Annotated in this window: 54 protein-coding genes (2 of these 54 cut by a window edge); 5 read left to right on the forward strand and 49 right to left on the reverse strand. The window is 72.0% G+C overall.

What is annotated here, in order from left to right:
• Nucleotides 1-24, reverse strand: the start of a protein-coding gene (gene fmt / locus ACIF8T_RS08400) for a methionyl-tRNA formyltransferase (RefSeq protein ID WP_400032529.1). The gene continues 909 nt to the left of window position 1, outside the view; only the first 24 of its 933 coding nucleotides appear in the window; it begins with the start codon at nt 22-24; its stop codon lies off the left edge, out of view.
• 371 nt (nt 25-395) lie between these two features.
• On the opposite strand from fmt, the gene ACIF8T_RS08405 reads away from it, so the two are divergent.
• The gene (locus ACIF8T_RS08405) at nt 396-941 is read left to right on the forward strand and encodes a hypothetical protein (RefSeq protein ID WP_400032531.1); all 546 of its coding nucleotides are present in this window, start codon (nt 396-398) and stop codon (nt 939-941) included.
• Between the two features lie 281 nt (nt 942-1,222).
• On the opposite strand, the gene ACIF8T_RS08410 is transcribed toward ACIF8T_RS08405, so the two are convergent.
• From ACIF8T_RS08410 to pyrR, 14 genes are all read right to left on the reverse strand, one after another.
• Complete coding sequence (locus ACIF8T_RS08410; protein ID WP_400032533.1) at nt 1,223-3,370, reverse strand: primosomal protein N'; 2,148 nt, start codon at nt 3,368-3,370, stop codon at nt 1,223-1,225.
• Nucleotides 3,371-3,536: 166 nt separating this feature from the next.
• Nucleotides 3,537-4,745 (reverse strand): methionine adenosyltransferase, encoded by a 1,209-nt coding sequence (metK, locus tag ACIF8T_RS08415; RefSeq protein WP_400032535.1) that lies wholly within the window; start codon nt 4,743-4,745, stop codon nt 3,537-3,539.
• A 237-nt stretch (nt 4,746-4,982) separates the two neighbouring features.
• Entirely contained in the window at nt 4,983-6,185 is a 1,203-nt protein-coding gene (coaBC, locus tag ACIF8T_RS08420; protein WP_400032537.1) for a bifunctional phosphopantothenoylcysteine decarboxylase/phosphopantothenate--cysteine ligase CoaBC, read from the reverse strand.
• A 123-nt stretch (nt 6,186-6,308) separates the two neighbouring features.
• Nucleotides 6,309-6,581, reverse strand: a complete 273-nt coding sequence (rpoZ, locus tag ACIF8T_RS08425) for a DNA-directed RNA polymerase subunit omega (RefSeq protein WP_003977348.1) — start codon at nt 6,579-6,581, stop codon at nt 6,309-6,311.
• A 70-nt stretch (nt 6,582-6,651) separates the two neighbouring features.
• Nucleotides 6,652-7,209, reverse strand: coding sequence for a guanylate kinase (gmk, locus tag ACIF8T_RS08430; protein WP_400032539.1), 558 nt, complete (start codon nt 7,207-7,209; stop codon nt 6,652-6,654).
• Between the two features lie 59 nt (nt 7,210-7,268).
• Nucleotides 7,269-7,592, reverse strand: a complete 324-nt coding sequence (locus ACIF8T_RS08435; protein ID WP_003977346.1) for an integration host factor — start codon at nt 7,590-7,592, stop codon at nt 7,269-7,271.
• Nucleotides 7,593-7,890: 298 nt separating this feature from the next.
• Complete coding sequence (pyrF, locus tag ACIF8T_RS08440) at nt 7,891-8,736, reverse strand: orotidine-5'-phosphate decarboxylase (RefSeq protein ID WP_400032541.1); 846 nt, start codon at nt 8,734-8,736, stop codon at nt 7,891-7,893.
• Nucleotides 8,733-9,839, reverse strand: a complete 1,107-nt coding sequence (locus tag ACIF8T_RS08445) for a quinone-dependent dihydroorotate dehydrogenase (protein ID WP_400032543.1) — start codon at nt 9,837-9,839, stop codon at nt 8,733-8,735. The genes pyrF and ACIF8T_RS08445 overlap by 4 nt, the downstream gene beginning before the upstream one ends.
• Before the next feature lie 51 nt (nt 9,840-9,890).
• Nucleotides 9,891-13,199, reverse strand: coding sequence for a carbamoyl-phosphate synthase large subunit (gene carB / locus ACIF8T_RS08450; RefSeq protein ID WP_400032545.1), 3,309 nt, complete (start codon nt 13,197-13,199; stop codon nt 9,891-9,893).
• Nucleotides 13,192-14,334, reverse strand: a complete 1,143-nt coding sequence (carA, locus tag ACIF8T_RS08455; protein ID WP_400032547.1) for a glutamine-hydrolyzing carbamoyl-phosphate synthase small subunit — start codon at nt 14,332-14,334, stop codon at nt 13,192-13,194. Before carA ends, carB begins: the two co-directional genes overlap by 8 nt.
• Nucleotides 14,331-14,954, reverse strand: coding sequence for a hypothetical protein (locus tag ACIF8T_RS08460; RefSeq protein ID WP_400032549.1), 624 nt, complete (start codon nt 14,952-14,954; stop codon nt 14,331-14,333). The genes carA and ACIF8T_RS08460 overlap by 4 nt, the downstream gene beginning before the upstream one ends.
• Entirely contained in the window at nt 14,951-16,237 is a 1,287-nt protein-coding gene (locus tag ACIF8T_RS08465; RefSeq protein ID WP_400032551.1) for a dihydroorotase, read from the reverse strand. The genes ACIF8T_RS08460 and ACIF8T_RS08465 overlap by 4 nt, the downstream gene beginning before the upstream one ends.
• Nucleotides 16,238-16,241: 4 nt before the next feature.
• Nucleotides 16,242-17,222, reverse strand: a complete 981-nt coding sequence (locus tag ACIF8T_RS08470; RefSeq protein ID WP_400032553.1) for an aspartate carbamoyltransferase catalytic subunit — start codon at nt 17,220-17,222, stop codon at nt 16,242-16,244.
• A gap of 97 nt (nt 17,223-17,319) precedes the next feature.
• A complete protein-coding gene (pyrR, locus tag ACIF8T_RS08475) occupies nt 17,320-17,880 on the reverse strand; it encodes a bifunctional pyr operon transcriptional regulator/uracil phosphoribosyltransferase PyrR (protein WP_400032555.1) in 561 nt (186 codons plus the stop codon).
• A gap of 275 nt (nt 17,881-18,155) precedes the next feature.
• Here pyrR and bldD point away from each other — a divergent pair, with 275 nt between their 5' ends.
• Nucleotides 18,156-18,659 (forward strand): transcriptional regulator BldD, encoded by a 504-nt coding sequence (gene bldD / locus ACIF8T_RS08480; RefSeq protein WP_030166512.1) that lies wholly within the window; start codon nt 18,156-18,158, stop codon nt 18,657-18,659.
• A gap of 373 nt (nt 18,660-19,032) precedes the next feature.
• Here bldD and nusB read toward each other — a convergent pair whose 3' ends face one another.
• The 19 genes from nusB to ACIF8T_RS08575 all read right to left on the reverse strand — a co-directional run bounded on the left by nusB (nt 19,033) and on the right by ACIF8T_RS08575 (nt 38,037).
• The gene (nusB, locus tag ACIF8T_RS08485; RefSeq protein WP_400032557.1) at nt 19,033-19,461 is read right to left on the reverse strand and encodes a transcription antitermination factor NusB; all 429 of its coding nucleotides are present in this window, start codon (nt 19,459-19,461) and stop codon (nt 19,033-19,035) included.
• Nucleotides 19,462-19,463: 2 nt separating this feature from the next.
• Nucleotides 19,464-20,030 (reverse strand): elongation factor P, encoded by a 567-nt coding sequence (efp, locus tag ACIF8T_RS08490; protein ID WP_004002689.1) that lies wholly within the window; start codon nt 20,028-20,030, stop codon nt 19,464-19,466.
• A 51-nt stretch (nt 20,031-20,081) separates the two neighbouring features.
• Nucleotides 20,082-21,188: an aminopeptidase P family protein gene (locus ACIF8T_RS08495; RefSeq protein WP_400032559.1), complete on the reverse strand. Its 1,107-nt coding sequence runs from the start codon at nt 21,186-21,188 to the stop codon at nt 20,082-20,084.
• 444 nt (nt 21,189-21,632) lie between these two features.
• Entirely contained in the window at nt 21,633-22,487 is an 855-nt protein-coding gene (locus tag ACIF8T_RS08500) for a Pro-rich N-terminal domain-containing protein (protein WP_400032561.1), read from the reverse strand.
• A gap of 218 nt (nt 22,488-22,705) precedes the next feature.
• On the reverse strand, nt 22,706-23,797 hold the full coding sequence (gene aroB / locus ACIF8T_RS08505; RefSeq protein WP_400032563.1) for a 3-dehydroquinate synthase: 1,092 nt from the start codon (nt 23,795-23,797) through the stop codon (nt 22,706-22,708).
• Nucleotides 23,794-24,276, reverse strand: coding sequence for a shikimate kinase (locus ACIF8T_RS08510; RefSeq protein WP_400033089.1), 483 nt, complete (start codon nt 24,274-24,276; stop codon nt 23,794-23,796). The genes aroB and ACIF8T_RS08510 overlap by 4 nt, the downstream gene beginning before the upstream one ends.
• Nucleotides 24,277-24,308: 32 nt before the next feature.
• Nucleotides 24,309-25,493, reverse strand: coding sequence for a chorismate synthase (gene aroC / locus ACIF8T_RS08515; RefSeq protein ID WP_400032565.1), 1,185 nt, complete (start codon nt 25,491-25,493; stop codon nt 24,309-24,311).
• 181 nt (nt 25,494-25,674) lie between these two features.
• Nucleotides 25,675-26,076, reverse strand: a complete 402-nt coding sequence (locus tag ACIF8T_RS08520) for a hypothetical protein (RefSeq protein WP_400032567.1) — start codon at nt 26,074-26,076, stop codon at nt 25,675-25,677.
• A 48-nt stretch (nt 26,077-26,124) separates the two neighbouring features.
• Entirely contained in the window at nt 26,125-26,952 is an 828-nt protein-coding gene (locus ACIF8T_RS08525) for a shikimate dehydrogenase (RefSeq protein WP_400032569.1), read from the reverse strand.
• Complete coding sequence (gene mltG / locus ACIF8T_RS08530; protein ID WP_400032571.1) at nt 26,952-28,637, reverse strand: endolytic transglycosylase MltG; 1,686 nt, start codon at nt 28,635-28,637, stop codon at nt 26,952-26,954. The genes ACIF8T_RS08525 and mltG overlap by 1 nt, the downstream gene beginning before the upstream one ends.
• A gap of 120 nt (nt 28,638-28,757) precedes the next feature.
• Nucleotides 28,758-29,222, reverse strand: coding sequence for a Holliday junction resolvase RuvX (gene ruvX, locus ACIF8T_RS08535; RefSeq protein ID WP_400033091.1), 465 nt, complete (start codon nt 29,220-29,222; stop codon nt 28,758-28,760).
• Between the two features lie 35 nt (nt 29,223-29,257).
• A complete protein-coding gene (alaS, locus tag ACIF8T_RS08540) occupies nt 29,258-31,930 on the reverse strand; it encodes an alanine--tRNA ligase (RefSeq protein WP_400032573.1) in 2,673 nt (890 codons plus the stop codon).
• Nucleotides 31,930-32,292 (reverse strand): hypothetical protein, encoded by a 363-nt coding sequence (locus ACIF8T_RS08545; protein ID WP_400032575.1) that lies wholly within the window; start codon nt 32,290-32,292, stop codon nt 31,930-31,932. The genes alaS and ACIF8T_RS08545 overlap by 1 nt, the downstream gene beginning before the upstream one ends.
• 7 nt (nt 32,293-32,299) lie before the next feature.
• Nucleotides 32,300-32,749, reverse strand: a complete 450-nt coding sequence (locus ACIF8T_RS08550) for a DUF948 domain-containing protein (protein WP_400032577.1) — start codon at nt 32,747-32,749, stop codon at nt 32,300-32,302.
• A 175-nt stretch (nt 32,750-32,924) separates the two neighbouring features.
• Nucleotides 32,925-33,539: a 30S ribosomal protein S4 gene (gene rpsD / locus ACIF8T_RS08555; RefSeq protein ID WP_309096595.1), complete on the reverse strand. Its 615-nt coding sequence runs from the start codon at nt 33,537-33,539 to the stop codon at nt 32,925-32,927.
• A gap of 289 nt (nt 33,540-33,828) precedes the next feature.
• Nucleotides 33,829-35,184 carry a replication-associated recombination protein A gene (locus ACIF8T_RS08560; protein ID WP_400032579.1) on the reverse strand — a complete coding sequence of 452 codons (1,356 nt, stop codon included), beginning with the start codon at nt 35,182-35,184 and terminating at the stop codon, nt 33,829-33,831.
• Between the two features lie 43 nt (nt 35,185-35,227).
• Complete coding sequence (locus ACIF8T_RS08565) at nt 35,228-35,893, reverse strand: vitamin K epoxide reductase family protein (protein WP_400032581.1); 666 nt, start codon at nt 35,891-35,893, stop codon at nt 35,228-35,230.
• 162 nt (nt 35,894-36,055) lie between these two features.
• Nucleotides 36,056-37,318, reverse strand: coding sequence for a histidine--tRNA ligase (gene hisS / locus ACIF8T_RS08570; RefSeq protein WP_400032583.1), 1,263 nt, complete (start codon nt 37,316-37,318; stop codon nt 36,056-36,058).
• Between the two features lie 11 nt (nt 37,319-37,329).
• Nucleotides 37,330-38,037 (reverse strand): MBL fold metallo-hydrolase, encoded by a 708-nt coding sequence (locus ACIF8T_RS08575; protein ID WP_400032585.1) that lies wholly within the window; start codon nt 38,035-38,037, stop codon nt 37,330-37,332.
• 178 nt (nt 38,038-38,215) lie between these two features.
• On the opposite strand from ACIF8T_RS08575, the gene ACIF8T_RS08580 reads away from it, so the two are divergent.
• A complete protein-coding gene (locus ACIF8T_RS08580; protein WP_400032587.1) occupies nt 38,216-39,034 on the forward strand; it encodes a peptidylprolyl isomerase in 819 nt (272 codons plus the stop codon).
• A 135-nt stretch (nt 39,035-39,169) separates the two neighbouring features.
• The gene (locus tag ACIF8T_RS08585; RefSeq protein WP_400032589.1) at nt 39,170-40,399 is read left to right on the forward strand and encodes a DUF349 domain-containing protein; all 1,230 of its coding nucleotides are present in this window, start codon (nt 39,170-39,172) and stop codon (nt 40,397-40,399) included.
• A 107-nt stretch (nt 40,400-40,506) separates the two neighbouring features.
• Here ACIF8T_RS08585 and relA read toward each other — a convergent pair whose 3' ends face one another.
• From relA to pgsA, 15 genes are all read right to left on the reverse strand, one after another.
• Entirely contained in the window at nt 40,507-43,023 is a 2,517-nt protein-coding gene (gene relA, locus ACIF8T_RS08590) for a GTP pyrophosphokinase (RefSeq protein ID WP_400032591.1), read from the reverse strand.
• 171 nt (nt 43,024-43,194) lie between these two features.
• Nucleotides 43,195-43,734, reverse strand: coding sequence for an adenine phosphoribosyltransferase (locus tag ACIF8T_RS08595; protein WP_400032593.1), 540 nt, complete (start codon nt 43,732-43,734; stop codon nt 43,195-43,197).
• Nucleotides 43,731-44,855, reverse strand: coding sequence for a protein translocase subunit SecF (secF, locus tag ACIF8T_RS08600; protein ID WP_400032595.1), 1,125 nt, complete (start codon nt 44,853-44,855; stop codon nt 43,731-43,733). Before secF ends, ACIF8T_RS08595 begins: the two co-directional genes overlap by 4 nt.
• A gap of 3 nt (nt 44,856-44,858) precedes the next feature.
• Entirely contained in the window at nt 44,859-46,649 is a 1,791-nt protein-coding gene (secD, locus tag ACIF8T_RS08605) for a protein translocase subunit SecD (RefSeq protein ID WP_400032597.1), read from the reverse strand.
• A 134-nt stretch (nt 46,650-46,783) separates the two neighbouring features.
• On the reverse strand, nt 46,784-47,287 hold the full coding sequence (yajC, locus tag ACIF8T_RS08610; RefSeq protein WP_400032599.1) for a preprotein translocase subunit YajC: 504 nt from the start codon (nt 47,285-47,287) through the stop codon (nt 46,784-46,786).
• A gap of 175 nt (nt 47,288-47,462) precedes the next feature.
• Complete coding sequence (gene ruvB, locus ACIF8T_RS08615) at nt 47,463-48,533, reverse strand: Holliday junction branch migration DNA helicase RuvB (RefSeq protein ID WP_400032601.1); 1,071 nt, start codon at nt 48,531-48,533, stop codon at nt 47,463-47,465.
• A gap of 37 nt (nt 48,534-48,570) precedes the next feature.
• A complete protein-coding gene (gene ruvA / locus ACIF8T_RS08620; RefSeq protein ID WP_400032603.1) occupies nt 48,571-49,176 on the reverse strand; it encodes a Holliday junction branch migration protein RuvA in 606 nt (201 codons plus the stop codon).
• Nucleotides 49,173-49,703 (reverse strand): crossover junction endodeoxyribonuclease RuvC, encoded by a 531-nt coding sequence (gene ruvC, locus ACIF8T_RS08625; protein ID WP_400032605.1) that lies wholly within the window; start codon nt 49,701-49,703, stop codon nt 49,173-49,175. The genes ruvA and ruvC overlap by 4 nt, the downstream gene beginning before the upstream one ends.
• 108 nt (nt 49,704-49,811) lie before the next feature.
• Nucleotides 49,812-50,564, reverse strand: coding sequence for a YebC/PmpR family DNA-binding transcriptional regulator (locus ACIF8T_RS08630; RefSeq protein ID WP_362192005.1), 753 nt, complete (start codon nt 50,562-50,564; stop codon nt 49,812-49,814).
• A gap of 48 nt (nt 50,565-50,612) precedes the next feature.
• On the reverse strand, nt 50,613-51,218 hold the full coding sequence (gene pdxT, locus ACIF8T_RS08635; protein ID WP_400032607.1) for a pyridoxal 5'-phosphate synthase glutaminase subunit PdxT: 606 nt from the start codon (nt 51,216-51,218) through the stop codon (nt 50,613-50,615).
• A gap of 13 nt (nt 51,219-51,231) precedes the next feature.
• Entirely contained in the window at nt 51,232-52,137 is a 906-nt protein-coding gene (pdxS, locus tag ACIF8T_RS08640) for a pyridoxal 5'-phosphate synthase lyase subunit PdxS (protein ID WP_391694975.1), read from the reverse strand.
• Nucleotides 52,138-52,266: 129 nt separating this feature from the next.
• Complete coding sequence (locus ACIF8T_RS08645; RefSeq protein ID WP_400032610.1) at nt 52,267-52,809, reverse strand: hypothetical protein; 543 nt, start codon at nt 52,807-52,809, stop codon at nt 52,267-52,269.
• 46 nt (nt 52,810-52,855) lie between these two features.
• Nucleotides 52,856-54,019, reverse strand: coding sequence for a glycosyltransferase family 4 protein (locus ACIF8T_RS08650; protein WP_400032612.1), 1,164 nt, complete (start codon nt 54,017-54,019; stop codon nt 52,856-52,858).
• Nucleotides 54,016-54,936: a phosphatidylinositol mannoside acyltransferase gene (locus ACIF8T_RS08655; protein WP_400032614.1), complete on the reverse strand. Its 921-nt coding sequence runs from the start codon at nt 54,934-54,936 to the stop codon at nt 54,016-54,018. Before ACIF8T_RS08655 ends, ACIF8T_RS08650 begins: the two co-directional genes overlap by 4 nt.
• A complete protein-coding gene (pgsA, locus tag ACIF8T_RS08660) occupies nt 54,933-55,679 on the reverse strand; it encodes a phosphatidylinositol phosphate synthase (RefSeq protein ID WP_400033093.1) in 747 nt (248 codons plus the stop codon). Before pgsA ends, ACIF8T_RS08655 begins: the two co-directional genes overlap by 4 nt.
• 397 nt (nt 55,680-56,076) lie before the next feature.
• Here pgsA and ACIF8T_RS08665 point away from each other — a divergent pair, with 397 nt between their 5' ends.
• Nucleotides 56,077-57,671, forward strand: the 5' portion of a protein-coding gene (locus tag ACIF8T_RS08665) for an elongation factor G-like protein EF-G2 (protein WP_400032616.1). The gene runs 610 nt beyond the window's last position; the window shows 1,595 of its 2,205 coding nt (coding positions 1-1,595); its start codon is at nt 56,077-56,079; its stop codon lies beyond the right edge, outside the window.

Raw genomic sequence — 57,671 nt, forward strand, 5'->3', positions numbered from 1 at the left:
GGTACCGGCGAAGACCAGCTTCATGGGGTGGTTCGGGCCTCTCGGGCGGGGGTTGAGGACGGGCAACGCCCAAGTCTAGGACGCGGCAAAGCCGCCGGCGGCGCTCGAGCCCCGCCGGGTCCCGGCTTCCCGGCCGACCGGGTCCCGGCTTCCCGGTCGGCCGGTACGCGCGGTGCGCGGGCGGAGGACAGAACGGAAGACAGAACGGGAGACAGAATCGGCGGAGCCGAAGACGGGCCGACCGCGCACCCCACCCCGCACAGGCGCACGCATATGCCTCCGCGCCCCCACACCGTGACCCGCGGAGCGAATCCGCGTTGGTCAAGAAAGAGTTGACAACAACGGGCCGCGATCGCGGCCCATCTCCTTTCAACGCCGGTTCGAGAGGCTTGTTCATGGCCGACCACGCAACCCACGACGCCCAGGCTCGGGCCAGCCTGCACTTGCTGGTGCGGGACATCGAGCGGGTCCGCCGGCAGGTGGACGCACTGCGCACGCTCACCGCCCAGCTGGGGAACGTCTACCGCCCGCGCCGCTCCGGCCCTTCCACGGGCTTCGTCGTCTACGGACGCGCCCCCGCCCCCACGGTGCGTCTCGCCCAGGAACTGCGGGACAGTGTCGAGACCCTGGTCACGGCCGCCGTGGACTTCGACCGCTCACTCGGCTTCTCGTGGGACGCGGTGGGCTCCGCCCTCGGGGTGACCAAGCAGGCGGTCCACCGCCGTTACGGCGCCCGCCGGGCCGCGGCCCAGACTGCCCCCGCCGAGCCCGAGCGCACGCCGGAGCCGTCGGGCACCCGCACGGTCAACGTGGGCGCCGGCCTCCCCGCCGTGCCGACGGTCCCCGCGGCCCGCTCCATGCCGACCCAGCCGACGGCCGGCAGCCCGGCCCTGCGCGACGAGGTCCGCCCGACGGCCTTCCCCAGCCAGCTCAACGGCTGACCCGACGCCCCCGCTCCCCCGCCCTGCCCTCCCGGACACCTGCCGGGAGGGCAGCCGCATGCCGGGCCGCACGAGGCCGCAGACCGCAGACCGCAGACCGCAGACCGCAGACCGCAAGGCTCTGCAGGAACACCGGAGCAAGGCCGCACCAGGGCACCGACAGTTCCCGACACCCGGCACCCGGCACCATCGCCGCACAGGACACGGAACGCAAGCACGGGACGTGAGCACGGGGACGCAGACACGAGGACGCAGACACGGTGACGCAGGCACAGAACGACTCACCCGATGTCAGGCGGATCGATCCGCACCCACACCCCTTCTCCCCCACGGGCCATCCGCGCCGCCTGCGCGGCCTTCAACGCCCCGGCCAGCGCCGCCCCCCGCCCCGGCGGCACTCGGACCAGCGCCCGCTCCCAGTGCTCCCCGGGCGGCGGCGCCCCCGCCCGCCGGGACCGGCCCGGTGCCGTCACCGGCAGGGGCACGGGCCCCAGCACCTCGGCCTCGCCGGGCAGCTCCACCGCGCGGAGGAACTCGGCGACGGCCTGCGCCGGACCCGACACGGCCGCCATCCGCGACACCGGGGGGAAGCCCAGCTCGGCCCGCTCGCCGAGCTCCCGCACGGCATGGCCGACGGGATCCCACCGCACCAGCGCCTGCACCGGCCGGAGCGTCGGCTCGGCCACCACGACCACGGTGCCCCCGGCCCCCTGCGGCCGCACCAGCGCGCCGGCCGCGATCCACCGCCGCAGCGCGTCCTCCCCGGCCCGCAGGTCGGGCCGCCCGAGCATGGCCCACCCGTCCAGCAGCAGCGCCGCCGCGTACCCGCCCTCGGCCACCGGCTCGGCGCCCGGGGTGCTCACGACGAGCGCCGGGGCGCTCGGCACGGTGTCGAGCACATGCTCACGGCCCGAGGTCCGCACCGGAACGGCGGGGAAGGCCCGCCCCAGTTCCTCGGCGGTCCGGCGCGCCCCCACGATCTGGGCCCGCAGCCGGAAGCCGCCGCACTCCTGGCAGTGCCAGGCGCCCTCCTCCCGGTTGCACCAGCCGCACCGCAGCACGGCACCGGTGTCCTGCGCCTCCAGCGGCCCCGAGCAGTGCCGGCAGCGGGCGGGCACCCGGCAGGTGGCGCACGCCATCCGCGGCACGTACCCGCGCCGGGGCACCTGCACCAGGACCGGCCCGTGTTTCAGTCCCTCCCTGACCGCCTGCCAGGCCAGGGTCGGCAGCCGGGCGGCCCGGGCGGCCTCGTCCCGGGCGAGATCGCCGTCCCCCACGGTCCGCACGAGCGGAGCGCTGCGGCGGACCTCGTCCCGTCCGGCGACCAGCGGCCGCGCCCATCCGCTCTCCACGAGCTGCGCGGCCTCCACCGTGCAGCTCCAACCCCCCAGCAGGAAGGCGCACTTGTCCTGCGCGGCACGCAGGAGCAGCACCTCGCGCGCGTGCGGCTGCGGCGCGTGCTGCTCGCTGTGGCTGTCGTCCCCGTCGTCCCAGATGGCCACCAGGCCGAGGTCCCGCACCGGCGCGAACATGGCGGCCCGCGTCCCGATCACGGCCCGTACGGACCCCCGGTTCACCGCCAGCCACTGCGCGTACCGCTTCTCGGGGCCGGCGTCCGCGGTGAGCACCGCGTGCCGCCCCTCCCCCAGCAGCGCGGTCAGTGCGGTGTCGACCCGGGCGACGGCCCGTCCGTCGGGGAGGACGACGAGCGCGCCGCGCCCCGAGGCCAGCGTCGCCGCGACGGCCCGGGCCAGTTCCTCGCTCCACCCGGGCCCCGGCAGCGCGTTCCACACGGCCCGCGGCACGCCGCCCGCGGCCAGGGACTCCAGGAAGGCCGCGCCCCGCTCGTACCGGGCCCAGGAGCCCGTCCCGGGCGCCGGGGGCGGGGGCAGCGGGGCCGGTGAGGGCCGCTGTTCGGCGCGGGCGTTGCGCGGCGGCACGGCGAGCTGGAGCACGTCGGCGAGGCTGCCCGCGTAGCGGTCGGCGACGGCGCGCGCCAGTCCCAGCAGTTCCTCGCTCAGCACGCGCTCGGGCGACACGACCTGGGCCAGCGCGGCCAGCGGCCCCGTGTAGTCGGACTCGGCACGGCGCTCGATCAGGAACCCGTCGATCAGGCCGCCGCCCTCGCGCCGCCCTTCGCGCACCCGGTGCCGACCGGCCCCGAAGCGCACCCGCACGCGCACGCCGGGCTGCGCGTCGGCAGCCAGCTCCTGGGGCACGGCGTAGTCGAAGTACCGGTCGAGGTGCAGCACGCCCTTGTCGACGAGCACCCGGGCGACGGGCAGCTCCGCGGCGAGCGCGGCGCCCCGCCACGTCCGCGGTTTGGCCTTCGGCGCCTTCGCCGTGCGCACGCTCTCGCGGATGAGCGCGAGCTGCTCGGGCGGCGCGCCCTCCGCGCCGCCGTCCGGCTGTCCGTTCTCGCTGCTCACGCCTGCATTCTTACCAAACGCCACTGACAATCGGCGGTGTCCGGGACCGGCGAGCGGATGTCCGCGCCGCCGCCGGACGCACCGGAGGCCCGGCTCCCCGAAGGGTGCCGGGCCTCGTCGTGCGGTGTCTCGCCGTCCCGCGCGCCTCGCTCGGCGCGCGAGGTTGTTACAGCCCCGCGGCCGCGCGCAGCGCGTCCACGCGGTCCGTGCGCTCCCAGGTGAAGTCGGGCAGCTCGCGGCCGAAGTGGCCGTACGCCGCGGTCTGGGCGTAGATCGGGCGGAGCAGGTCGAGGTCGCGGATGATGGCGGCCGGACGCAGGTCGAAGACCTCGTCGATGGCCTTCTCGATCCGCTCGGTCTCGATCTGGTGGGTGCCGAAGGTCTCCACGAACAGACCGACCGGCTCGGCCTTGCCGATCGCGTACGCCACCTGCACCTCGCAGCGCGAGGCCAGGCCGGCGGCCACGACGTTCTTGGCGACCCAGCGCATCGCGTACGCGGCCGAGCGGTCCACCTTGGACGGGTCCTTGCCGGAGAAGGCACCGCCGCCGTGGCGGGCCATGCCGCCGTAGGTGTCGATGATGATCTTGCGGCCGGTCAGGCCGGCGTCGCCCATCGGGCCGCCGATCTCGAAGCGGCCGGTGGGGTTGACCAGCAGGCGGTAGTTCTCGGTGTCCAGCTTGATGCCCTCGTCCAGCAGGGCCTTCAGCTCCGGCTCCACCACGAACTCCTTGATGTCGGGAGCCAGGAGGGAGTCGAGGTCGATGTCGGAGGCGTGCTGGGAGGAGACCACGACCGTGTCGAGGCGGACGGCCTTGTCGCCGTCGTACTCGATGGTGACCTGCGTCTTGCCGTCCGGGCGCAGGTAGGGGATCGTGCCGTTCTTGCGCACGTCCGACAGGCGCTTGGACAGGCGGTGCGCCAGGAAGATCGGCAGCGGCATCAGCGTCGGGGTCTCGTCCGTCGCGTAGCCGAACATCAGGCCCTGGTCACCGGCGCCCTGCCGGTCCAGCTCGTCGTCGTCGCCCTCGACCCGGGCCTCGTACGCCGCGTCCACGCCCTGGGCGATGTCGGGCGACTGCGCGCCGATCGACACGGACACGCCGCAGGAGGCGCCGTCGAAACCCTTCTTGGAGGAGTCGTAGCCGATCTCGAGGATCTTGCTGCGGACCAGCGTCGCGATGTCCGCGTACGTCTTGGTCGTGACCTCGCCGGCCACGTGCACCAGGCCGGTCGTGATCAGGGTCTCGACGGCGACCCGGGAGGTCGGGTCCTCGCGCAGCAGCGCGTCGAGAATGGTGTCGCTGATCTGGTCAGCGATCTTGTCGGGGTGACCCTCGGTCACGGACTCCGAGGTGAACAGGCGACGGGACACAACGCTCCCTGGGGTTGCAGCGGCTGCTGGCTGATCATTGGCGGACGGCGGGGGCTGCACCCGACGCCGTCCGTGGAACAGTTTATCGGTCGCGCTTCGGCCGCGGGCCCCTGTCTCGCCTCTCGGAAGCGCTGTGACCTGCGGCACTGGCATTCTGCCCAATGCCGAGCGGCCTTGGCCAGAGGCGCCACGCCCCGATCGCACGGGTTTCGCCGTGACGTACGGTTCACGGAACGTTCACCGCAGACGCTCGGCCACCAGGTCCCAGACGGTTTCGGCCAGGGCCTCCTTGGGGCCGTGCGCCACCGGGGTCTCGCTGCCGTCGGCGCCCAGGACCACGGCCTCGTTCTCCTCGGAGCCGAAGGTCTTGCGCTCCCCCACCTCGTTGACCACCAGCAGGTCGCAGCCCTTGCGCTTGAGCTTGGCGCGGCCGTTGGCGAGCACGTCGTCGGTCTCGGCGGCGAAGCCGACGATCACCTGCCCGGCACGCGCACGGTCGGCGGAGATCTCGGCGAGAACGTCCGGATTCCGTACCAGCGCGACGGGCTCGGGGTCCTCGCCGTCCCGCTTCTTGATCTTGCCGGAGGCGTAGACGGCCGGGCGGAAGTCGGCGACCGCCGCGGCCATGACGACCGCGTCGGCGTCGGCGGCCGCCTTCAGCACCGCGTCGCGCAGCTCCACGGCCGTCCCGACCGCGACGACGTCCACGCCGGCCGGGTCCGGCAGGGCGGTGTTGGCCGCGATCAGCGTGACGCGGGCGCCCCGGGCCGCGGCCGTGCGGGCGAGGGCGTAGCCCTGCTTGCCGGAGGAGCGGTTGCCGAGGAAGCGGACCGGGTCGAGGGGCTCGCGGGTGCCGCCGGCGCTGACGACGACGTGCCGGCCCGCGAGGTCCGGCTCGCTGACGCCCCGGGCCAGCACCCGGCGGCAGACCTCGAAGATCTCCCCCGGGTCGGGCAGCCGGCCCTTGCCGGTGTCGGCGCCGGTGAGGCGGCCGACGGCCGGCTCGATGACGACCGCGCCGCGCCGGCGCAGCGTCGCCACGTTCTCCTGGGTGGCCGGGTGCTCCCACATCTCGGTGTGCATGGCGGGAGCGAACACGACCGGGCAGCGCGCGGTGAGCAGGGTGTTGGTCAGCAGGTCGTCGGCGAGGCCGTGGGCCGCCTTGGCGAGCATGTCGGCCGTGGCCGGGGCGACGACGACCAGGTCGGCGTGCTGCCCGATGCGGACGTGCGGGACTTCGTGGACGCCGTCCCACACCTCGGTCGAGACGGGGTTCCCGGACAGGGCGGACCAGGTGGCGGCACCGACGAAGTGCAGGGCGGAGGCGGTGGGGACGACGCGGACGTCGTGTCCCGACTCCGTCAGCCGCCGCAGCAGCTCACAGGCCTTGTACGCGGCGATGCCGCCGCTGACCCCCAGAACGACCTTGGGCTTGTCCACCGTCTCTCCCCGGACTCGGCTGGTGTGCGCCGGAGACGAGCGCACGACTCCACTACACACCACAGGCCCGGCAGTCGCGCTGCCGGGCCTGTGGAAAAGTCAGCTGCAAGCTGGAAATACTACTTACTGCGCCGGGCCCTCGATGGCCTCGGACGTCAGCAGCCCCGCGTTGATCTCGCGCAGGGCGATCGAGAGCGGCTTCTCGTGGACGTGGGTGTCGACGAGCGGACCGACGTACTCGAGGAGGCCCTCGCCGAGCTGCGAGTAGTACGCGTTGATCTGGCGGGCCCGCTTGGCCGCGTAGATCACGAGGCTGTACTTCGAGTCGGTGGCCTCGAGGAGCTCGTCGATCGGCGGGTTGATGATGCCCTCGGGCGCGGAGATGGAAGAGGACACGCTCTACCTTCCGATGGATGGGAAAGAACCAGTCGGGCTGATCAGCGGCGGTCGGGACGGCCGGCGAGGATCACACGACGTCCATCAAGGCTAGCAGCTCGCGCGCCACGTCCTCGACGGAGGTGTTGACCAGGGTCACGTCGAACTCCGGCTCGGCGGCCAGCTCGGTCTTCGCCGCGTCCAGCCGGCGCTCGATGACCTCGGGCGACTCGGTGCCCCGGCCGGTGAGCCTGCGCACCAGCTCCTCCCAGGAGGGAGGGGCCAGGAACACCAGCTGGGCCTCGGGCATGGACTCGCGGACCAGACGGGCGCCCTGCAGGTCGATCTCGAGGAGCACCGGCTCACCGCCTTCCAGCCGCTCCAGCACGGCCGCACGCGGCGTGCCGTAACGGTTGCCGGCGAACTCGGCCCACTCCAGCAGCTCGCCGTTGGCGATCAGCTTGTCCATCTCCTCGTCGCTGACGAAGAAGTAGTGGACTCCGTGCTGCTCGCCGGGGCGGGGCTTGCGGGTCGTCGCCGACACCGAGAGCCAGACCTCGGGGTGTTCCTTGCGCATATGGGCGACGACCGTGCTCTTGCCGACCCCGGAGGGGCCGGAGAGCACGGTCAGCCGCGGACGTTCACTCATGCAGCGATTATTCCAGCAATCCCGGAGTGACCGGGACTCCCGTCCCGCCGGAGGCGGGTTCAGGAGCCGGTGCTGCCGAACTCGCGCTCCAGGGAGGCGATCTGGTTGGAACCGAGGCCGCGCACGCGGCGGCTCTCGGAGATGCCGAGTCGCTCCATGATCTGCTTGGCGCGGACCTTGCCCACGCCCGGCAGGGACTCCAGGAGGGCGGAGACCTTCATCTTGCCGATGACGTCGTTCTCCTGGCCCTGCTTGATGACCTCGTGCAGGGAGGCGCCGGAGTGCTTGAGTCGATTCTTGACCTCGGCCCGCTCCCGGCGAGCCGCGGCGGCCTTTTCGAGCGCGGCTGCGCGCTGTTCAGGGGTAAGGGGCGGAAGAGCCACGCCTACGTCACCTCGGATGTCGAACTGTCGGATACGGACCGGTGAGGAACCTAGTCGCCCCACACCTGGGAAGGCACGAGCAACACGCTTGCCCGTTCTCCCCCTTGTTCATGAGGGCGTGGGAGGTGCCCCCACTCGTCGGAGACTAGCGGCCATCTCCGCCAGAGTCAGCGAGAACAGCGGAAAAGTCCTGGTCAGCCTCCGTCAGGATGGGCATTGAGGACATAATGCCCTCGATTTGAGCATGTATCCAAGCGGAAATGAGGCCCGGGTCACTCCGCGGAGGACCCGGACCCGCTCAGGCGGACGCGACCGCCGCCCCGATCTCCTGTGCGAAGCGTTCCGCCGCGTCACGCAGCGCGACGACGTCGGGTCCGTGGCGCAGCACGCCCCGGCTGACGTTGGGCACGACGTTGCGCACCGCCGCCCCGAACACCCGGGGCAGATCGGCCGGGGTCGCCCCCTGGGCGCCGATGCCGGGCGCGAGGAGCGGACCGCCCATGGCGAGGTCGTAGGACGACAGGTCGCCGAGGGTGGCGCCGACCACCGCGCCGAAGGAGCCGAGGGGCTCCTCCCCCGCGTTCTCGACGGCCAGGTGCGCCAGCATCGTCGCTCCGACGGTGCGTCCGTCGGCGCGGACGGCGTGCTGGACCTCGCCGCCCTCGGGGTTCGAGGTGAGCGCCAGCACGAAGAGGCCGGTGCCGTTCTCGCGGGCCAGCGCGACGGCCGGGCTCAGCGACCCGTAGCCGAGGTAGGGCGAGACGGTCAGCGCGTCCGAGAACAGCGGGGCGTCCTTGTGCAGGAAGGACTCGGCGTACGCGGCCATGGTCGAGCCGATGTCACCGCGCTTGGCGTCCATGACGACCAGCGCGCCGGCCGCCCGCGCCTCGGCCACGGACCGCTCCAGGACGGCGATGCCGCGCGAGCCGAAGCGCTCGAAGAACGCGCTCTGCGGCTTGAGGACGGCCACCCGGCCGGCCAGCGCCTCGACGACCGTGCGGCTGAACCGCTCCAGGCCGGCCACGTCGTCGTTCAGGCCCCACTCGCCGAGCAGGGAGGCGTGCGGGTCGATGCCGACGCACAGCGGGCCGCGCTCGTCCATGGCCCGGCGCAGGCGCGCGCCGAAGGGTTCCGGACCGCTCATGCCGTCTTCCTCACGTCGGCGCCCACCGCGTCGGCGAGCGTGGCGTACGGGCTGGTGCGCAGGCGCGCGGCGAGCCCCTTGTGGATGGCGCGGGCCCAGAAGGGCCCCTCGTAGACGAACGCGCTGTAGCCCTGCACCAGCGTGGCACCGGCCAGGATGCGCTGCCAGGCGTCGTCGGCGTTCTCGATGCCGCCGACCCCGACCAGGGTGATCCGGTCGCCCACACGGGCGTACAGGCGGCGCAGCACCTCCAGGGAGCGGGCCTTGAGCGGGGCGCCGGACAGGCCGCCGGTCTCCTTGACGAGGGCGGGGTCGGAGGTCAGGCCGAGTCCCTCGCGCGCGATGGTGGTGTTGGTGGCGATGATCCCGTCCAGGCCGAGTTCCACGGCCAGGTCGGCGACCGCGTCGATGTCCTCGTCGGCGAGGTCCGGCGCGATCTTGACGAGCAGCGGCACGCGGCGGGCGGGGACCGCGCGGTCGGCGGCCTCCCGCACGGCGGTCAGCAGCGGGCGCAGCGCCTCGGTGGCCTGCAGGTCGCGCAGCCCCGGCGTGTTCGGCGAGGAGACGTTGACCACCAGGTAGTCGGCGTACGGCGCCAGCCGCTCGGCCGACTTCACGTAGTCGGCGACGGCCTCGTCCTCCGGCACCGCCTTGGTCTTGCCGATGTTGACGCCGACGACCGTCCTGAAGACCGGCGTGCGGGAGGCGAGGCGGGCGGCGACGGCCAGCGAGCCGTCGTTGTTGAAGCCCATGCGGTTGATCAGGGCCCGGTCCCCCACCAGCCGGAACAGCCGCTCGGGCGGGTTGCCGGGCTGCGGTTCGCCGGTCACCGTGCCGATCTCGACGTGGTCGAAGCCGAGCATCGCCATGCCGTCGATGCCGACGGCGTTCTTGTCGAAGCCCGCGGCCAGCCCGAACGGGCCGTGCATGCGCAGCCCGAGGGCCTGGGTGCGCAGCTCTCTGTGGCGGGGCGCGAGCACGGCGGCGACGAAGGTGCGCAGCACGGGGACGCGGGCCGCGAGACGGATCCAGCGGAAGGCCAGGTGGTGCGCCCGCTCCGGATCCATGCGCCGGAAGAACAGGTCGAAGAAAGTCTTGTACATGGTGTCCTCATGAAGAGGGGGACACCGTTTCCGGTGTCCCCCTCGGGGCTGCTAGTCGCGGGCCGCGGTCAGGAATTCCGCGTGTTCCTGGAGCGATCGGACGCCCACGTCGCCGCGGTTGAGGGCGTCGATGCCCTGCACCGCCGCGGCGAGCGCCTGGACCGTCGTCAGGCACGGCACGGACCGCGCCACGGCCGCCGTGCGGATCTCGTAGCCGTCGAGGCGGCCGCCGGTGCCGTACGGGGTGTTGACGATGAGGTCGACCTCGCCGTCGTGGATGAGCTGGACGATGGTCTTCTCGCCGTTCGGGCCGGTGCCCTCGGACTGCTTGCGCACCACCGTGGCGTTGATGCCGTTGCGCTTGAGGACCTCGGCCGTGCCGGAGGTGGCGAGCAGCTCGAAGCCGTGCGCGACCAGCTCGCGGGCCGGGAAGATCATCGAGCGCTTGTCGCGGTTGGCGACGGAGATGAAGGCGCGGCCCTTGGTGGGCAGCGGCCCGTAGGCGCCCGCCTGCGACTTGGCGTACGCCGTGCCGAAGACGGAGTCGATGCCCATGACCTCGCCGGTGGAGCGCATCTCCGGGCCGAGGACCGTGTCGACGCCGCGGCCGTGGATGTCGCGGAAGCGCGACCACGGCATGACGGCCTCCTTCACGGAGATCGGCGCGTCGAGCGGGAGCTCGCCGCCGTCGCCGTTCGCCGGCAGCAGGCCCTCGGCGCGCAGCTCGGCGATGGTCGCGCCCAGGGAGATCCGGGCGGCGGCCTTGGCCAGCGGCACCGCGGTCGCCTTCGAGGTGAAGGGGACGGTGCGCGAGGCGCGCGGGTTGGCCTCCAGCACGTAGAGGATGTCGCCCGCGAGCGCGAACTGGATGTTGATCAGGCCGCGTACGCCGACACCGCGCGCGATGGCCTCGGTGGAGGCGCGCAGCCGCTTGATGTCGAAGCCGCCGAGCGTGATCGGGGGCAGCGCGCACGCCGAGTCGCCGGAGTGGATGCCGGCCTCCTCGATGTGCTCCATGACGCCGCCGAGGTACAGCTCCTCGCCGTCGTAGAGCGCGTCGACGTCGATCTCGATGGCGTCGTCGAGGAACCGGTCGACCAGGACCGGCCGCGAGGGGCTGATCTCGGTGGACTCGGCGATGTAGGACTCCAGCCGGGTCTCGTCGTAGACGATCTCCATGCCGCGTCCGCCGAGGACGTACGACGGCCGCACCAGGACCGGGTAGCCGATCTCGTCGGCGATGGCCTTGGCCTCGGCGAAGGTGGTGGCGGTGCCGTGCTTGGGGGCCGGCAGCCCGGCCTCCTGCAGGACCCGGCCGAAGGCGCCGCGGTCCTCGGCGGCGTGGATCGCCTCCGGGGAGGTGCCGACGATCGGCACGCCGTTGTCCTTCAGCGCCTGCGACAGGCCCAGCGGGGTCTGGCCGCCGAGCTGGACGACGACGCCCGCGACGGGACCGGCCTGCTGCTCGGCGTGGACGATCTCCAGCACGTCCTCCAGCGTCAGCGGCTCGAAGTAGAGGCGGTCGGAGGTGTCGTAGTCCGTGGAGACGGTCTCCGGGTTGCAGTTGACCATCACGGTCTCGTACCCGGCGGCGCTGAGCGCGAAGGAGGCGTGGACGCAGGAGTAGTCGAACTCGATGCCCTGGCCGATGCGGTTCGGGCCGGAGCCGAGGATGATGACGGCCGGCTTCTCGCGCGGGGCGACCTCGGTCTCCTCGTCGTAGGCCGAGTAGAAGTACGGGGTCTTCGCGGCGAACTCGGCGGCGCAGGTGTCGACCGTCTTGTAGACCGGGCGGATGCCCAGCGCGTGCCGGACCTCGCGCACCACGTCCTCGCGCAGGCCGCGGATCTCGCCGATCTGCTGGTCGGAGAAGCCGTGCCGCTTGGCCTCGGCGAGCAGCTCGCGGGTCAGCTCGGGCGCCCCGGCCAGCTCGTCGGCGATCTCCTTGATCAGGAAGAGCTGGTCGACGAACCAGGGGTCGATCTTCGTGTAGTCGAAGACCTCCTCGGGCGTGGCGCCCGCGCGGATGGCCTGCATGACGGTGTTGATGCGGCCGTCGGTCGGGCGGACCGCCGCGCGCAGCAGTTCCTCCTTGTCGCCGGTCTCGCCGACGAAGGTGAACTGGCTGCCCTTCTTCTCCAGCGAGCGCAGCGCCTTCTGGAAGGCCTCGGTGAAGTTGCGGCCGATGGCCATGGCCTCGCCGACCGACTTCATGGTGGTGGTGAGGGTGGAGTCGGCCTGCGGGAACTTCTCGAAGGCGAACCGCGGGGCCTTGACGACCACGTAGTCGAGGGTCGGCTCGAAGGAGGCCGGGGTCTCCTGCGTGATGTCGTTGGGGATCTCGTCGAGGGTGTAGCCGACGGCGAGCTTCGCGGCGATCTTGGCGATCGGGAAGCCGGTCGCCTTGGAGGCGAGCGCCGAGGAGCGGGACACGCGCGGGTTCATCTCGATGACGATGACCCGGCCGTCCTCGGGGTTGACCGCGAACTGGATGTTGCAGCCGCCGGTGTCGACGCCGACCTCACGGATGATCGCGATGCCGACGTCGCGCAGCACCTGGTACTCGCGGTCGGTGAGGGTCATCGCGGGGGCGACGGTGATGGAGTCACCGGTGTGCACGCCCATGGGGTCGAAGTTCTCGATGGAGCAGACGACCACGACGTTGTCGTTCTTGTCGCGCATCAGCTCCAGCTCGTACTCCTTCCAGCCGAGGATGGACTCCTCCAGGAGCACCTCGGTGGTCGGGGAGAGCGTGAGGCCCTGGCCGGCGATGCGGCGCAGCTCCTCCTCGTCGTGCGCGAAGCCGGAGCCGGCGCCGCCCATGGTGAAGGAGGGGCGCACGACGACCGGGTAACCGCCGAGCGTCTCGACGCCCGCGAGCACGTCGTCCATGGAGTGGCAGATGACCGAGCGGGCGGACTCGCCGTGGCCGATCTTCTTGCGGACCTCCTCCACGACCAGCTTGAACTTGTCGCGGTCCTCGCCCTTGTGGATGGCCTCGACGTTGGCGCCGATCAGCTCCACGCCGTACTTCTCCAGCACACCCTGCTCGTGCATGGAGATGGCGGTGTTGAGCGCGGTCTGGCCGCCGAGGGTGGGCAGCAGCGCGTCGGGGCGCTCCTTGGCGATGATCTTCTCGACGAACTCCGGGGTGATCGGCTCGACGTACGTGGCGTCGGCGATCTCCGGGTCGGTCATGATCGTCGCCGGGTTGGAGTTGACCAGGATCACCCGCAGGCCCTCGGCCTTCAGGACCCGGCAGGCCTGGGTGCCGGAGTAGTCGAACTCGGCGGCCTGGCCGATGACGATCGGGCCGGAGCCGATGACCAGGACGGACTGGATATCGGTGCGCTTAGGCACGCTGGCCCTCCATGAGCTTCACGAAGCGGTCGAACAGGTAGGCGGCGTCGTGCGGGCCGGCCGCCGCTTCGGGGTGGTACTGGACGCTGAAGGCCGGCTTGTCGAGAAGCTGGAGGCCCTCCACCACGTTGTCGTTGAGGCAGACGTGGGAGACCTCGGCGCGGCCGAAGGGGGTCTCGGAGACCTGGTCGAGCGGGGCGTCGACGGCGAAGCCGTGGTTGTGCGCGGTGACCTCGACCTTGCCGGTCGTGCGGTCCTGCACCGGCTGGTTGATGCCGCGGTGGCCGTACTTCAGCTTGTAGGTGCCGAAGCCGAGGGCGCGGCCGAGGATCTGGTTGCCGAAGCAGATGCCGAACAGCGGGGTGCCGCGCTCCAGGACGCCCTGCATGACGGAGACGGGGTGGTCGGCGGTGGCGGGGTCGCCGGGGCCGTTGGAGAAGAACACGCCGTCGGGGTCGACCGCGTAGACGTCGTCGACGGTCGCGGTGGCGGGCAGCACGTGCACCTCGATGCCGCGCTCGGCCATGCGGCGCGGGGTCATGCCCTTGATGCCGAGGTCGACGGCGGCGACGGTGAACTTCTTCTCGCCGATCGCGGGGACGACGTACGGCTCGGTGGTGGCGACCTCGGCGGACAGGTCGGCGCCCGTCATCTGCGGGGCTTCCTGCACCCGGGCCAGCAGCGCGGCGTCGTCGCGGATCGCCTCGCCGCTGAAGATGCCGACGCGCATGGCGCCGCGCTCGCGCAGGTGGCGGGTGAGGGCGCGGGTGTCGATGCCGCTGATGCCGACGACGCCCTGGGCGGCCAGCTCCTCGTCCAGCGTGCGCCGGGAGCGCCAGCTGGAGGGCACGCGCGCGGGGTCGCGCACCACGTAGCCGGAGACCCAGATCTTCTTGGACTCCATGTCCTCGTCGTTGACACCGGTGTTGCCGACGTGCGGGGCGGTCATCACCACGACCTGCCGGTGGTACGACGGGTCGGTGAGGGTCTCCTGGTAGCCGGTCATGCCGGTGGAGAACACGGCCTCGCCGAAGGTCTCCCCCACGGCCCCGTAGGCGCGGCCGCGGAAGATCCGGCCGTCCTCCAGGACGAGTACGGCGGGAACCTTGCCAGCTCCCCTTGTGGAGGTCGTCATCGTTCGGCGCCTTCCGTCGTGTTGGTCTTGATCATGTCGTTGAGGGCGTCGGCCCACGCGTTGTGCTCGGCCGCCCGGTCGGAGCGGAAGCCCGAGTCGATCAGCCTGCCGCCGTGCTCCCAGGTCACGACGAGCAGGCCGCCCTCGGTGAGCACCTTGCCGGCGATGCCCTTGTCGAGCCGGGCCCCGCGCAGCGCGGCCGCGGGGACGAAGAAGTCGCGCGCCCCGGGGCGTACGACGTCCAGTCCGGCGTCCGTCAGCGTGAGCTCGGCCCGGCTGCGGGTGCCGAGGCCGTGCGCCACGATGCGGTCCAGCCACTGCCCGGCGGTGGTGGAGCCGTGGTAGCGGCCGCTCAGGGTCAGTCCGGCCGGGCCCGGGTCGTCCGGCATTCCGGGCAGCGGCGGCTTGCCGCCTCCGTCGAGGGGGGTGGCGGACGACGGGCGGGAGGGCAGCTCGGGCAGGTCGCTCTGGAGCGTGCCGCGCCACTTCCACCCCTCGCGCATCAGCCAGTAGACGAGCGCGACGAAGAGGGCGAGACCGACGACCCAGCCGATGCGGGCGGCCCAGTCGGTGACCTCGGCCGATTCCTTCTCGGCGGCCAGCAGGATTACAGGTGTCACGTGAGCTTCCCGTCGACGAGCGTGGCCTTGCCCCGGAGCCAGGTGTGCGTGACACGGCCCGGCAGCTCGCGCCCCTCGTAGGGGGTGTTGCGGCTGCGCGAGGCGAAGCCCGCGGGGTCCACAGAGCCACGGTATGCCGTGTCGACGAGGGTGAGGTTGGCGGGCTCACCTGCCGAGACGGGACGGCCGTGGTTGCGGGCCCGTCCGATCCGCGCGGGCTTGAAGGACATGCGGTCGGCGACGCCGGCCCAGTCCAGCAGGCCCGTGTCGACCATCGTCTCCTGGACCACCGACAACGCCGTCTCCAGGCCCACCATGCCCATGGCGGCCGCGGCCCACTCGCAGTCCTTGTCCTCGTGCGGGTGCGGGGCGTGGTCGGTGGCCACGATGTCGATGGTGCCGTCGGCGAGCGCCTCGCGCAGCGCCATCACGTCACGCTCGGTGCGCAGCGGCGGGTTCACCTTGTAGACCGGGTCGTACGTCCGGACCAGCTCGTCGGTGAGGAGGAGGTGGTGCGGGGTGACCTCGGCGGTGACCTGGATGCCGCGGGACTTGGCCCAGCGGACGATCTCCACGGACCCGGCGGTCGACAGGTGGCAGATGTGCACGCGGGAGCCGACGTGCTCGGCGAGCAGGACGTCCCGGGCGATGATCGACTCCTCGGCCACCGCCGGCCAACCCCCGAGTCCCAGCTCGGCGGAGACGACGCCCTCGTTCATCTGGGCGCCCTCGGTCAGCCGCGGCTCCTGCGCGTGCTGCGCGACGACGCCGCCGAAGGCCTTCACGTACTCCAGGGCCCGGCGCATGATCACGGCGTCGTGGACGCACTTGCCGTCGTCGGAGAAGACGGTGACCCCGGCGGCCGACTCGTGCATCGCGCCCAGCTCGGCGAGCTTCTGCCCCTCCAGGCCGACGGTGACGGCGCCGACGGGCTGCACGTCGCAGTAGCCGTGCTCCTTGCCGAGCCGCCAGACCTGCTCCACCACACCGGCGGTGTCGGCGACCGGGAAGGTGTTGGCCATGGCGAACACGGCGGTGTAGCCGCCGGAGGCCGCCGCGCGCGTGCCGGTCAGCACGGTCTCGGAGTCCTCGCGGCCGGGCTCGCGCAGGTGGGTGTGCAGGTCGACCAGGCCGGGCAGCAGCACCTTGCCGTCGGCCTCGACGACCTCGGCGCCCTCGGCGGACAGCCCGGCGCCGACCTCGGCGACGGTCTCGCCGTCGATCAGGACGTCCTGCGCCTCGCCGCCGAGCACCCGCGCACCGCGGATCAGGATCTTGCTCATGGTCTTACTTCTCCTCGGTACGGGCGGTCTGGGTGGTGGCGGGCTCGTTGCCGCCCAGCAGCAGGTACAGGACGGCCATCCGGATGGAGACCCCGTTGGCGACCTGCTCGACGACCGTGCAGCGGTCGGAGTCGGCGACCTCGGCGGTGATCTCCATGCCGCGGACCATCGGGCCGGGGTGCATCACGACGGCGTGCTCGGGCATCCGCGCCATGCGGTCGCCGTCGAGGCCGTAGCGGCGCGAGTACTCGCGCTCGGTCGGGAAGAACGCGGCGTTCATGCGCTCGCGCTGCACCCTCAGCATCATCACCGCGTCGGACTTGGGCAGCGTGCTGTCCAGGTCGTACGACACCTCGCAGGGCCAGTTCCCGACGCCCACCGGCAGCAGGGTCGGCGGGGCGACCAGGGTGACCTCGGCGCCGAGGGTGTGCAGCAGGTCGACGTTGGAGCGGGCGACCCGGCTGTGCAGGACGTCGCCGACGATGGTGATGCGCCGGCCGGCGAGGTCCTGGCCGATCCCCGCGTCCCGGCCGACGAGCCGGCGGCGCATGGTGAAGGCGTCCAGCAGGGCCTGGGTGGGGTGCTGGTGGGTGCCGTCACCGGCGTTGATGACGTGGGCGTCGATCCAGCCGGAGGTCGCCAGCCGGTACGGGGCCCCCGAGGCGCCGTGCCGGATGACCACGGCGTCGACGCCCATGGCCTCCAGCGTCTGGGCGGTGTCCTTCAGGGACTCGCCCTTGGAGACGCTGGAGCCCTTGGCGGAGAAGTTGATGACGTCCGCGGAGAGCCGCTTCTCGGCGGCCTCGAAGGAGATCCGGGTCCGGGTGGAGTCCTCGAAGAAGAGGTTGACGATCGTGCGGCCGCGCAGGGTCGGCAGCTTCTTGATCGGCCGGTCGGCCACCCGGGCCATCTCCTCGGCGGTGTCGAGGATCAGGACGGCGTCGTCGCGGGTGAGGTCGGCGGCCGAGATGAGATGACGCTGCATCTGTCAGGCTCCGTAAGGCAGTTCAAGCAAGAGGGAGATAACGGGCAACCGGGCGCGCACCGGGGCGGCGTACGGCAGCGGCCGTGCGCCCTGATTGCTACTGGGCGGTCTGCTTCACACCGAGCAGCACGGTGTCGCGACCGTCCTCCTCGGCGAGCTGGACCTTGACCGTCTCCCGCAGCGACGTGGGGAGGTTCTTGCCGACGTAGTCGGCGCGGATGGGCAGTTCGCGGTGGCCGCGGTCGACGAGGACCGCGAGCTGCACCGCGCGGGGGCGCCCGATGTCGTTCAGGGCGTCGAGGGCGGCGCGGATGGTGCGGCCGGAGAACAGCACGTCGTCGACGAGCACGACGAGCTTGCCGTCGATGCCGTCACCGGGGATCTCGGTGCGGGCGAGCGCGCGCGGCGGCTGCAGGCGCAGGTCGTCGCGGTACATGGTGATGTCGAGCGAGCCGACCGGGACCTTGCGCTCGGTGATCTTCTCCAGCTTGACGGCGAGCCGCTGGGCGAGGAAGACGCCCCGGGTCGGAATGCCGAGGAGCACCACGTCGTCGGCGCCCTTGGCGCGCTCGACGATCTCGTGGGCGATGCGGGTCAGTACCCGCGCGATGTCGGGGCCTTCGAGAACGGGCCGCGCATCGGACGCTTGCGTGTCCATACGAAACGGACCTCCTTCTCCGCCTCACGGGACGGACCTTAAAGGACGTCGGGATTGCGCCATCCACGGTACCAGGCCCGCGTCACTCCCCCGATCACCCCCCTGCCGCGCCCCTGTCACCCGTTCGGCCCAACGCAGCGCCACTACCACGGAAGAGCCGGTGCGGACCATTCGGCTTGACGCGGCAGAGTAACGCTGCGTAACCTCACAGTGAGTTACCAGCCGCGCGGCCTGGCACCCACGCCAGACGCGTCGACACAGTGCCGGGGAGCTATATGTCCAGCGAATACGCCAAACAGCTCGGGGCCAAGCTCCGGGCGATCCGCACCCAGCAGGGCCTTTCCCTCCACGGTGTCGAGGAGAAGTCCCAGGGACGCTGGAAGGCGGTCGTGGTCGGTTCGTACGAGCGCGGCGACCGCGCCGTGACCGTCCAGCGCCTCGCCGAGCTGGCGGATTTCTACGGCGTCCCCGTGCAGGAGCTGCTTCCGGGCACCACCCCGGGCGGCGCCGCCGAGCCGCCGCCGAAGCTGGTCCTGGACCTGGAGCGGCTGGCCACCGTGCCGGCCGAGAAGGCGGGCCCCCTGCAGCGCTACGCGGCCACGATCCAGTCGCAGCGCGGTGACTACAACGGCAAGGTGCTCTCGATCCGCCAGGACGACCTGCGCACCCTCGCCGTCATCTACGACCAGTCGCCCTCGGTCCTCACCGAGCAGCTGATCAGCTGGGGCGTGCTGGACGCCGACGCGCGTCGCGCGGTCGCCTCCCACGAGGAGGGCTGACCGCTCGGCGGCTCAGCAGAAACGTACCGCCGGGGGGGGGGGGGCCCCGGGGGGGGGGCCCCCCCCCCGGGGGGGGGGGGGGGGGGGGGGGCCGGGCCCCCCCCGGGGGGGCCGGGGGGCCCCCCCCCCGTGGGGGCCCCCCCCCGGGGCGCCACCCAAAAAACGGCCGGGGGGGGGGGGCCCCCCCGGGGGGCCCCCCCCCCCCCGGCGGCGTTTCGGGGGCCTTGACGGGCCCGGACGACGCCGTAGGGCCCACCACGTGTCGTGGTGGGCCCTACGGCGTGTTCACGCCCTCCGGGGCGCGGGAACCGCGCGACCGGCCGTCGACGGCCCGCGGGTCGAGGACGACCGCGGCCCCCGGCCGGTTCTGCGGCTACGCGCGGCGCAGCGAGGGCTTCAGCTCCTTCAGACGGCCGAGCAGGCCGTTGACGAACGACGGCGACTCGTCCGTGGAGAACTCCTTGGCCAGCTGCACCATCTCGTCCAGCACGACGGCGTCCGGGGTCTCGTCGACCCAGATCAGCTCGTACGCGCCGAGCCGCAGGATGTTGCGGTCGACGACCGGCATCCGGTCGAGCGTCCAGCCGACCGAGTACTGCGCGAGCAGTTCGTCGATGCGCTGCGCGTGCTCCGCGTAGCCCTCGACCAGCTGCATCGTGTACTCGCTCACCGGCGGCTGCCGGGTGTCGGCCCGGGAGAGCCGGATCCAGTCCGCGAGGACCGTCAGGACGTCGGCGCCGCGCTGATCGCCTTCGAAGAGGATCTGGAAGGCGCGCTTGCGGGCCGTGTTGCGGGCAGCCACGGTTAGCTGTTCACCCGGCCGAGGTAGTCGCTGGTGCGGGTGTCGACCTTGATCTTCTCACCGGTGGTGATGAAGAGCGGGACCTGGATCTGGTGACCGGTCTCCAGGGTGGCGGGCTTGGTGCCGCCGGTGGAGCGGTCGCCCTGGACGCCCGGCTCGGTCTCGGCGATGGTCAGCTCGACGGCGGCGGGCAGCTCGACGAAGAGCACCTCGCCCTCGTGCTGGGCGACGGTGGCCGTGAAGCCCTCGACGAGGAAGTTGGCGGCGTCGGCGACCGTCTTGCGGTCGATGTGGAGCTGGTCGTACGTCTCCATGTCCATGAAGACGAAGTAGTCGCCGTCCATGTAGGAGAACTGCATGTCGCGCTTGTCGACGGTGGCCGTTTCGACCTTGACGCCGGCGTTGAAGGTCTTGTCGACGACCTTGCCGGAGAGCACGTTCTTGAGCTTGGTGCGCACGAAGGCCGGGCCCTTGCCGGGCTTGACGTGCTGGAACTCGACGACGGACCAGAGCTGGCCGCCTTCGAGCTTGAGCACCATGCCGTTCTTGAGGTCGTTCGTGGAAGCCACGGTTGCGGAATCTCCTGGACTGACGTGGACGACCCCGGGGCACGCACCTGCCTACAGGGCGAGCAGCTCCTTGGTCGTGATGGTGAGTAGCTCGGGTCCGCCGTCCGCCTCGGGGCGCACGACGAGCGTGTCATCGATCCGGACACCGCCCCGGCCCGGGAGGTGGACCCCCGGTTCGACGGTGACCGGCACGCAAGCGTCCAGTTTACCCATGGCCGCGGGACTCAACTGAGGGTCCTCGTCGATTTCGAGTCCGACCCCGTGTCCGACGAGCGGCGGGAGGCCTTCCGCGTACCCGGCGGAGTCCAGCACCTGGCGTGCCGCGCGGTCGACGTCCCGGCAGGCGGCGCCGGGCCTCAGGGCCTCCCGGCCGGCCCGCTGGGCGGCGAAGACCAGGTCGTACAGCTCGATCTGCCAGTCGGCGGGGGTCGTGCCGATCACGAACGTGCGGCCGATCTCGCAGCGGTAGCCGCGGTAGGCGGCGCCGAGGCACACGGAGAGGAAGTCGCCCTCCTCGACGCGGCGGTCGGTGGGCCGGTGCGAGCGCCGGCCGGCGTTCGGCCCGGCCGCGACGGAGGTGGGGAAGGCCGGGCCATCGGCGCCGTGGTCGACCAGGCGCCTCTCCAGTTCGAGGGCGAGGTGGCGTTCGGTGCGGCCGACGAGGATGGACTCCAGGAGTTCGCCCAGGGCCTGGTCGGCGATCTCCGCGCCGATGCGCAGGCAGGAGATCTCCTCCTCGTCCTTGACGACCCGGAGCTGTTCGACGGCGCAGGCCAGGTCGGCCAGGCGGAGCCGGGGGGCGGCCGAGCCGATGGCGCGGTGGCGCGCCACGGTGAGGTGGTGCTCCTCCACGGCCAGGGAGTCGGTGCCCCGCTCGGCGGCGAGCCCGGCGGCCGCGACGGCCGGATCGCCGGCGTGCGGGGACAGGGCGTGGACGCGCAGCGCCTCGTCGGGCCGGGCCTGCCCGGGGCCGTCGTCCGTCGGACCGGCGCAGACCAGCAGGTCCTCGGTCTCGCCCAGCAGCAGAACGGCGCCGCGCGGGGCGGCGCCCGCGAGATAGCGCACATTGGCGGGACGGGAGACGAGCGCCGCCGCGCTGCCACCCGCGTTGCAGCAATCCCGTAGCCGCGTCCGGCGGGCCGCGTACACCTCTGACATGACCCGAGCCTACGAGCGGTGGCCGGATGTCGCCGGTCGAGCGGGGCCGAGTGGGGGTGCCGCCGGCCGCGGGGCGAGCGTGCGGGCGGGGCGGAGGACGGTCCGGCGTGCGGGACGGCGCGCTGTGCGCCACGTCGGCCGCGTCGCCGGAACCGAGGCCGGTCCGAGGGAAGCCCGGTCGGAGCCGGTCCCGAGGCCGACCCCAGGAGGCGCCCGACCTGAGCCGATACCGAGGCCGGCCCGAGGGGGCGCCGACCTGAGCCTTCCCCGAGGCCGACCCAAGGGGGCGCCCGGTCGAAACCAGTCCCGAAGCTCAGGCCGACCCAAGGGGACGCCCGACCTGAGCCGGTCCCGAGGCCGACCCGAGGAGGCGCCCGGCCGGAACCCGGTCCCAAGGCCCCAGCAAGGCCCCGGACCTCCGTCAGCGGCGGCGCCCCGCCCCGGCTACCACTTCGGCGGGCTCGCTATCGCCCGCGCCAGCACGTCGTCCAGGACGCGTGCCGTCTCCGGCACGTCGAGCTGGGAGTTGTCGATGATCGGGAGCCCGGAGCCGTACCAGCCGGCCATGCGGCCGTGGATGCGGGCGACCTCCTCGTCGGTGAGGCGGCGGTTGCCGGTGCGCTCGGCGTTGCGCTCCAGGACGACGTCCAGCCCGGGCAGCAGGACGACGGGCAGCAGGCCGGGGCCCACGTGCCGCTTCCAGCCGCCGAGGCCGACGACCGGCCGGTCCGGGAAGATGGCGTCGTCGAGGATGCACGAGATGCCGTTGGCGAGGAAGTTGCGGGCGGCGAATCCGCAGGTGCGGCGGGCCAGGCGGTACTGCGCCTCGGAGTGGTCGTTCCACCCGGACTGCGGGTCGGCGAAGCCGGAGCGGACCCATTCGCGCACGTCGTCCAGGCTGATGTGGGCGGTGGGGGTCCTGCGGTGGTCCGCCCAGTACTTGGCCACGCTCGTCTTCCCCGCGCCCGCCGGGCCGATGAGCAGCACGGCGAGGGTGGTGGCCGACGGGTCCGGCGCGGCGGACGGGACGGGGGGCGCGCCGGGCGCGGCGACGGGACCGCCGGGCGGCAGCGGCACATGGCCGGTGCTGTCCGGTGCCGGGGGGACCGGCACGTGCTGCGGGACCGTGGGGTGGGCCGGCTGGACGGGGTGTCCCGGGGGTGGTGGGGGCACGGGGGCGGAGCTCTGGTGCGGTCCCGGGTGCGCTCCCGGGTGATGTGCGGCCGGCGACCAGCCGGCGGCCGGTCCGTGCCCCGGCTGGTGGGGCGGCGGCAGCGGAGAACCCACTGCGTGCTGCATCCGGTGCCACTCCGTCTCGTACAGGCGATGGGCGCTGACGGCGGGGGCCTGCCCCCCGCTCTTCCTCACAGCCTAAGGGGCGTGGGGTCGCCCCCCGTCCGAACGGTACCGCCCCCGGCGTTCGTCGGACGAACGACCGGGGGCGGTGCGAAGTGCGCGGGTGCGCGGGTGCGCGGGACGCGGGGAGTGCGCCGCGCGGACGGCGGTGCGCCGGTGGCCTACTGGCCCACCTCGCCGTAGGCGGCCAGCAGGATCGCCGGGTCGGGGCCCTCCATGACGGTGGGCTTGGCCAGCCCGTCCAGGACGATGAAGCGCAGCAGGTCGCCGCGGGACTTCTTGTCGACCTTCATGGTCTCCAGCAGCTTGGGCCACTGGTCGTAGCGGTAGTGCAGGGGCAGGCCCACCGACTCCAGGACGGTGCGGTGCCGGTCGGCGGTCGCGTCGTCCAACCGGCCCGCCAGACGCCCGAGTTCGGCGGCGAAGTGCATGCCGACGGAGACCGCCGCGCCGTGCCGCCACTTGTAGCGCTCGTTCTTCTCGATGGCGTGGCCGAGCGTGTGCCCGTAGTTGAGGATCTCCCGCAGGCCCGACTCCTTCAGGTCGGCGGAGACCACGTCGGCCTTGACCCGGATGGAACGCTCGATCAGCTCCGCGGTGTGCGGACCGGCCGGGGTGCGCGCCGCCTCGGGGTCGGCCTCGATGAGGTCGAGGATGACCGGGTCGGCGATGAAGCCGGCCTTGATGACCTCCGCCAGCCCGGAGACGTAGTCGTTGACCGGCAGGGAGTCCAGCGCGGCCAGGTCGCACAGCACGCCGGCCGGCGGGTGGAAGGCGCCGACGAGGTTCTTGCCCTCGGCGGTGTTGATGCCGGTCTTGCCGCCGACGGCCGCGTCGACCATGGCCAGCACGGTGGTGGGGACGGCGATCCAGCGCACGCCGCGCAGCCAGGTCGCGGCCACGAACCCGGCCAGGTCGGTGGTCGCACCGCCGCCCACGCCGACGATGACGTCGGTGCGGGTGAAACCGGACTGCCCCAGCGCCTTCCAGCAGTAGGCGGCGACCTCGGCGGTCTTGGCCTCCTCCGCGTTCGGCACCTGGATGGCGATCGCCTCGAAGCCCTGTTCCGCCAGGTCGGCGCGGAGCGCGTCGCCGGTCTCGGCCAGCGCCTCGGGGTGCACGATCGCGACGCGCTTGGCCTTGGCGCCGATCAACCCGTCCAGTTCGCCGAGCAGTTGACGGCCGACCAGCACCTCGTACGGGTCGGTGCCCGCGGTGCCGCCCACCTGGATCCGGGTGACTGACTCGCTCATGCTTGCTTCAACTCCAGTGCGTCCAGGGCGGCTTGCGCGACCTCTTCGGGGGTGCGGCCGTCGGTGGGTACGACGGTGGTGGCGACCTGTTCGTACAGGTGCCGGCGGGCCTCCATCAGCTCGCGCCACTGCTTGCGCGGGTTGACCGCCAGCAGGGGCCGGGCCGCGTTGAGGCCGGTGCGCCTGACCGCCTCCTCCACGTCCATCGACAGGTAGACCACCCGCTGCCCGGCGAGCAGCGCCCGCGTGCCGGCGTCGAGGATCGCGCCGCCGCCCAGGGCGAGGACTCCGTCGTGCCCGGCGAGCGCGGTGCGCACCGCCTCCTTCTCCAGCGCGCGGAAGGCCGGCTCGCCCTCCTCGACGAAGATGTCGGCGATGGCGCGGCCCTGCGCGGCGACGATGTCGTCGTCGGTGTCGCGGTAGGCGACGCCGAGCCGCTCGGCCAGCAGCCGCCCGACGGTGGACTTGCCGACCCCCATCGGGCCGACCAGCACGACCAGGGGCACCGCACTCACCTGATCGCCAGGTTGTCGAGGTAGGACCGCACGTTGCGGCGGGTCTCGGTCACGCTGTCGCCGCCGAACTTCTCCGCCACCGCGTCGGCGAGCACCAGCGCGACCATCGCCTCCGCGACGATGCCGGCCGCCGGCACGGCGCACACGTCGGAGCGCTGGTGGTGGGCCTGGGCGGGCTCGCCGGTGGTGACGTCCACGGTCTGCAGCGCCCGCGGCACGGTCGCGATCGGCTTCATCGCCGCCCGCACCCGCAGCAGCTCACCCGTGGTCAGGCCGCCCTCGGTGCCACCGGAACGCCCCGTGGCCCGCTTGATCCCCTCGGGCGTGGTCACGATCTCGTCGTGCGCCTTCGAGCCCGGCACCCGCGCCAGGTCGAAGCCGTCCCCGACCTCGACGCCCTTGATCGCCTGGATGCCCATGAGCGCGGCCGCCAGCCGGGCGTCCAGCCGCCGGTCCCAGTGCACGTGCGAGCCCAGGCCCACCGGCACGCCGTAGGCCAGCACCTCCACCACACCGCCGAGGGTGTCGCCGTCCTTGTGGGCCTGGTCGATCTCCGCGACCATCGCCTTCGAAGCGTCCTGGTCCAGGCAGCGCACCGGATCCGCGTCCAGCCGCTCCACGTCCGCCGGCGTCGGGTACACCCCGTAGGGCGCCTTCGCCGCCGCCAGCTCCACCACGTGGGAGACGATCTCGATCCCGGCCGTCTCCTTCAGGTACGACCGCGCCACCGCGCCCAGCGCCACCCGGGCCGCCGTCTCGCGCGCCGAGGCGCGCTCCAGCACCGGCCGGGCCTCCTCGAAGCCGTACTTCTGCATGCCCGCCAGGTCCGCGTGGCCGGGCCGCGGCCGGGTCAGCGGCGCGTTGCGGGCCAGACCGGCGAGGATCTCCGGATCCACCGGGTCGGCCGCCATGACCTGCTCCCACTTCGGCCACTCGGTGTTGCCCACCATGACCGCCACCGGGGAACCGAGCGTCAGTCCGTGCCGCACGCCGCCGAGGAACGTCACCTCGTCACGCTCGAACTTCATCCGGGCACCGCGCCCGTAGCCCAGCCGCCGCCTCGCGAGATGGTCCGCCACCATGTCCGTGGTGATCGGCACACCGGCGGGAAGACCCTCCAGCGTCGCCACGAGTGCGGGACCGTGGGACTCCCCCGCGGTCAGCCAGCGCAACCTGCTCAACGGTGCTCCTCAGTGCTCGCGCCCCGGTACTGCCCTGCGTACGCGCGTCTCGCGTACGGCGACGGCGCGACCGGGTGCGCGGCTCCGGTCCGCCACCTCCGATCCTCCCACGTCCGGGCTCGCGGCCCGGCCGCCGGTCCATCAGGCGGACGGGCGCGAGCGGCTCCGGACGGCGGAGGGATCAGACCGGGCCCTGGCCCTGGCGCTGCTGCGGCGCGTAGGCGCCGAGGAAGTCGGCACCGCTCGGCTGCTGCGGCTGCGCCTGGATCCGCGCCTGCGGCTGCGCCTGGGGCGCGTACGCCCCGAGGTGGTCGGCGCCGCTCCCCTGCCGGGGCTGCGGCGCGTACGGGCCGAGGTGGTCGGCGCCGCGGCCCTGTCCGTGCGGGACCGCCGCCTGCGCCGGTCCGCCGCTGCGGGCGGCGCGCCGGTGGGCGATCCTGCGCTTGATCTTGACGACCCAGGAGGCGACGACCGCCAGCACGACGAGGGCGAGCACCGCGATCTGCGCCCAGTCGGGCAGGAACCACAGCAGGGCCTCGAATATCTCGCCCTTCACGGACGCCAGAGGCACGCCAGTAGACATGAACCGTTCTTCCCCTCCCGTTCCGCCCCCTGCGGAACCGAAGGGATCCTAGCGGGCCGCGAGGGCGCGCTCGCCCGCTTTTCGCATGGCGTCCAGCGGGGCCGGGGAGCGTCCCGTCATCTGCTCGACCTGGAGCACCGCCTGGTGCACCAGCAGGTCGAGGCCGCTGACGACGGCACCGCCGTACGCCGACCAGCGGGCCGCGAGGACGGTCGGCCAGGGGTCGTAGAGCACGTCGAAGAGGGCCGCCGGACGCTCGGGCACGGCGTGGGCGAGGACGTCGGTGACGCCGGCCGGGGTGGTGGTGACCACCAGCGGGGCGTGCAGGGCCCGCTCGGCGTCCGCCCAGTCGGCGATCCGCACGGCGACCTCCAGCCGCTCGGCCCACTGCCGCATCTGCGCGCCGCGGGCCTCGCTGCGCACGTAGACGGTGATCTCGCCCGCGCACACCCGGGAGAGCGCGGCCAGCGCGGACGACGCGGTCGCGCCCGCGCCGACGATCGCGGCGGCCTCGACCTTGTCGATGCCGTGCTCCCGCAGGGCCGCCACCATGCCCGGGATGTCGGTGTTGTCGCCGACCGTGCGGCCGTCCTGGGCGAAGACGACGGTGTTGACCGCGTCGACCGAGGCCGCGGTCTCGGTGATCCCGTCGAGCAGCGGGATCACCGCCCGCTTCAGCGGCATGGTCAGCGACAGGCCCGCCCACTCGGGGCCGAGCGTCTCGAAGAACCCGGGCAGCCCGTCCTCGTCGACCTCGAAACGGTCGTACGTCCACCCTTCCAGGCCCAGCTCGCCGTACGCGGTGCGGTGCAGCACCGGCGAGAGCGAGTGGGCGATCGGGGAGCCGAGGACGGCGGCTCGGCGCGGTGCGGCCATCAGTTGCCCCTCGAGGCGTTGAACTGATCGACCAGCTTCTGGTGATCGGCGTTCGTCTTGGTGAACTTGCTGGTCTTCCCGTCGAGCGAGATGAAGTAGTACCAGCCCTCGTCCGTGGGGTCGAGGGCGCCCTTGAGCGCGTCCTCGCCGGGGTTGTCGATCGGTCCCGGCGGCAGGCCCTTGTAGAAGTACGTGTTGTACGGGTTGTCGTAGTTCCGCAGCTCGCTCAGGCTCAGGTCGATCTCGCTCTGGTTCTTGATGTAGTTGTACGTGGAGTCGAACTCCAGCATCCCGTTGGTCTGCGGGTTCCCGGGCTTCATGCGGTTGTAGACGACCTCGGCCATCTTGCGGAAGTCGTCGTGGCTGGTGCCCTCGGCCTGCACCAGGCTCGCGATGGTGATCAGCTGCCAGGGGTCTTCCAGACCGAGGCTCTCGGCCTTCTTCACGACGCCGAGCTGCTGGTACGTCGCGGTGGCCCGGGCCACCATCTTCTTGAGGACGTCCTTGGGCTTCTGCCCCTTGGCGACGCCGTAGCTGGAGGGGTAGAGGAACCCTTCCAGCGGGTCCTTGACGTCCTCGTGGTTCATCGCCCAGTCGGGCAGGCCGAGGTTCTTCCACTCCTTCTCGGCGACCGCGGCGGTGGTGCCGGCCTCGACCTCCAGCCGCTTGTCGATGAGCTGGTAGATGTCGGCGTTGCGCTTGCCCTCGGCGATGATCAGGTTGTCGCGGCTCTCCGGGCTGAGCATCAGTTCGACCGCGCTCGCGGCCGACATCTGCTTCTGGAGCGTGTAGACGCCGTCCTGGATGTTCTGGCCCTCCGGGTTGCTCTGCTGGGCCGCGACGAAGGCGTCGACGCTCTTGACGACACCCGCCTGCTTGAGCGTCTGGCCGATCTTGTAGCCCAGCGCGCCCTCGGGGATCTCGACGGTCACCTGCTCGCCGTTGCCGTCTCCCTCGAAGTCCGGGGCGGCGGCGAAACGATCCTGGTAGAACTGGTAGCCGAAGTAGCCGACGCCCGCCACGCCGCCGCCGAGGACGAGGACGACCACCAGGCAGGCGACGCCGTTGCGCCCCTTCCTGCCCTTGCCGCCGCGGCCCCGCCGCTCGCCGCGCCCGCGCCGGTCCTGCGGCTCGTCGTCCTCGTCGCCGCCCGCGAAGAAGGCGTGTTCGCCCTGGTCGGGACCCGGGTCCCAGTCGGTCTCCGGTTCGGGCTCGGCGCGCCGCCGATTGGGTGGCTCCGGCGGCGGATAGGCGTCGGGGGTGCCGTAGTAGTCGGCCTCGCCGCCGTACCCGGCCTGCTGCTGCCCGTAGGGGTCCGCCGCGTCGCCGGGGTACGGGACCTGCTGCTGTCCACCCGTGGACCAGCCGTCGCCGTCGTACGCCTGCTGGTGCCCGTGGTCCTGCGGGTGGCCCTGCCCCTGCTGGTGGGCCTGGGCGCCGTACTGCTGCTCGTCGTACCGCTCCTGGCCGTACGGGGGGTACTGCTGCTGCGCCTGGCCGTAACCGGACTGGTCGCCGGTGCTCCATTCGCCGTACTGCGGCTGCTGCGGATAGTGCTGCGGCTGGCCGCCGTAGGGGGACTGCCGGCCCTCGTGAGCCTGCTGTCCTCCCCATCCGCCGTCCCCGTACAACGGGTCCTCCGGATGCCACGGTTCGGAGCCTGGGCCCCGGCCATACTCAGTCATCGATCCCCTAGAGCCGCGAGGCGGCGGTCGCGCGGCTTCGGCACGGCTTCCGTTCCGCCTCTTGTGGTGCGGCGGCTGTTCGAATGCTGCCGCATCGCGCGGAACGTTACCGTATCGCGATCAGATGACCACTTCGACGCCCTCACCGGGTGCCTTCCCTGACACCCGTTCGGATTCGAGCGCCTGCTGCAGGATGATCACCGCGGCCGCCTGGTCGATGACGGACCGGCCCTTCTTGGACTTCACGCCCGAGGCGCGCAGTCCCTGGCTGGCCGTCACCGTCGTCATGCGTTCGTCCACCAGTCTGACCGGAACCGGCGCGATCATGCGTGCGAGGTCCTGGGCGAATCCGCGGACCTTGACCGCCGCCGGGCCCTCGCCCCCCTTCAGGGAGCGAGGCAGGCCGACGACGACCTCGAGGGGCTCGTACTCCTCGACGAGCTGCTTCAGACGGCGGTGAGCCGCGGGGACGTCCCGGCCGGGGACCGTCTCCACCGGGGTGGCGAGGATCCCGTCGGGGTCGCACGAGGCGACCCCGATCCGGGCGTCCCCGACGTCGATCGCGAGCCGGCGGCCGCGGCGCACGCCCCGGCCGTCCCCGCCCGGCTCTCCGGCGGCGCTCACTTGGCCGTGTCCGCCACGAGACGCTCGACGGCGTCGACGGCGTCGCCGATGGCGGCCGGGTTCTGGCCGCCGCCCTGGGCGACGTCCGGCTTGCCGCCACCGCCGCCGCCGAGGGTCTTGGCGGCCGTGCGGACCAGGTCACCGGCCTTGAGACCGCGCTCGCGGGCGGCCTCGTTGGTGGCGATGACCGTCAGCGGCTTGCCGTTGGCCGTGGTGAACAGGGCCACGACCGCGGCCCGCCCGCCCTGGATGCGGCCGCGCACGTCGAGGACCAGCTTGCGCAGGTCGTCGGCGGTGGTGCCGTCCGGGACCTGACCGGTGACGACGGCGATGCCACGGACGTCCTTGGCGGACTCGGCGAGACCGGCGGCGGCCTGGAGCACCTTCTCGGCGCGGAACTTCTCGATCTCCTTCTCGGCGTCCTTCAGCTTGGCCAGCATGCCGGCCACCTTCTCCGGGAGCTCCTCGGAGCGGCCCTTGAGCAGTTCGGTGAGCTGGTTGACGACCGTGTGCTCGCGGGCGAGGAAGTTGTAGGCGTCCACGCCGACCAGGGCCTCGATACGGCGCACGCCGGAGCCGATGGAGGACTCGCCGAGCAGCTTCACCAGACCCAGCTGGGCGGTGTTGTGCACGTGGGTGCCGCCGCACAGCTCCTTGGAGAAGTCACCGATGGTGACGACGCGCACCCGCTCGCCGTACTTCTCGCCGAACTCGGCGATGGCGCCCTGCTTGCGGGCCTCGTCGATGCCCATGACGTCGGCGCGGACGTCGAGGTCGCGGGCGAGCACCTCGTTGATCTTCTGCTCGACGTCGGTCATCACCGTCTGCGGCACGGCGGACGGGGAGCCGAAGTCGAAGCGGAAGCGGCCGGGCTGGTTCTCGGAACCGGCCTGGGCGGCCGTCGGGCCGAGGGCGTCGCGCAGGGCCTGGTGGGTGAGGTGGGTGGCCGAGTGGGCGCGGGCGATGGCCGTGCGGCGGCGGGCGTCGATGGAGGCGTGGGCCTTGGCGCCGACGGTGACCTCGCCGACCTGGACGACGCCCTTGTGGACGTAGACGCCCGGGACCGGCTTCTGGCAGTCGCGGACCTCGATGACGGCGCCGGTGTCGACCTTGATGCGGCCGGTGTCGCCGATCTGGCCGCCGCCCTCGGCGTAGAACGGGGTGCGGTCGAGGACGATCTCGACCTCGTCGCCCTCGGTGGCGGCCGGCGAGGAGGCACCGTCGACCAGGATGCCGACGACGGTGGACTCGCCCTCGGTGTCGGTGTAGCCGATGAAGTCGGTCTCCCCGGCCCGGTCGGCGATCTCGCGGTAGGCGCCGAGGTCGGCGTGGCCGGTCTTCTTGGCCTGGGCGTCGGCCTTGGCGCGCTCCCGCTGCTCCTTCATCAGGCGGCGGAAGCCGTCCTCGTCCACGGACAGCCCTTGCTCGGCGGCCATCTCCAGGGTGAGGTCGATCGGGAAGCCCCAGGTGTCGTGGAGCAGGAAGGCCTTGTCGCCGGGCAGCACGGTGGAGCCGGCGGCCTTGGTCTCGGACACGGCGGTGTCGAGGATGTTGGTGCCGGCCTTCAGCGTCTTGAGGAAGGCGTTCTCCTCGGCGAGGGCGACCTTCTCGATGCGCTCGCGGTCGGTGATCAGCTCGGGGTACTGCTGCCCCATCATGCCGATGACGACGTCGATGAGGTCCTTGACGACCGGGCCGGTGGCGCCGAGCAGGCGCATGTTGCGGATGGCGCGGCGCATGATGCGGCGCAGCACGTAGCCGCGGCCCTCGTTGCCGGGGGTGACGCCGTCGCCGATGAGCATGGTGGCGGTGCGCATGTGGTCGGTGACCACGCGCAGGGAGACGTCCGAGGCCTGGGCGTCGCCGTAGCGGACGCCGGTCAGCTCGGTGGCCTTGTCGATCACGGCCATGGAGGTGTCGATCTCGTACATGTTCTGCACGCCCTGCAGAATCATGGCGAGCCGCTCGAGGCCGAGACCGGTGTCGATGTTCTTGCTCGGCAGGTCCCCGAGGATCTCGAAGTTGTCCTTGCCGATGCCCTCGCCCCGCTCGTACTGCATGAAGACGAGGTTCCAGATCTCCACGTACCGCTCGTCGTTGACGGCGGGGCCGCCCTCGGCGCCGAACTCGGGGCCGCGGTCGTAGTTGATCTCGGAGCAGGGGCCGCACGGGCCGGGGACGCCCATGGACCAGTAGTTGTCCTTCATGCCCAGGCGCTGGATGCGCTCCTTGGGCACGCCGACGACCTCGTGCCAGATGCGCTCGGCCTCGTCGTCGTCCTTGTAGACGGTGATCCACAGGCGCTCGGGGTCGAGGCCGTAGCCGCCCTTGTCCTGGGGCGTGGTGAGCAGCTCCCAGGCGAGCTTGATGGCGCCTTCCTTGAAGTAGTCGCCGAAGGAGAAGTTGCCGCACATCTGGAAGAACGTGCCGTGGCGCGTGGTCTTGCCGACCTCTTCGATGTCGGGCGTGCGCACGCACTTCTGCACGCTGGTGGCGCGCGGGAACGGCGGCTTGACCTCGCCCAGGAAGTAGGGCTTGAAGGGCACCATGCCGGCGGGGACGAGCAGCAGAGTCGGGTCGTCCGCGATGAGCGACGCCGAAGGGACGACGGTGTGCCCGCGCTCCTCGAAGAAGCTCAGCCAGCGACGGCGGATCTCAGCCGACTCCATCAGTGGTCCTCATTCCGGTTGTACGAGTTCGTCTGGTACGTCGAACCCTCGACGTACGTCGGGTTGTTGCGGTTCTCGATGGCGGCGTGCCGCCGGGGCGCGGGGAGTTCGTGGTCGGGGACGGGGGCGTCGATCCCGAGCGCGTCGCCCAACTCGGCCTCCCGCTGGGCCATGTTGTCGCGGACGTCGAGCGCGAAGCCGACCGCGCGGTCCTTCAGCCGGTGACCGGCCTCGACCGCCTTGTGCGCCGCCGCGTGGGCGAGGCTCTCGGGGGTGAGCTGCTTCAGCTTCCGGTTGACCTTGGTGGTGGCCCACACTCCGGCGGCGACGCCGCTGGTGAACCAGAACGTACGGCGGAACATCGTTGGGTCAGTCCTTCTTTCCGCGAAGGTTGCGCTTCGTCCGCCGTGCGGCCGGGACGGTGCGGCCCACGATGACGGTACGCGTCGGTGCCTTCGCGGGCCGGTCGTCGTCCCGACGGCCGGCGATTGCCTTGCGCACCCCGTACCCGAAGGCGGCGACCTTCACCAGGGGACCGCCGAAGGTGGAGGCGACGGTGGTCGACAGCGCCGAGGCGTTCGACGTGACCTCCTGGACGTCGGAGGCGATCGCGTCGACCCGGTCGATCTGGGTCTGCGCGGAGCGCACCGCCGCGGAGGCGTCGGCCAGCAGCGGGACGGCCTGGTCGGTCACGTCCGCCACGAGCTTGGTGGTCGCCCGGAGCGTCTGGGCCAGCCTCGCCAGCGCGACGGCGAGGAAGGAGACCAGGATCGCCCAGAACACGGCCACCAGGATTCCGGCCACCTCTCCACCGGACACTGTGCACCCGCTCCCTGAAACGTGCCTGAACATCGAGAAAGTCGTGCACCGAGCCTATCGCGCCGGGCGTGCGGCTCCGTACCGGATTACCGCCCGGCCGACGCAGAAGCCCGCCGCCCCGCCCGCCGGGAAGGGCGGGGAGGCGGCGGGCTGGAGTACCGCGTGCCTGCCGGGGTCAGCGGGCGTAGTACTCGACGACGAGCTGCTCGTCGCAGATCACCGGGATCTCCTTGCGGTTCGGCTCGCGGTCCAGGCGGAACGCCAGGGCCTTGAGGTTCACCTGGAGGTAGCGCGGGGTCTCGCCCTCGGGGGCGAAGCCACCCTCACGGGCGATCGTGAAGAGGGTCTTCTCCTTGGAGCGGTCGCGGACCTGCACGACGTCGTCCGGGCGGACGCGGAAGGAGGGCTTGTCGACCTTCTTGCCGTTGACCTGGATGTGGCCGTGCACGACCATCTGGCGGGCCTGGTAGATCGTGCGGGCGATGCCCGAACGCAGGACCAGGGCGTCGAGACGACGCTCCAGCTCGATGATCAGGGCCTCACCGGTCTTGCCCTGGACCTTGGAGGCACGCTCGTAGGCGCGGACGAGCTGGCGCTCGGACACGTCGTACTGCGCGCGCAGACGCTGCTTCTCGAGCAGACGGACCTTGTAGTCCGAGTTCTGCTTGCGGCCGCGGCCGTGCTCACCCGGCGGGTAGGGGCGGGCCTCGAAGTACTTGACGGCCTTCGGGGTCAGCGCGATGCCGAGGGCACGCGACTTCTTGACCTTGGGGCGGGACTGGTTCGCCACTGTTTCTCTTTCCTAGTTCTCCGGCTTGTCAGGGTTGAGGGAGGTCGCATCCGCAGCCGGGGATCCCGCCTCGTCCCGAGGGACGGGGTGGGCAGCCGCTCCCCTGGTCTGGGCACATATGTGCAGCACGCGAGTGGCCCACCGACCGCTCCCGGAGCTCCGGGTGGTGGTGGGCTGCCCGCGACACCTGTCGACGGTGCGCGACGCTCCTGGAACCCCGAGGGGTTCCGGCCGACTGTCCCGTTCTGACTGCACCGGACTCGGCACTCCGACCGAGTCTACAGGGAACTCAGGACCGCTTACGACCGAGGTGCTTCCTGGTCCACTCCACGGCGTCCGCGTACCGCGCCTCGCCGCCGTGCCGGGTGGGTGTGTAGTACTCGCGGTCCTTCAGGGCGTCCGGGGCGTACTGCTGGGCGGCGATGCCCTCGGGCAGGTCGTGCGGGTACACGTACCCGTGCCCGTGGCCGAGCTTGCCCGCGCCCCGGTAGTGGCTGTCCCGCAGGTGCGCGGGCACCGGGCCGGCCAGCCCCTTGCGCACGTCCTCCAGCGCGGCGCCGATGGCGGTGGTCGCGGAGTTGGACTTGGGGGCGAGGGCCAGGGCGATGGTGGCGTGGCTGAGGGTGAGCGCGGCCTCGGGGAAGCCGATCATGGCGACGGCCTGGGCGGCGGCCACCGCGACGGGCAGGGCGTGGGGGTCCGCGAGGCCGATGTCCTCGCTGGCGGAGATCATCAGGCGGCGGGCGATGAAGCGCGGGTCCTCGCCGGCCTCGATCATCCGGGCCAGGTAGTGCAGGGCGGCGTCGACGTCGGAGCCGCGGATCGACTTGATCAGGGCGCTGGCCACGTCGTAGTGCTGGTCGCCGTCGCGGTCGTACTTCACGGCGGCGCGGTCGACCGTCTCCTCCAGCGTGGTCAGCGCGATCTCGGACTCGCCCTTGTCCAGGGCGGCGCCTGCGGCGGCCTCCAGGGCGGTCAGGGCGCGCCGGGCGTCGCCGCCGGCGATGCGCAGCAGGTGGTCCTCGGTCTCCTCGGGGAGGGTGACGGTGCCCTTGAGGCCGCGCTCGTCGGTGAGGGCCCGGCGCAGCAGGCCGCGGACGTCGTCGTCCGTGAGCGGTTCGAGGGTGAGCAGCAGGGAGCGGGACAGCAGCGGCGAGATCACCGAGAAGTACGGGTTCTCCGTGGTCGCCGCGATGAGCGTGACCCACCGGTTCTCGACGGCGGGCAGGAGGGAGTCCTGCTGGGCCTTGCTGAAGCGGTGGATCTCGTCGAGGAAGAGGACGGTCTCCTTGCCGTAGCCGCCGGAGGCGCGGCGGGCGCCGTCGATGACCGCGCGGACCTCCTTGACGCCCGCGGTGATCGCCGACAGCTCGACGAAGCGCTTGTGGGTGGCCTTGGAGACGACGTACGCCAGGGTGGTCTTGCCGGTGCCGGGCGGCCCCCAGAGGATCACCGAGGAGGGGCCGGCGGGGCCGGAGCCGCCCTCGCCGACCAGGCGGCGCAGGGGCGAACCCGGCTTGAGCAGGTGCTGCTGGCCCACCACCTCGTCCAGGGTGCGCGGGCGCATGCGCACGGCCAGGGGGCTGCCGGTCGGGTCCTTCTCCTGGCGTTCTTCGGCTGCGGCGGTGAACAGGTCGGGCTCCACGCTGAAACCCTAAATCACCGCACCGACAGTCCCGCCGGGGACGTCAGCTCGTCCAGAAGTCCCACCAGCGGGTCAGGATCAGCATGCCGATGATGCCAATGTGCAGGACCGGCATGACCCAGGTGAACTCGCCGAAGAAGCCCTTCAGCCAGCCCGGGGCCGGCAGGAAGCCCTTGCGGACGTTGAACGACGTCACGTACCAGAACATGATGATCGTCGCGACCCAGGCCAGGGAGCACCACAGGCACAGGGCGTTGATCCGGTACAGGGACTGGAACGTCAGCCAGGCGCAGAAGGAGACGCCGAACAGGGTGCCCGCGTTGAAGGTGAGCCAGTACCAGCGCGGGAAGCGGGCGCGGGCCAGCAGGCTCACGCCGACGCCGACGACGATGCCGTAGGCCACCAGGCCCAGCATCGGGTTGGGGAAGCCGAAGACGGAGGCCTGGTCGCTCTCCATGACGCTGCCGCAGGAGACGACCGGGTTGAGGCTGCACCCCGGGGTGAAGGTCTTGCCCTCGACCTTGGCCTCGAGGAGCTTGAACTTGTCGAGCGTGATGATCCACGCGGCGAGCAGTCCGGCGGCGCCGGTGAGCACCAGCATCAGGGCGAAGGCACGGCTGCCGCCCTCGGCGCGCGGGGCGGCGGTGCGCTCCGGCTCGGACTCCGGCTCGGGCGCCGTGGAGACGTCGTTGACTGTCGTCTTGCTCATCACGCCGATTCCGTCACTTGAGGCCTGGACCATCTTCGGGCAGGGCCATTGTGCCGCACACGGGGGCCTGTCGGCCGTTCGATGGACATAAGTGAGCCAGCGCGCGGGAGTGACGCGCGGGGCCGGTGCTTGACGAGCACCGGCCCTGCCGGCGGCGTGCCGCTAGCCGAGCCGGGACTCCAGCTCCGCCACGATCTCGTTGACGCCGATCGCCGTCTGCTCGCCGGACTCCATGTCCTTGAGCTGGACCACGCCCTCGGCGAGGTCGCGCTCGCCGGCGACGATCGTGTAGCGGGCGCCGCTGCGGTTGGCGTTCTTCATGGCGCCCTTGAGGCCCTTGCCGCCGTAGGAGAAGTCCGCCGCGATGCCGTTCTTGCGCAGCTCGGTGACCTTCGCGAACAGCACGCGGCGGGCCCCCTCGCCGAGCGGCACCGCGAACACGCTGGTGGTGGCGGGGAGCTGGAGCTCGACGCCCTCCGCCTCCAGGGCGAGGACCGTGCGGTCGACGCCGAGGGCCCAGCCGACGGACGGCAGCGCGGGGCCGCCGATCATCTCGGACAGGCCGTCGTAGCGGCCGCCGCCGCCCACCGCGGACTGGGAGCCGAGGCCGTCGTGGACGAACTCGAAGGTGGTGCGCGTGTAGTAGTCCAGGCCGCGCACCAGCTTGGGGTCGTCCTCGAAGGAGACGCCGGCCGCGGTGATCAGCTCGCGGACCTCCTCGTGGTACGCCTTGCAGGCGTCGCAGAGGTAGTCGCGCAGCAACGGCGCGTCCGCGAGCTGCTTCTGCACCTCGGCGCGCTTGTCGTCGAGGACGCGCAGCGGGTTGATGTCCGCGCGGCGCAGGGTGTCCTCGTCCAGGTCCAGGCCGCGCAGGAAGTCCTGCAGCGCCGCCCGGTAGACCGGCCGGCACTCCTTGTCGCCCAGGCTGTTCAGGAGGATCCGGAAGTTCTGCAGGCCCAGCGAGCGGTACGCCTGGTCGGCCAGGATGATCAGCTCGGCGTCCAGCGCCGGGTCCTCGGCGCCGATCGCCTCCGCGCCGACCTGCGAGAAGTGGCGGTACCGGCCCTTCTGGGGGCGCTCGTAGCGGTAGTACGAGCCGGAGTACCAGAGCTTGACCGGGAGGTTGCCCGCCTTGTGCAGACTGGCCTCCAGGGCGGCGCGCAGCACGGAGGCGGTGCCCTCGGGGCGCAGGGCCAGCCGGTCGCCGCCCTTGGTCTCGAAGGCGTACATCTCCTTGGTGACGATGTCGGTCGACTCGCCGACACCGCGCGCGAACAGCTCGACGCTCTCGAATCCGGGCGTCTCGATGTAGCCGTAGCCGGAGTTGCGCAGCGGGGCGGCGATCGCCTCGCGGACGGCGAGGTACTTGGCGCTGTCCGGCGGGATCAGGTCGTACGTGCCCTTGGGGGCCTTGAAGGTGCTCACGGAAGGTATCGTCACATTCCTCGTCGGGGAGCGTCCGCGCTCCCGAGGCCGGCGGCCACCTGCCGCAGATACGGGTTGGTGGCGCGCTCCTGGCCGATGGTCGTCTGGGGGCCGTGACCGGACAGCACCACGGTCGAGTCGTCGAGCGGCAGGCACACGCGGGCCAGCGAGTCGAGGATCTCGGCCGGGTCACCGCCGGGCAGGTCGGTGCGTCCGATGGAGCCGGCGAACAGCAGGTCGCCCGAGAACAGGATCGGCGGGATGTCCGCCGCCTCGGGCATGCCGAAGGTCACCGACCCCTTGGTATGGCCCGGCGCGTGCGCGACGGTGAGCTCCAGGCCCGCCAGCTCCAGCCTGGCCCCGTCGGCCAGCTCCCGGACGTCGTCCGGCTCCCCCACGGTCAGCTCGCCCAGCAGCGGCATCCCGACGGAACGGCCGAGCGCCTTCTCCGGGTCGCTCATCATGTACCGGTCCTCGGGGTGGATCCAGGCCGGTACGTCGTGCGCGCCGCACACCGGGACGACCGAGGCCACGTGGTCGAGGTGGCCGTGGGTGAGGACGACGGCGACGGGCTTGAGCCGATGCTTCTGGAGTGCCGCCTCGACTCCTGGGGCCGCCTCGTGGCCCGGGTCGATGATCACGCACTCCTCACCGGCGGCGGGGGCGACGAGATAACAGTTCGTCCCCCAGGCCCCGGCGGGGAACCCGGCAATGAGCACGATCGTCCTTCGTTGTGTCGATACGGGTGTCTTGCGGCGGGGCTGCGCCCGTGGTCAGAGCCTACCGGCGCTGCCGATTCCTCAGCGAACCCATATACGGTACGGGGCACACGCACGCGGTCGCTCACCGGTCGCACGCGTACCGGTCGACACACGAGACGCATGAGGAGAGAACCCGGTGGTCAGCCAGGAACAGCGGCGGCGTCAGCTCGCCCGGGAGAAGTTCTTGCGGCAGCAGCAGCGGCGCACCGAGGCGCGGCGCAAGGCGCGGGTCCGCAACTCGGTGATCGCGTCGGTCCTCGGCGTGGTGATCGTGGGCAGCCTCGCGCTGTACACGACCGGGGTGCTCAAGAAGGACGACGACAAGACCGACGCGAGCGCGGACGTCACGCCGAGCGCCTCCCCCAGCAAGGCACCCGACCCGTGCGAGAAGCCCGCCCCGGGCAAGGTCGCGACGAAGACCTGGAAGAAGGAGCCGGCGCTGTCCGTCGACAAGTCGGCGAAGTACACGATGACGCTCGCCACGACCTGCGGCGACATAGACATCGCGCTGAAGGCGTCGGCGGCGCCGCACACGGTCAACTCGTTCGACTTCCTCGCCGGCAAGGGCTACTTCGACCACTCGAAGTGCCACCGGCTCACCACCAACGGCATCTACGTGCTGCAGTGCGGCGACCCGACGGGCACCGGCACCGGCGGTCCCGGCTACACGATCCCGGACGAGAACCTGAAGGACAAAAGCCTGAAGGACAACGTCTACCCGGCGGGCACGGTCGCGATGGCGAACACCGGCCAGAAGAACAGCGGCGGCAGCCAGTTCTTCCTCGTCTACCAGGACAGCCAGTTGCCGCCGAGCTACACGCCGTTCGGTACGGTCTCGGAGGCGGGCATGAAGGTGCTGAAGAAGATCGCCGCCGCGGGCGAGAACACCGGAGCCGGTGACGGGGCGCCCAACGCGACGGTCGTGATCGACAAGGCGACCGTCACGAAATCCTGACCGCGAACTGCGTGAATTCGGTCGCGCGGGATGCGGACAGGCCACCCGCCGGTCGCCTATGTTGGCCGTGACGAAACTGTGGACGATGCCCGGGGGAGATACCGCCCCTCGCAGGCATCATGTGGAGGAGGCGCTGTGAGCAGCGACCCGTGGGGCCGCGTCGACGAGACGGGGACCGTGTACGTGCGTACGGCCGACGGCGAGCAGGTCGTCGGTTCCTGGCAGGCCGGCTCCCCCGACGAGGCGCTGGCCTACTTCGAGCGCAAGTACGAGGGCCTGGTTGTCGAGATCGGCCTCCTCGAGAAGCGGGTGAGGACCACCGACCTGTCCGCCAAGGACGCGATGGCCGCCATCGGCCACCTGCGCGAGCAGGTCGACGCGCACCACGCGGTGGGCGACCTGGACGCCCTGCGGGCCCGGCTGGACAAGCTCGTCGCCCTGGTGGAGACGCGCCGCGAGGAGCGCAAGGCACAGCGCGCCAAGCAGTCCGACGAGGCGCGCCACGCCAAGGAGGCGCTGGTCGCCGAGGCCGAGGAGCTGGCGCAGTCCGACCAGTGGCGGGCGGCCGGCGAGCGGCTCCGGGCTCTGGTGGACACCTGGAAGGGGCTGCCGCGCCTGGACCGCAAGTCCGACGACGAGCTGTGGCACCGCTTCTCGCACGCGCGCTCGGCGTTCTCCAAGCGCCGCAAGCAGCACTTCGCGCAGCTGGACGCGCAGCGCGAGGAGGCCCGCCGGATCAAGGAGCGGCTGGTCGCCGAGGCCGAGGCGCTGTCGGGCTCGACGGACTGGGGCCCGACGGCCGCGCGGTACCGCGAGCTGATGGCGGAGTGGAAGGCCGCGGGCCGCGCCCAGCGCGAGCACGAGGACGACCTGTGGAACCGCTTCCGCGGCGCCCAGGACGTCTTCTTCGCCGCCCGCAGCTCCGTCTTCGCCGAGCGCGACGCGGAGCAGGCGGAGAACCTGAAGCTCAAGGAGGAGCTGGCCGAGGAGGCCGAGAAGCTCCTGCCGATCACGGACCTGAAGGCGGCGCGGGCCGCGTTCCGCTCGGTCAACGAGCGCTGGGAGGCCATCGGCCACGTGCCGCGCGACGCGCGTCCGAAGGTCGAGGGCCGGATGCACGCCGTGGAGCGGGCCATCCAGGAGGCCGAGGAGGCCGAGTGGCGCCGGACCAACCCGGAGGCACGCGCGCGTGCCGAGGGTCTGACCGGCCAGCTCCAGGCCGCCGTGGACAAGCTCAGGGCCCAGATCGAGCAGGCCAGGGCGCAGGGCAACAACGCCAAGGCCGACAAGCTCGAGCGGGAGCTGCAGGGCCGCCAGGCGCTGCTGGACCAGGCCCTGAAGGGGCTGCAGGAGTTCGGCGGCTGACGGACGGTACGCCACCGGTCGACGTCGCGACCGACGGGAGAGGGGCTCCCGCACCTTCAGGTGCGGGAGCCCCTCTTCATGTCGTCCGCGGCTGTTCCGCGGTGCCGCTACGACCGGTTGCGCGCCGACGTCACCCGGTACACGTCGTAGACGCCCTCCACGCCGCGCACGGCCTTCAGGACGTGGCCGAGGTGCTTGGGGTCGCCCATCTCGAAGGTGAAGCGGGAGGTGGCCACCCGGTCACGGGAGGTCTGGACGGCCGCGGAGAGGATGTTGACGTGCTGGTCGGACAGCACCCGGGTGACGTCCGACAGCAGCCGGGAGCGGTCCAGGGCCTCGACCTGGATGGCGACCAGGAAGACCGAGGACTGGGTGGGCGCCCACTCGACGTCGAGGATGCGCTCGGGCTCGCGGGAGAGCGAGTCGACGTTCACGCAGTCGCTGCGGTGCACCGACACGCCGCTCCCCCGCGTGACGAAGCCGATGATCGGGTCGCCGGGCACGGGCGTGCAGCAGCGGGCCAGCTTGACCCACACGTCCTCGACGCCCTTGACGATCACGCCCGGGTCGGCGCTCGCGCGGCGCTTGCGGCTGCGGCCGCGGGCCGGCGGAACCGTCTCGTCGATCTCCTCGCTGGCGGCCTCCTCGCCGCCGAGCGCCTGGACCAGCTTCTGCACGATGTTCTGCGCGGAGACGTGGCCCTCGCCGATCGCCGCGTACAGCGCGGAGATGTCCGCGTAGCGCATCTCGTGGGCGAGCGTGACGAGGGAGTCACCGGTCAGGATGCGCTGGATCGGCAGGTTCTGCTTGCGCATGGCGCGGACGATGGCGTCCTTGCCCTGCTCGATCGCCTCGTCGCGGCGCTCCTTGGAGAACCAGGCCCGGATCTTGTTGCGGGCGCGCGGCGACTTGACGAAGCCGAGCCAGTCGCGGGAGGGGCCCGCGCCGGCCGCCTTGGAGGTGAAGACCTCGACCAGGTCGCCGTTGTCCAGCGTCGATTCGAGCGGTACGAGACGGCCGTTGACCCGCGCCCCTATGGTGCGGTGACCGACCTCGGTGTGGACCGCGTAGGCGAAGTCCACCGGGGTGGCACCGGCCGGGAGCGCGATGACGTCGCCCTTGGGGGTGAAGACGAAGACCTCGTTGCGCGAGAGGTCGAAGCGCAGCGACTCCAGGAACTCGCTGGGGTCCTCGGTCTCCTTCTGCCAGTCCAGGAGCTGCCGCAGCCACGCCATGTCGTTGATGGCGTCCTTGTCCTTCGCGGACGTCTTCGGCGCGTCGGTGCGGATCTTGGAGGCTCCGGCGACGGCCTCCTGCTTGTACTTCCAGTGCGCGGCGATGCCGTACTCGGCGCGGCGGTGCATGTCGAAGGTGCGGATCTGGAGCTCGACGGGCTTGCCGCCGGGGCCGATCACCGTCGTGTGCAGCGACTGGTACATGTTGAACTTGGGCATCGCGATGTAGTCCTTGAACCGGCCGGGGACCGGGTTCCATCGCGCGTGCACCGTGCCGAGGGCCGCGTAGCAGTCGCGGACGGTGTCCACCAGGACGCGGATGCCCACCAGGTCGTAGATCTCCGCGAAGTCACGGCCGCGGACGATCATCTTCTGGTAGACGCTGTAGTAGTGCTTCGGGCGGCCGGTGACGGTCGCCTTGATGCGGGCCGCCCGCAGGTCCTGCTGGACCTCGTCGGTCACGATGGCGAGGTACTCGTCCCGCTTGGGGGCGCGCTCGGCGACCAGGCGGACGATCTCGTCGTACATCTTGGGGTAGAGGATCGCGAAGGCGAGGTCCTCCAGCTCCCACTTGATGGTGTTCATGCCCAGGCGGTGGGCGAGGGGCGCGTAGATCTCCAGGGTCTCGCGCGCCTTCTTCTCCTGCTTCTCGCGCTTGAGGTAGCGCATGGTGCGCATGTTGTGCAGGCGGTCGGCGAGCTTGATGACCAGGACGCGGGGGTCCTTGGCCATGGCGACGACCATCTTGCGCACGGTCTCGGCCTGCGCGGCCTCGCCGAACTTGACCTTGTCCAGCTTGGTGACGCCGTCGACGAGCAGGGCGACGACGTCGCCGAAGTCGCGCCGCAGGTCCTCCAGGCCGTACTCGGTGTCCTCGACGGTGTCGTGCAGCAGGCCCGCCATCAGCGTGGCCGGATCCATGCCCAGCTCGGCGAGGATGGTGGTGACGGCGAGGGGGTGCGTGATGTAGGGGTCGCCGCTCTTGCGCTTCTGGCCGCGGTGCCAGCGCTCGGCGACCTGGTAGGCGCGCTCGATCTGGCGGAGCGTCGAGTTCTCGATCTTCGGGTCGTTGCTGCGCACTATCCGCAGCAGCGGTTCCAGGACCGGGTTGTAGGGGTTCGCGCGCTGGACGCCGAGGCGGGCGAGGCGGGCGCGGACGCGGTTGGAGGAACCGGAGCGGGCGGGCTGGCCGGCACCCTGGCGGACCGCGGGCGGGACGGGCTTGGGGCGCGACTGCTCGGCGGGCTTGTCGACGGGCGCCGACGGGGCGTGCTGCACCGGCCCGCGCAGGTCGTTCTTCGCGTGCGGCGCGCTGGGCGCGGGCTTCGCCGCGGCTGCCGAGGCGGACTCGGGCTTGGCGGCGGTCAGGTGCTGGGCCTCGTCTGGCAAGAGGACTCCTCGTGCGCGATCCCGGGTCCCCGGTCAGGCTCCGGAGACCCCATGGTAGCGATCCTGCGTCCCAGGATCGCCTTCAGGCCGATGTGAGAGCCGTCTACCCGGGAAACGCACGAGGCGGGCACCGGATTCCTCCGGGCCCGCCTCCGCACCGTACGGTGCCGGTCACACGACGAGCAGGGCCTCCAGCGGGGCACTGCCCAGCGCCGGCTCCAGCCGGCCGCGGCCGCCCAGGAAGCCGAGCTCCATGAGGACCGCGAGGCCGGCGACCTCGGCGCCCGCCCGGCGGATGAGCCGGATCGCGGCCTCGGCGGTGCCGCCGGTGGCCAGGACGTCGTCGACGACGAGGATGCGGTCGGCGTCGGTCAGGTCCTCGGCGTGCACCTCGATCTCCGCCGAGCCGTACTCCAGGTCGTAGGCCTGGCTGAGGGTGGCTCCGGGGAGCTTGCCCGCCTTGCGTACGGGGATGAAGCCGAGGCCGGCGCGGACGGCGACCGGGGCGCCGAGGATGAAGCCGCGGGCCTCCAGGCCGACGACCTTGGTGGCGCCGGTGCGCTCGGCGATCTCGGCGAGCGCGTCGGTGAGCGTGGTGAACGCCGACGGGTCGGCCAGGAGGGGGGTGATGTCCTTGAACATCACGCCGGGCTCCGGGTAGTCCGCCACGTCCCGGATGCGGCTGAGCAGCAGCTCCTGGATGTCGGTCATCGCCGCTTCCCCGAGGGTCGGCCGCGGCCCCGGGCACGGGAGGAGGGCTGGTGGCGCGGGCCGACGACCGCCGCAGCGGCGTCCTCCGGCTCGTCGTCGTACACGTCGTCGGCGACCGGGGCGTCCGGCGCGTCCGGGGACTCGCCCTTCTCGGTGGCCTGGGCCCGCTTGGCGAGGACCCGCTTCTTCAGCGCCTTCATCGCCGGCTCGCGCTCCTTGAGGTCGGCGACGAGCGGCGTGGCGATGAAGATCGAGGAGTACGCGCCGGCCGCGAGACCGACGAACAGCGACAGCGAGATGTCGTTGAGCATGCCGGCGCCGAGGACACCGCCGCCGATGAACAGCAGGCCCGCCACCGGCAGCAGTGCGACCACCGTGGTGTTGATGGAGCGGACCAGGGTGCTGTTGATCGAGCGGTTGGCGACGTCGCTGTAGGTCCAGCGGGTCTGCTTGGTGATGTCCTTCGTCTGCTCCTTGAGGCTGTCGAAGACGACGACCGTGTCGTAGAGCGAGTAACCGAGGATGGTCAGCAGACCGATCACCGTGCCGGGCGTGACCTCGAAGCCGACGAGGGAGTAGATGCCCACGGTGATGGTGATGTCGTGGATCAGGGCGACGAACGCGGCGACCGCCATGCGCCACTCGAAGGCGATCGCCAGGTAGATCACGACGAGGACCAGGAAGATGCCGAGGCCCTGCCAGGCCTTGTCGGCGATCTGGTCGCCCCAGCTGGGGCCGACCAGCTCGGCGTTGATCTCCTCCGCGTCGACCTTCAGGTCGTCGGCGAGGGCCTTCTTGATCCCGTCGGCCCGGTCGGTGTCGATGCCGGCGACCTGGATGCGCAGCGTGCCGTTGCCGAGCTTCTGGGCGATCGCGTCGTGGCCGGCGGCCTCCTCCGCGTACTCCTCGGCCTGGGAGACCGAGACACTGGTCTTCGGGGTGTTGAAGACCGCGCCGCCCTGGAACTCGATGCCCATGTTGAGGCCGCGCACCGCCAGGCCGACGATGGCGGTGATGGTGATGAGGATCGAGACGCCGTACCAGATCCTGCGGTTCTTGACGAAGTCGTAGCCGATCTCGCCACGGTGGAGTCGGGCGCCGAGGTTGCCGAGCTTCGACATCTCTCACGCCTCCTTCGGTTCGACGGGGGCGGGGGCGGAGGGACGGCGGGTGCGGCGCAGCGGCGGCTTGGCACCCAGGCTCTTCGGGTCGAGACCGGACCAGCGGTGGCCGTCGGCGAAGAACTTCCTGCGGGCGAGGAGCGTCATCAGCGGCTTGGTGAAGAGGAAGACCACGACGACGTCGAGCAGGGTGGTCAGGCCGAGCGTGAACGCGAAGCCCTGGACCTTGCCGACGCTGACGATGAACAGCACGGCCGCGGCGAGGAACGACACGAAGTCGGAGACCAGGATGGTGCGCCGGGCGCGCGGCCAGGCCCGCTCGACGGCGGGGCGCAGCGAACGGCCCTCGCGGATCTCGTCCCTTATGCGTTCGAAGTACACGATGAACGAGTCGGCGGTGATGCCGATCGCGACGATGGCGCCGCAGACGGCCGGCAGGTTCAGCGCGAAGCCGATGGCCGGGCCGAGCAGGGCCATGATCGTGTAGGTCAGGGCGGCGGAGACCAGCAGCGAGAGGATCGCGACGAACGACAGGCCGCGGTAGTAGACCAGCAGGTAGAGCACGACCAGGGCGAGGCCGATGGCGCCGGCGATCAGGCCGGCCTGGAGCTGCTCGCCGCCGAGGGCGGGGCTGACCGTGTTGACGCTCGCCTCCCGGAAGGAGAGCGGGAGCGCGCCGTAGGACAGCATGTTGGCGAGGCTCTGGGCGGACTCCTGGTTGAAGTTGCCGGAGATCTCCGCGTTGCCGCCGGTCAGGGCCTGGCTGACGTACGGGTCGGAGACGACCTCGCCGTCCAGGACGATGGCGAACTGGTTCTGCGGGGAGGGGTTCTTCGCCAGCTCGCCGGTGATGTCCGCGAACTTGTCGGAGCCCTTGTCCGTGAAGTCCATCTGGACGGTCCAGCCGGCGCCGGTCTGGGTGTCGATGACGGCCTGGGCCTTCTTGACGTCCGTGCCGTCGACGGCGGCGGGGCCGAGGATGTACTTCTGCCACTGGCCCTGCGCGTTCTGGCCGCAGGCGACGGTCGAGTCGGTGGGCTTGGCGCCGTCACCGGCCGTGGCCCGGACGTCCTCCTTGGTGCAGTCCAGCGCCGCGTACTGCGCCTGGAGCTTGCTGTCCGCCTCGGCGGAGGTGCCGCCGGAGGCGGACGGGGAGGGGCTCGCCTGTGCGTCGCCCGAGGCGCTCGCGCTCGCGGACGGGGTGGCGTCGGCCTTCAGGGCGTCGGTCAGGGCGCGGCCCTGCGTGGTGGCGCTCGCCGAGGGGCTGCCGGAGGCGGACGGCGACGCCGTGTCCGTGGCCTTGTCGGTGGCCTTGTCCTCGTCGGTGGCCCCGGCGCTGGGGCTGCCGGAGGCGCTCGGCGTGGGGGTGGCCTCGCCGGCGGCGCCGGAGAGCTCGGTGGCGACGACCGGACGGAAGTAGAGCTTGGCGGTGGTGCCGACCTGGTCCCGGGCCTGTTCGGAGTTCGTGCCCTTGGGGATGTTGACGATGATGTTGCGATCGCCCTGGGTCTGGACTTCCGACTCGGAGACGCCGAGACCGTTGACGCGGCGCTCCATGATGGAGACGGCCGTGGCCATGTTGGTCGGATTGATGGCGTCGGGCTGGCCGGGTTCGTTCCGTGCCTCCAGCGTGATGCTGATGCCGCCGGCGAGGTCGATGCCGAGGCGCGGCGTGGTGTGCCCGGAGGCGAACATCCCGCCGGTGAGCGCCACGAGGGCGATCAGGATCAGGGCCAGCGAGCGCCCTGGCTTGCTCTGGGCGCTCGCGCTCCGGCCCTTTTTAGGTGCTGCCACCTTCTCGTACTCCCCTTCGGGGCCGCCTCGCACCGGGTCGGCGGGCGGGCGGCCATGACATGGTGTCGCGATCCCGGGCGATCAGGGCACGTCCCGGGGCGCGCAGGCCCTGGCCTGCGCGCCCCGGGAGACCACTACTTCGCCTCGGTGTCGCCGTCGGTCTTCTTCGGCTGTGCGTCCGTCTTCGCCTGGTCCGCCGGGGTGTCGTCGGCGGGCTCGTCGGCCACGTCCTTCTTGCCGAGGTCGACGGAGGCGCCGTCGGAGGGAGCGGCAGCGTCGGCGGCGGGCCCGTCGGTCTCGGTGAGGGAGGAGGCGTCGTCCGGGACGAGGTCGGCGTCCGACTTCAGGTCGTGCTCGATGCCGTGCACGATGCGGTTGTACTCGTCGTCGGTGAGGACGGCGCCGATCGAGTTCTTGGCGAAGAGGAGCTCGACGCCCGGACCGGCGTCGAGGAGGACCGTGTCCTCGTTGACCTCCTTGACCGTGGCGTACATGCCCCCGATGGTGCGGACGCCGGAACCGGGCTGCATCTGGTTCCGCATCTCGATGGCCTGCTGCTGCTTCTTCTTGGCCGACCGGGTCATCAGGAACATGGCCCCGATGAGCACGATGAACGGGAGGAGGGTCACGAGACTCACGGGTCGGTACTTCCTTCACGCGACCGCGATGGTGAGCGGCCTGATGGTTGGGGGTGTGTACGCCGCCGGCAACGGCGGCATCGGCGGAGTCTAAGCGAGTCCGCGCGCAGGGAACAACGCTCAGCATGGCACCGGCGTTCCCTCCCCGGCCACAGAGCTCGCCGTCACGGCGCCGTCACGTCCCGAACAGGTCCTGTTGTCCGTTTCCCGAGGTCTGCGAGCGTGGCGGGGTCAGGCCGAGATGCGTCCATGCCGCGGGGGTCGCGACCCGGCCGCGCGGGGTGCGGGCCAGCAGGCCCTCCCGCACCAGGAACGGTTCGGCGACCTCCTCGACGGTCTCGCGCTCCTCCCCCACCGCCACGGCCAGCGTGGACAGGCCGACCGGGCCGCCGCCGAACAGCTTGAGCAGGGCCTCCAGCACACCCCGGTCCAGGCGGTCCAGGCCCCGGCTGTCCACCTCGTACACGGCGAGCGCGGCGGCGGCGATCTCCCTGGTGATGACGCCGTCGGCCTTGACCTGGGCGTAGTCGCGCACGCGGCGCAGCAGGCGGTTGGCGATGCGGGGCGTGCCGCGGGAGCGGCCGGCGATCTCGGCGGCGCCGTCCGGCTCGATCTCGACGTCGAGGAGGTGGGCGGAGCGGTGGATGACCCGCTCCAGTTCGGCGGGCTCGTAGAACTCCATGTGCGCGGTGAAGCCGAAGCGGTCGCGCAGCGGGGGCGGCAGGAGTCCGGCGCGGGTGGTGGCGCCGACCAGGGTGAAGGGGGGCAGCTCCAGCGGGATGGCGGTGGCGCCCGGGCCCTTGCCGACGATGACGTCGACGCGGAAGTCCTCCATCGCCATGTACAGCATCTCCTCGGCGGGCCGGGACATGCGGTGGATCTCGTCGAGGAAGAGGACCTCGCCCTCCTGGAGGGAGGACAGGATCGCGGCGAGGTCGCCGGCGTGCTGGATGGCGGGGCCGGAGGTGATGCGGATGGGGGCGCCCATCTCGGCCGCGATGATCATCGACAGGGTGGTCTTGCCGAGGCCGGGGGCGCCGGAGAGCAGGACGTGGTCGGCGGTGGCGCCGCGCGCGCGTGCGGCGCGCAGGACGAGGTCGAGCTGCTCGCGCACCTTCTCCTGGCCGATGAACTCGCCCAGGTCCTTGGGGCGCAGGGCGGCCTCGACGGCCTGGTCCTCGCGGTCGGCGACAGAGCCCACCAGCCGCTCGGCGGCGGAGGTGTCGGTCGTGTCGTCCCAGTTCATTGCGTGTGCCTCGGGGTCTCGTTCGGGCTCGGCCGGTTCAGCGTGCGCGGTTCAGGGTCTGCAGGGCCGCCTTGAGCAGCTGTCCCACCTGGGGCGTGCCCCCGGCGGCCTCGGCCTGGGGCGCCACGGCGGTGACGGCCTCGTCGGCCTCCCGGGTCGCGTACCCGAGGCCGATCAGGGCCGCGTGCAGCTGGTCGCGCCAGCCGCTGCCGGCCGGCGCGCCGACGACGGGGGCGCCCACCGGCTCGCCCAGCCGGTCCTTCAGTTCCAGCAGGAGCTTCTGCGCGCCCTTCTTGCCGATGCCGGGGACGGCGGTGAGCGCTTTTTCGTCACCCGTGGCGACGGCGCGCCGCAGGGCGTCCGGCGCGTGCACGGCCAGCATCGCCTGGGCGAGCCGCGGTCCGACGCCGCTGGCGGTCTGGAGCAGTTCGAACACCTGGCGTTCGTCGTCGTCCGCGAAGCCGTACAGGGTCAGTGAGTCCTCGCGCACGACGAGCGAGGTGTGCAGCTTGGCCGGCTGGCCGACGCGGAGCGTGGACAGCGTGTTCGGCGTGCACTGGACGGCCATGCCGACCCCGCCGACCTCGACGACCGCGGCGTCCGGTGCGAGGGCGGCGACCGTGCCGCTGACGAAGGCGATCATGCCGTACGGCCTTTCGTTGCGTGCAGGGCGACGGCCTGCTGGAGTCGGTTCTGTGCGGGGGCCCGCCAGATGTGGCAGACGGCGAGCGCGAGCGCGTCGGCGGCGTCGGCGGGCTTGGGGGGCGCGCTCAGCCGCAGCAGGCGGGTGACCATGGCGCCCACCTGGGCCTTGTCGGCGCGGCCGGAGCCGGTGACGGCCGCCTTGACCTCGCTGGGGGTGTGCAGGGCGACGGGGATGCCGCGGCGGGCGGCGCACAGCATCGCGACGGCGCTGGCCTGGGCGGTGCCCATCACGGTGCGGACGTTGTACTGGCTGAAGACGCGCTCCACGGCGACGACGTCGGGCCGGTGCTCGTCGAGCCACTGTTCGATGCCCTGTTCGACGGCGACGAGACGGTCGCCGAGGGCGGCGTCGGCGGGGGTGCGCACGACCCCGACGCCCAGCATGGTGAGCGGGCGTCCCGCGACTCCCTCGACCACGCCGACACCGCACCGGGTCAGTCCCGGGTCCACACCCAGTACGCGCACGCGCCCCTCCGTCTCGCTCACCTGTTTGTGCAGGCTATCGGGTGCCACCGACAACGCGACGGGCCGACGGGGTGTGTCCCGTCGGCCCGTTCGATTCCGGACGCCGGCTCAGGCGTCGACCTTCTCCATGATCTCGTCGCTGACGTCGAAGTTGGCGAAGACGTTCTGCACGTCGTCGCTGTCCTCCAGCGCGTCGATCAGCTTGAAGATCTTCTTGGCGCCCTCCTCGTCCAGCTCGACCTGCATGGTCGGGACGAAGTTGGCGTCGGCGGACTCGTAGTCGATGCCCGCGTCCTGCAGGGCGGTGCGGACCGCGACCAGGTCGGTCGGCTCGCTGATGACCTCGAAGGTCTCGCCGAGGTCGTTGACCTCCTCGGCGCCCGCGTCCAGGACGGCGCCGAGCACGTCGTCCTCGGTCAGCTCGCCCTTGGGGACGATGACGACGCCCTTGCGGTTGAACAGGTACGACACCGAGCCGGGGTCGGCCATGGAGCCGCCGTTGCGGGTCATGGCGACGCGGACCTCGGAGGCGGCGCGGTTGCGGTTGTCGGTGAGGCACTCGATGAGCACCGCGACGCCGTTCGGGCCGTAGCCCTCGTACATGATCGTCTCGTAGTCGGCGCCGCCGGCCTCCAGGCCCGCGCCGCGCTTGACCGCCGAGTCGATGTTCTTGTTGGGGACCGACGACTTCTTGGCCTTCTGGATGGCGTCGTACAGCGTCGGGTTGCCCTCGGGGTCCGCACCGCCCATCCGGGCCGCGACCTCGATGTTCTTGATCAGCTTCGCGAAGAGCTTGCCGCGCTTGGCATCGATGACGGCCTTCTTGTGCTTCGTCGTGGCCCATTTAGAGTGGCCGGACATCTGCCTGTCTCCTTCGCGTTACCCAACTCTCTACGAACGCCTGAGATCCTACAAGGACTCCGCCGCCCGGGCGGCGCGCACCATGTCGACGAACAGGGCGTGCACCCGGTGGTCGCCGGTCAGCTCCGGGTGGAAGGACGTGGCCAGCGCGTTGCCCTGGCGCACGGCGACGATGTGGCCGTCGTGCTCGGCGAGCACCTCGGCCCCGGCGCCGACGGACTCCACCCAGGGGGCGCGGATGAAGACGCCCTCCACGGGATCGCCCGGGACGCCCTTGACGTCGAGCGCGGCCTCGAAGGACTCGTTCTGGCGGCCGAAGGCGTTGCGTCGCACGATCATGTCGATGCCGCCGACCGTCTCCTGGCCCGAGCGCGGGTCGAGGATCTTGTCGGCGAGCAGGATCATGCCGGCGCAGGTGCCGTAGACGGGCATGCCGGCGCGCACGCGCGCGCGGAGCGGCTCCATCAGGCCGAACAGGACGGCGAGCTTGGAGATGGTGGTGGACTCGCCGCCGGGCAGGACCAGGCCGTCCACCTCGGCGAGCTCCTCGGGGCGCCGCACCGGCCTGGCCACGGCGTCGGCCGCGGCCAGGGCGATGAGGTGCTCCCGTACGTCGCCCTGGAGGGCCAGGACGCCTATGACGGGGGTGTTCATGTGATCCGGTGCCTTACCAGCCGCGGTTGGCGTAGCGCTCGGTCTCGGGGAGGGTGTCGCAGTTGATGCCGACCATGGCCTCGCCGAGGTTGCGGGACGCGTCCGCGATGATCTTGGGGTCGTCGTAGAAGGTGGTCGCCTTCACGATGGCGGCGGCGCGCTTGGCCGGGTCGCCGGACTTGAAGATGCCGGAGCCGACGAAGACGCCCTCGGCGCCGAGCTGGCGCATCAGGGCCGCGTCGGCCGGGGTGGCGACGCCGCCGGCGGAGAACAGCACGACCGGCAGCTTGCCGAGCTCGGCGACCTCCTTGACGAGCTCGTACGGGGCGCGCAGCTCCTTGGCGGCGGCGTACAGCTCGTGGTTGTCGTAGCCGCGCAGGCGGGCGATCTCGTTCTTGATCTGGCGCAGGTGGCGGACGGCCTCGACGACGTTGCCGGTGCCGGCCTCACCCTTGGAGCGGATCATCGCGGCGCCCTCGGCGATGCGGCGCAGGGCCTCGCCCAGGTTGGTGGCGCCGCAGACGAACGGCGTGGTGAAGGCCCACTTGTCGGAGTGGTTGACCTCGTCGGCCGGGGTGAGGACCTCGGACTCGTCGATGTAGTCGACGCCGAGGGACTGCAGCACCTGGGCCTCGACGAAGTGGCCGATGCGGGACTTGGCCATGACCGGGATCGAGACGGCGTCGATGATGCCCTCGATCATGTCCGGGTCGGACATGCGGGCCACGCCGCCGTCCTTGCGGATGTCGGCGGGGACCCGCTCGAGGGCCATGACGGCGACGGCGCCCGCGTCCTCGGCGATCTTCGCCTGCTCCGGGGTGACGACGTCCATGATCACGCCGCCCTTGAGCTGCTCGGCCATGCCGCGCTTCACGCGTGCGGTGCCGGTCTCGGGAGCCTGGTTCTCGGTGATGGACACGGGGTGACCTCGCTGAAGTGGAAAAGAGGGTTTCCTGCAGCACCGAGGAAACGCGAGTGGACCAGGCCACAGCAAGGGCCAATGGCGACCCGGTGGATCCTTTTTCCGTCCCGGGCCGGAAAACGCCTGCTAGGCGGCCCGGTCCAGCAGGGCCGCCGGGGGCTCGTCGTCCATCTCGAAGGCCATCGGGAACGGCGCGTGGCCCGCCAGCCGGAACCAGCGCACCTTGCGGTGCCGGCGCAGCGCGCGGGCGGCCCGTACGGCGTCGTTGTGGAAGCGGCGGGCCATCGGCACCCGGCGGATCGCCTCGGCGAGCTCCCGGGCGGCCTCCTCGCCGCCGGGCGCCGCCCGTACGGCCTCGACCTGCGCCGCCTCGCCGAACACGGCCCGCAGGGCCTGGCTGAGCTCGCTCTCGGCGACCTCGCGCTGTTCCTCCTCGGCCTGCCGGGCGGCGTGCGCGGCCTCGTAGAGCACGATGGAGGCGGCCGGGTCGAGCACCCCCGAGGTGGCCAGTTCCTGCGCCACCGAGGCCCGGCGCAGCAACTGGGCGTCCAGGGCGGCCCGCGCGGCGTCGATGCGGGCGTGCAGCCGGTCCAGCCGCCCCGCCGTCCAGCTCAGGTACAGGCCGATCACGACGAGCGCGACGAGGATCCAGATGAGGGTTGCGGTCACGGGCGGCAAGACTAGTGGGACCGCGTCCCGCCCCCGTGCCCGGTGGTCAGTCCCGGGCCAGCCCGAAGCGCGCCCACAGCCCCGTCGTCCGGTCGTCCGCGGCCACCGCCGCCGCCCCGGCCGTCACCGTCTCGTAGACGGAGAGGATGTCGGCGCCGACGGTCGACCAGTCGAAGCGCCGCACGTGGGCGCTGCCCCGCTCCCGCAGCTCCGCCCGCCGCGCCGGGTCCGCCAGCAGCCGCAGCGCCGCCTCGGCGAGCGCGTCGGCGTCCTCGTTGGGGAACAGCTCGCCCGCGGCCCCCTGGTCGAGGACCTGGGCGAAGGCGTCCAGGTCGGAGGCGAGGACGGGGGCACCGGCGGACATGGCCTCGACCAGGATGATGCCGAAGCTCTCGCCGCCGGTGTTGGGCGCGACGTACAGGTCGACGCTGCGCAGGAAGCGGGCCTTGTCCTCGTCGCTGACCATGCCGAGGAACTCCACGCGGGAGCGCAGGTCCTTCGGCAGGCTCTCCACGGCCTCCTCCTCGTCGCCCCGTCCGGCCACCAGCAGCCGGGTCCGCGGGCGCGCGGCGAGGATCGCGGGCAGGGCCCTCATCAGCACCGGCAGGCCCTTGCGGGGCTCGTCGATGCGGCCGACGAAGCCGATGGTGTCGCCCTGCCACTCGGGCTTCGGCTCGGCCTTGGCGAAGAAGTCGACGTCGACGCCGTTGGGGATCACGACCGCGTCCCCGCCGAGGTGCTCGACGAGGGTGCGGCGGGCGTACTCGCTCACCGCGATCCGGGCGCTGATCTTCTCCAGGGCGGCCTGCAGGATCGAGTACGCGGCGATCATGGCGCGCGAGCGCGGGTTGGACGTGTGGAAGGTGGCCACGATCGGGCCCTGGGCGGCCCAGCAGGCCAGCAGGCCGAGCGAGGGCGAGGCCGGTTCGTGGATGTGGATCACGTCGAACGCGCCGTCGTGCAGCCAGCGGCGGACCCGGGCGGCGCTCAGGAAGCCGAAGTTCAGCCGCGCCACCGAGCCGTTGTAGGGCACCGGCACGGCGCGTCCGGCCGAGACGACGTACGGCGGCAGCGGGGTGTCGTCGTCGGCCGGGGCCAGGACGGACACCTCGTGCCCGAGCCGGATGAAGTACTCGGCGAGGTCACGGATGTGGAACTGGACGCCGCCCGGTACGTCCCAGGAGTACGGGCAGACGATGCCGATCCTCACGCGCTCCCCTTCCCGGCCGGCTTCGCGGGGTCCAGGTCCTTGAGCCACAGGCGCTGCAGCATGTGCCAGTCCTCCGGGTGGTCGGCGATGCCCGTGGCGAAGGCGTCGGCCACCGCCTGGGTCATCGCGGCCGTCCTCTCGGCCCGCGTACCCGTGGCGGGGACCTCGACCGGCGGGTGGATGCGGCCCCGCATGACGGGCGTGTCGTCGTACCAGAGCGTGACGGGGAGCAGCGCGGCGCCGGTCTGCTGGGCGAGCAGGGCCGGTCCGGCGGGCATCCGGGCCGTCTCGCCGAAGAAGTCGACCTCGACGCCGGAGGCGGACAGGTCGCGGTCGGCGACCAGGCAGACCAGGCCGCCGGCGCGCAGCCGCCGGGCCAGGATGCCGAAGGCGGCGCCGCCGCTGTGCGGCAGGACCTCCATGCCGAGGCCCTCGCGGTAGGCGACGAAGCGGTCGTACAGCGTCTCGGGCTTGAGGCGCTCGGCGACCGTCGTGAACGGGATGTTCAGGCGCGTGGTGACCCAGGCGCCGGCGAGGTCCCAGTTGGCCAGGTGCGGCAGCGCGACGACGACGCCCCTGCCGGCGGCGAGGCTCTCGGTCAGGTGGTGCAGGTCCTTCACCTCCAGGCCGGTCCGGATGCGCTCGGCGCTCCAGGCGGGCAGGCGGAAGGACTCCATCCAGTAGCGCAGGTACGAGCGCATGCCCGCGCGCGAGAGTTCGGCGAGCCGCTCGGGGCTCGCGTCGGGCAGCACGCGCGCGTAGTTGCTCTCCAGCCGCCGGACGCCCGCGCCGCGCCGCTTCCAGGCGAGGTCGGCGATGGTCCGGCCGAGCCGTACGGCGACGGGCTCGGGGAGGTTCTTGACGGTGCCCCAGCCGAGGCCGTACAGCGCGTCGGTCAGGCGCTCCTGGACGTTCACTTCGCCGCCTCCCTCCCCTGGGGGGCCTCCGGCCGCGGGGCCTGCGGCTGGCCGGCGGCCTCGGCCTCGGCGGACTCGCGGCGCACGGTGACGACCCGCTGGATCAGCGTGACGAGGCTGCCGACGGCGACGATCCACAGGGCGATCGGCAGCAGGTACCGGACGCCGGGCACGCCGAACGCGTGCAGGCCCGCGAGGCCGGCCGCGACCAGCGAGACCACGAGCCGCTCGGCCCGCTCCACGAGCCCGTTGACGGCGACCGGGAGGCCGATCGACTCGCCGCGTGCCTTGGTGTACGACACCACCTGGCCGCTGGCCAGGCAGAAGATCGACACCGCGCACAGCACGTTGTCGTTCCCGCCGCCCGCGTACCAGAGGGCGAACCCGCCGAAGACGGCGCCGTCGGCGACGCGGTCGAGCGTGGAGTCCAGGAAGGCGCCCCAGCGGCTGGAGCGGCCCAGCTGGCGGGCCATGTTGCCGTCGACGAGGTCGGAGAACACGAAGAGCGTGATCACGACCGTGCCCCAGAAGAACTCGCCCCGGGGGTAGAAGACCAGCGCGCCCGCGACCACCCCGGCGGTGCCGATGAGCGTGACCGCGTCGGGGCTGACGCCCCGCCGGATGAGAAACGCGGCGAACGGTGTGAGGACACGCGTGAAGAATGCACGCGCGTACTTGTTCAGCATGGCCTTCCCGAGGGTCGGTGTCGCCGCGCGGCCCCTGCTGGCCACCGGCGGGCCCATCGTAGCCACGCACGTGCGCGGGCGGCGTACGGGCGCCCGCACCGCCCGCGGATCGGCCGCCGCCGGCCGGCGCGGGGCCGGACCGGGCCGCCGCCGGGGCCGGGACGGCGGGTGCGGGGGGGCGAGCGGCCGGATCCGCTCGCCCCCACCTCCACCGCTCCCCCCTCCCTGCCGCTCCCCCGCGCGCCGAAGCCCCGCCCGCACCCCTACCGCCATGCTCACGTCACCCCACCAAGCCCCCTGCCAGGCCCGACGGCGTCGTGGCGTCCGTCGTATGGACGCACCGTGACGAGAGTGGAAAGCTCGAAAGAACCGCGGGCGTCGCCGGAGCCGCCCAGCACGCGGCCTCCGCGTGTCCGCGCCCACAGCGACCTCACCGTGCACGGGAGGCAGGACCATGGGCGACAAAGCACAGACCCACCCCGGAGCCGCCGGCAGGGCACAGGCGGCCGGCCACCCCCAGTCCGTACGGAATGTGGTGCTGGTCGGCCACTCCGGATCGGGCAAGACGACGCTGGTGGAGGCTCTCGCCCTCACGGCGGGAGCGATCAACCGGGCGGGCCGCGTGGAGGACGGCGGCACCGTCTCCGACCACGACGACATCGAGCACCGCCAGCAGCGCTCCGTGCAGCTGTCCCTGGTGCCCGTCGAGTGGGACGGCATCAAGATCAACCTTCTGGACACCCCCGGCTACGCCGACTTCGTCGGGGAGCTCAGGGCCGGTCTGCGCGCGGCGGACGCGGCCCTCTTCGTCGTCTCGGCCTCCGACGGCGTGGACGGCTCGACCCGCATGGTGTGGGACGAGTGCGCGGCCGTCGGCATGCCCCGGGCGATCGTCGTCACGCACCTGGAGGCCGCCCGCGCGGACTTCGAGGAGATGACGCGGATCTGCGCGGAGGCGTTCGGCGCGGACGACCCCGACGCCGTGCTCCCGCTCTACCTGCCCCTGCACGGCCCGCAGGCCCCCGACGGGCACGCGCCGGTGACCGGGCTGATCGGGCTGCTGTCGCAGAAGCTGTTCGACTACTCGACCGGGGAACGCAAGGAGTCCGAGCCCGGCGAGGACGAGCTGCCGCTGATCGAGGAGGCCCGCGCCCGGCTGATCGAGGGGATCATCTCGGAGAGCGAGGACGAGACCCTCATGGACCGCTACCTCGGCGGTGAGCAGGTCGACGTCGGGACACTGGTCGAGGACCTGGAGCGGGCCGTGGCGCGCGGGGTCTTCTTCCCCGTCCTGGCCGCCGCCCCCGCGGCCGAGGGCGCCCGCCAGGGCCTCGGCACGGTCGAGCTGCTGGAACTGGTCACCCGCGGCTTCCCGACGCCGCTGGAGCGCGAGCCGCTGCGGGTGACCGCCCCCGACGGCACGCCCCGCGAGCTGAAGGCGGTCTGCGACCCCGACGCGCCGCTGGTCGCGGAGGTCGTGAAGACCTCCTCCGACCCGTACGTCGGGCGGCTCTCGCTGGTCCGCGTGTTCTCCGGGACCCTGCGCGCCGACCAGACGGTGCACGTCTCCGGGCACGGGCTGGCCGACCGCGGGCACGAGGACCACGACGTCGACGAGCGGATCGGCGCCCTGTCGACACCGTTCGGCAAGCAGCAGCGCCCCGTGTCGCACGTCATCGCGGGCGACCTGGCGTGCGTGGCCAAGCTGAGCCGCGCCGAGACCGGCGACACCCTCTCCGCCAAGGACGACCCGCTGCTCATGGAGCCGTGGGAGATGCCCGACCCGCTGCTGCCGCTGGCCATCCGGGCGCACAGCAAGCCCGACGAGGACAAGCTCTCCCAGGGGCTGGCCCGGCTGGTCGCGGAGGACCCGACGATGCGCCTGGAGCAGAACCAGGACACCCACCAGGTGGTCCTGTGGTGCCTGGGCGAGGCGCACGCGGACGTCGCCCTGGAACGGCTGCGCACCCGCTACGGCGTCCAGGTCGACGTGGTCCCGCACCGGGTCGCGCTGCGGGAGACGTTCGCCGCGCAGGCCGCCGGGCGCGG

This window comes from Streptomyces sp. NPDC085946, from assembly GCF_044540485.1.
Lineage (GTDB): Bacteria > Actinomycetota > Actinomycetes > Streptomycetales > Streptomycetaceae > Streptomyces.

Excerpts from the sequence above, each read along its gene's own strand:
- ACIF8T_RS08405 (WP_400032531.1), top strand. The coding sequence starts at position 396 with ATGGCCGACCACGCAACCCACGACGCCCAGGCTCGGGCCAGCCTGCAC.
- gmk (WP_400032539.1), bottom strand. The coding sequence starts at position 7,209 with ATGAGTGAACGTCCGCGGCTGACCGTGCTCTCCGGCCCCTCCGGGGTC.
- pyrF (WP_400032541.1), bottom strand. The coding sequence starts at position 8,736 with ATGAGCGGTCCGGAACCCTTCGGCGCGCGCCTGCGCCGGGCCATGGAC.
- ACIF8T_RS08445 (WP_400032543.1), bottom strand. The coding sequence starts at position 9,839 with ATGTACAAGACTTTCTTCGACCTGTTCTTCCGGCGCATGGATCCGGAG.
- carA (WP_400032547.1), bottom strand. The coding sequence starts at position 14,334 with ATGACGACCTCCACAAGGGGAGCTGGCAAGGTTCCCGCCGTACTCGTC.
- ACIF8T_RS08465 (WP_400032551.1), bottom strand. The coding sequence starts at position 16,237 with ATGAGCAAGATCCTGATCCGCGGTGCGCGGGTGCTCGGCGGCGAGGCG.
- ACIF8T_RS08470 (WP_400032553.1), bottom strand. The coding sequence starts at position 17,222 with ATGCAGCGTCATCTCATCTCGGCCGCCGACCTCACCCGCGACGACGCC.
- pyrR (WP_400032555.1), bottom strand. The coding sequence starts at position 17,880 with ATGGACACGCAAGCGTCCGATGCGCGGCCCGTTCTCGAAGGCCCCGAC.
- bldD (WP_030166512.1), top strand. The coding sequence starts at position 18,156 with ATGTCCAGCGAATACGCCAAACAGCTCGGGGCCAAGCTCCGGGCGATC.
- ACIF8T_RS08495 (WP_400032559.1), bottom strand. The coding sequence starts at position 21,188 with ATGTCAGAGGTGTACGCGGCCCGCCGGACGCGGCTACGGGATTGCTGC.
- ACIF8T_RS08500 (WP_400032561.1), bottom strand. The coding sequence starts at position 22,487 with ATGCAGCACGCAGTGGGTTCTCCGCTGCCGCCGCCCCACCAGCCGGGG.
- aroB (WP_400032563.1), bottom strand. The coding sequence starts at position 23,797 with ATGAGCGAGTCAGTCACCCGGATCCAGGTGGGCGGCACCGCGGGCACC.
- ACIF8T_RS08510 (WP_400033089.1), bottom strand. The coding sequence starts at position 24,276 with ATGGGGGTCGGCAAGTCCACCGTCGGGCGGCTGCTGGCCGAGCGGCTC.
- ACIF8T_RS08520 (WP_400032567.1), bottom strand. The coding sequence starts at position 26,076 with ATGTCTACTGGCGTGCCTCTGGCGTCCGTGAAGGGCGAGATATTCGAG.
- ACIF8T_RS08525 (WP_400032569.1), bottom strand. The coding sequence starts at position 26,952 with ATGGCCGCACCGCGCCGAGCCGCCGTCCTCGGCTCCCCGATCGCCCAC.
- mltG (WP_400032571.1), bottom strand. The coding sequence starts at position 28,637 with ATGACTGAGTATGGCCGGGGCCCAGGCTCCGAACCGTGGCATCCGGAG.
- alaS (WP_400032573.1), bottom strand. The coding sequence starts at position 31,930 with ATGGAGTCGGCTGAGATCCGCCGTCGCTGGCTGAGCTTCTTCGAGGAG.
- ACIF8T_RS08545 (WP_400032575.1), bottom strand. The coding sequence starts at position 32,292 with ATGTTCCGCCGTACGTTCTGGTTCACCAGCGGCGTCGCCGCCGGAGTG.
- ACIF8T_RS08565 (WP_400032581.1), bottom strand. The coding sequence starts at position 35,893 with ATGAGCAAGACGACAGTCAACGACGTCTCCACGGCGCCCGAGCCGGAG.
- ACIF8T_RS08595 (WP_400032593.1), bottom strand. The coding sequence starts at position 43,734 with ATGACCGACATCCAGGAGCTGCTGCTCAGCCGCATCCGGGACGTGGCG.
- secF (WP_400032595.1), bottom strand. The coding sequence starts at position 44,855 with ATGTCGAAGCTCGGCAACCTCGGCGCCCGACTCCACCGTGGCGAGATC.
- ruvB (WP_400032601.1), bottom strand. The coding sequence starts at position 48,533 with ATGAACTGGGACGACACGACCGACACCTCCGCCGCCGAGCGGCTGGTG.
- ruvA (WP_400032603.1), bottom strand. The coding sequence starts at position 49,176 with ATGATCGCCTTCGTCAGCGGCACGGTCGCCGCCCTCGCACCGGACGCC.
- ACIF8T_RS08630 (WP_362192005.1), bottom strand. The coding sequence starts at position 50,564 with ATGTCCGGCCACTCTAAATGGGCCACGACGAAGCACAAGAAGGCCGTC.
- pdxT (WP_400032607.1), bottom strand. The coding sequence starts at position 51,218 with ATGAACACCCCCGTCATAGGCGTCCTGGCCCTCCAGGGCGACGTACGG.
- pgsA (WP_400033093.1), bottom strand. The coding sequence starts at position 55,679 with ATGGGCCCGCCGGTGGCCAGCAGGGGCCGCGCGGCGACACCGACCCTC.